The following is a 48,049-nucleotide window of genomic DNA, read 5'->3' as shown; positions in this document are numbered from 1 at the left end:
TGAAAAAAAGTGGTTTACAACGTAGCTACGACACGCGCTCTGGCGACTCCCCAGGCCAACGCGCTCGTCATTGATTCGTTCGGCCGGGTGTCGAACGCTTCCTCATACAGCGCGGTTCCCGACGGCGCGTACACACCGATAAACAGCTGCGTTGCGCCTATCCGCGAAAGCCTTACCTGCACGTCGAGATAAGATCCGTCATTCAGGATCTCTTCGTGGGTCCGGTGATGAAGCGTAGGATCTGCCCAGCTCCAATAAACATCTCCGCGCAAACGCATGCAGCCCCCTGCAACCGATGGATAGCGATGGATAGCGATGGATTCCAAGCTAGCCAAAGCGAGGCGGCAATCAAGCCGATCTAAGCTGTTTGTGAGTCGCGCCCGACAAGTGACCACCTTGGAGTGACTTCGAACAGCCCCAATCGATTACGCAAAGCAGAAGACTCACGACGCGGTCCGATTGATCAGCGAGACGGTCGGGAGGGTTTGCACACAGCCAAAAAAAAGCAGCTCCCGAGAGCTGCTTTTTTCTTACTCCCCCTTTTTGTGCTTGTGGGGTTTCAGGTCCGGATGGTCCTTCTGCTTTTCAGGGGTGACTCGCTGCCTTTTGTCCGGAGTGCCATCTTCATTGGTGCGCTTTGGGCCTGGCTTGATGCTCATGCAAAACTTCCTTTTCCGCTTGGGTTGTTGAATGCAGCTATGTAATTAGTCCAGCTTCTCTCAGCTGTCAAAGCAGGCTGGTGCAGAACCGCCTGGCCGATGATCCGGTCCACATCGAACATTCAGAGGCCAGAATAAGAGCCTCCGACAACGGGCTTGCAAGGGGCTGTGAAATCCAGCGCTGAGCGATACGAAGACGTCTGGACGTTCATCATGCCGAGCACGGTGTGGAACAGGTTGTCGTGGCTCAGCGGTGACGTGGTTTGAGCTTTCAAACAACCCACGTTGACCTTTTCGCTCTTCGCGAGCGAGTCAGACATCCAAAGTACCAACGGCACCTTTGTTTGCTCGTCAGGAGCCATCGCGTAAGGCAGCCCGTGCAGATAGAGCCCACCCTCCCCCAGCGATTCGCCATGGTCCGAAACGTACATCAGCGCAGTGTCGAACTTGGTGTTGGCCGCCAGGATATCGATGAGATTTGCAGTCACATAATCGGTGTAGAGGATTGAGTTGTCGTAGGCATTGACCACCTCCTCCTGCTTACATTTGTCGAGCTCGTTGGTCTCGCACACCGGTGCGAATTTCTTGAATTGCGAGGGGTAGCGCTTGTAGTAGGCCGGGCCGTGACTGCCTTTGTAGTGGAGCACCAGGACAGCATCGCCTTCCTGGCGCTTGATGAAGTCTTGCATCTCCGTGAGCAGCACCCCGTCCTTACACTCCTCGCTGGTGCACAGTTGGGAATCCGCGTGAGAGGCAGCCTTGTGGTTGGGAACCCTGTCGCAGACCCCTTTGCACCCCGAGTTGTTGTCAGTCCACATGACACTGATGCCAGCGCGTTGAAGCACGTCGAGCAGCCCTTCTCGGCTCTTGGCCAAGCCATCTTTGTACTGGGCCTTACCCACGTCCAGGAACATGCATGGCAGCGAGACCGCGGTAGCGGTACCGCAGGAGCTCACGTTCGTGAAGCTAATGACATTTCGCTTTTCTAGTTCCGGATTCGTTTCACGGGAGTAGCCGTTGAGGGAGAAGTTGGCGGAGCGAGCGGTCTCTCCTACTGCCAGTACCAGCAGCCTGGGTTTACGAGCCGCACCCTGTCGATTAACTACCGCATCAGTACCAATGGCCGTCAGCGTTTTAGGTGAGGCCAGCTGACGCTTCAGGTATCCATGGCCAGCCGCAAACAAGTTGGTAGGTACCAGGATCAGCCGGATCTCCCGATTATTGCGCAGCAAGGAGGCATACGACTGGTACTGACTCAACGCGATGCCAGATAAGGTCAACAGAGCGAGCGACAGAGCAATGAACCTGCTGACCAAAGCTTTGGCCCAAGACTTGCGCCGGAGGGGAACCCGGGCGATCAGGTAGACGGGCAACACCCCAACCATTGCGACCCAAAGACCGAGCTTCCAATTCAGCAGCTCGGTTGCCTCAGCGACGTCGGTCTCCACAACGTTGGTGAACATTGTGTAATCGATCACGATGCCGTAGGCATTCATGAAGTAACTCGCGAAAGACGCGCTGATCAGTACCAGACACAGCAAGGGTTTGGCCAGCCGCCCCCATGACAGCAAGCTCAGCACGGAAAACACCCACGCGAACACTATGACTGGGAGGCTAGCCGCTAGCAGCCAGTTCACTTCGTCGGTTTTGAATACCAGCTTCCAGAGCACATTCCAGAGCTCAGCATTCGCGAATAGCAGTAACCAAAAAGTTACCAGGCCGATTAGCAGATTAGTACTGATTCCTTCCTGCCGGGCATTGCGAATAGCAAATATCCATTTGCTTAACAGGGTGTAAACAATGGATTTTGAATGTGTCATTATCAAACTCTGAGAGGCTGCTTATCCATGGCGTTCGCTATGGAGTTAGCGGGAGCAGCTATGCAAACCATCGACAGATGCTGAGCGATTGCGCAATGTGCGGAGCGCCAGAGGCCTTAGGTCCCTTGGCGTTGGAGACGCTTAGAATGTGTGAGGCATAGGGATAAAAGAGAAATAAATCTTGCTGAGCGCATTATTTCTGGCACTTGATAACGACACGATGACCTCGTGATTACAATGCTGACAGAAATACAATAACTGCTGTTTTGATTGCCATGATTCGCGCTATGATCAAAATTAGGGGAGCACTGCCCATTCAGCGCAGAGCACCGCTCAGCTAGATAAATTTAACTTCACAAACAAAACGGCTTTGTTTTGTCGTAGGCTAATTCTGAACTTTCACTTGAACTTATAAGTCTTTCTTGCGAGCAGAACATTATTTTCAACTTTTGCTCGTTAATATGTCACCCATCAATGAGGGGCGAATACCATGAGCTTTTTCAAAAATTTCCTGGGCGGACACCATGGCCGTGGAAACCACGGCGGAGGCAAGCACCACAGCGGAGGACATGGGGCCGAGCAATATGACCGCCATGGCCGGCAGCAGGGCTGCGACGGCGGCAACCAGGTGTATGACGGCGGGCGCCCTGCCACTCCAGCCCCCATTAAAGATCTGCAGGCCTGCAGACAGTGCCGGACGGCCAACGATGCGTCAGCACGCTTTTGTCTAAACTGCGGAACACCACTATCGAGTGGTTGCACCGCCTGCGGCTCGTTGCTGAGTGCAGGAGCAAGATTTTGCAGCCAGTGTGGCCAAGCGACGCTCTGAGGCTAGGCAGACAGGAAGGCCAACGAGACCACAACCCTGCGCAAGGAGAAATACGTGGGTTCAAATCATGACCATGGCAGCGCTGCAGTACGCGAGGGGCATCAGAAGAAGCTAATCATGGCGCTCGCCTTGACTGGCAGCTTCATGATTGCAGAAGTGATCGGTGCGTGGATTACCGGCAGCCTGGCGCTGCTGTCGGACGCATCTCACATGTTCACAGATACTGCCGCCTTGGCGATATCACTGATTGCACTTCAGATAGCCAAGCGGCCGGCGGATCAAAAAAGAACCTTCGGCTATGCGCGTCTGGAGATTCTGGCTTCGACGTTCAATGCCGTGCTGCTCTTTCTCGTGGCGATGTACATCTTGTACGAGGCCTACCAGCGCTTCTTCATGCCGGCGGAGATCGCTACCGGAGCGATGATGTGGATCGCAATCGCCGGCCTGATCATCAACCTAATCTCGATGCGCCTTCTGGCATCAGCGAGCAACGAAAGCCTCAACGTCAAAGGAGCCTACCTCGAAGTTTGGAGCGACATGCTCGGCTCGCTAGGCGTAATCATCGCGGCGCTCATCATCCGCTTCACCGGCTGGACCTGGGTCGACACGATTGTCGCTGTGGCAATCGGCCTTTGGGTACTGCCGCGGACGTGGCAGCTGCTTCGCGAAAGCCTGGAAATCCTCATGGAGGGTGTGCCGAGGGGGCTCGACGTTACGGCAATCGAGGCCACGATCCTCGGGGTAGATGGCGTCACGGACGTACATGACTTGCACGTCTGGGCCGTCAGCAGTGGCAGCAACGTGATGACGTCGCACGTTGTAATACGGGATTCTGCAGATGGGGATGCTGTGTTGGCGGCCGTCGTGGAAGCTGTCAGCGATGCATTTGAAATCCATCACTGCACCATCCAGATCGAGCGGGCAGCTTTCCACGAGAGCGTTCCCTCGCCTTCGCACTGATCGATCGGTAAACACCATGCAAACACATCACCCTCCTGGCTGAGGGTGATGCTGCAATAGAAATGCGGTGAGGGATGGCGTAAACGGCAGGAGCGCTTCGAGAGGGGTTGGTGAATGGCTTCGCCTGCCCCCTTCCACAACCTCCAGAAGGCTCAGCGATGGCTTGGATCATCACGAAGTACCTACTCACTGCCGGTATAGTGATTCTCGTATCAGAGCTGGCGAAACGCAGTGACAAGCTGGGCGGCCTGGTCGCCGCCCTACCCTTGGTCACGGTGTTGACGCTGGTCTGGCTCTATTTGGAGAACCAGAGCATGGAGAAGATCTCCAACCATGCCTGGTACACGTTCTGGTACGTGCTTCCGACCCTGCCGATGTTTATCGCTTTTCCGTTGCTGCTACCTAAGCTCGGCTTTTGGCCGACACTGATCAGCAGCATCCTCATCACAATGGCCAGCTTCGGGGGCTTCGTCATACTGCTGCGCCGGTTCGGCATTGAGCTTCTATGATCCGGTGGCCGTAGGGATCATCTTGATGAGTCTTAACGGCTATTAACGCACTCGCCCTTCACCAGGTAGCGAACCATGTGCAGTTCGCCTTTCGAGTCTTCGTAGGTCATCATGCTTCTTACATTCCCGCAGTACCGCACGCTGGGTGATACATACACCAACTTACCAACGTCCAGGTCCATGCCGTAGGCGTAGTCTTCTAGTTGAGGCATGGGCTTTTTTACGCGTTGAGCATAATCCGCAGTAGCCTCTCTAGCAGAACGCTCTATGCGTTGATTGATCTCCATACCGCTTTGGGCATTGGCTGTTAGTGATGTTAAGAGCATAAACACGGCGATCGCTGATACAGTAGTGTTCATAAGAAGTCCCTTAATAAAAAAGCGCCCGTAGGGGGGCGCTAAAATTCACCTACCAAAGGAGCGTATGGTTTACAGGTGAATGCACTGGCGCGAACAACTGCTCGATGCTCTTGCCAAGCTGCTTTGAAATGAGACATTTTCCAAAGCAGCGATGCCTCTTCCGCTCCCCTTAAACTAGCAAAGGAGGCTAACACCAAGATGATCGCGCAATTACAATTTGGACATGTAATAGATTGTAAGATAATTATTCGAGAGAATATCGAATCGCCACGTGAACTAATTTGCAGAAAGGCGCTGCGGTTTGCGGCCGTGCATGGGGTCTGCCTGCGTGGCGCCCTCGACCCAAGGCCAGTACCAGTCCTTGTAAGCTAACGACCGAAATGCTGCCTGTCCTGGCCGATCCCACCTGCCAGGCGAATCTGTCATACACCGCCGCAGGCCCCAGAATCCGCTATGCTTAGGGGTGGAGCCTGCATGACTGTCAGAAATCTTGCGGCTACATTACAAATTTGTAGGATTTCGCCGCGGCCAGCTTCTTCGCGTTAAGATTCAAGCGTCCTCAGGTGACCCGGCGTATGGACAGAGGTAGCGACTACCACATGCCATACCCTCAGCCAAACTTTCGAACAGCCTGCAACCATAATCTTGGCGGATTAGGCCAACTCCTTCCTCACACCTTGAGATAAGTTATGCGCGTTCTAGTTGTGGAAGACGAAATTAAAACTGCCGAATATCTTCAGCAGGGCCTATCCGAAAGCGGGTATGTCGTAGATATCGTGCACAACGCTGTAGATGCCCTGCACTTGTTCAACACTAATGTCTATTCGTTGGTCCTCCTGGACGTGAACCTCCCGGGTATCGACGGTTGGGACCTGCTGGAAACCATCAGGAAAACCAGCCGGGTTCGCATCATCATGCTGACCGCCCGCGGTCGCATCAATGACAAGCTCAAGGGCTTGGACGGCGGCGCGGATGACTACCTCGTGAAGCCCTTCGAATTTCCAGAGTTGCTTGCTCGCATCCGCTCGCTGCAGCGCCGTGGCGATGAATTAGTCGAGAAGAGCTCACTTAAAATTGCAGACCTGGAACTCGACTCGGTGCGCCACCGGGTCTTCCGCGGCGGCACTCGCATCGATCTCACTACCAAGGAGTTTGCGCTCCTGCACCTGCTCATGAGCAGAACGGGCGAAGCGCTGACTCGTTCCCAAATCATCTCGTTGGTGTGGGATATGAATTTCGACTGCGACACCAATGTCATCGATGTCGCCATCCGGCGCTTGCGCTCGAAAATCGATGACCCGTTTGAAACCAAGCTCATTCACACGCTTCGTGGCGTTGGGTACGTTTTTGAGGAACGCGCATGAGGCCATTCAGCCTGGCTGCAAAGCTGGGGTTAAAAGTTGGGTTGATGAGCGCAGCATTGCTGCTTCTGTTCGCCACCTTCGGCTATCTGATGGTTGGCAAGGCTCTGGAAAGAAATGCCAGAGCGGATCTGGAAGTAAAGATGGCGGGGATGGCGCACAACCTGTCCACCATCCCGGACATCTCCGGCGTCAACGCGGATGCGCATCAGCTTGTCGATTTGGTCATGGGCCACAACAACCTGTATGTGAGCATATTCGACACCTCACAGAATCAGACTCCCCTGCTCTCGATTGGCTCGAAACAGGTCAATCTGGAGGTGCACAAGTTTCAGCCGGCAGCCCAGCCCAAAGAGCACGAATGGCGGGATACGCAGGACCGTCCTTTGCTAAGTGCTTCTCGGATCATGCGCTTGGGAGATGGAACAGAGGTCAGCGTCTATATGACCATGGACCAGTCATCCAGTGAGGCACTGCTTGATGCGTTGCTGACTTGGGCCTTGATGATGTCTCCCGTCATCCTCGCGCTGATCCTGGCCATTGGCTGGTGGACTGTGCGCAGAGGCCTGCTGCCGCTGACCAAGTTCCTCAAGATCGCGTCGAAGATCTCAACCGAGAGCCTCGACCATCGCCTTCCAACTGATGGGATGCCGGCAGAACTCAAAATGCTCGCCGACGGGATTAACATCATGCTGGCTCGCCTGGATGATGGGGTTCAGCAGCTATCGCAGTTCTCTGACGACCTCGCTCACGAACTACGGGCACCGCTCTCCAACCTGATGGGCAAGGCCCAGGTTGCCTTGACCAGAGAGCGATCACTTTCCGAGTACCGGGAGGTTCTGGAGTCGTGCACAGAAGAGTTGGACCGCATGAGCCGCATGGTTTCCGACATGCTGTTCTTGGCCCAGGTCAGTCACCCAGCATCCATGGTGGAATTCGAACCCGTGTCCCTGGTCGACGAGGTTCAGCGCGTGTGCGACCTCTTCAGCATTTCGGCAGAGGAAGGCGAGATCCAGTTGCAGATCTCTGGTAGTGATGATGTGGTACGCGGGAACCGTCTGATGGTTCAACGGGCCGTCTCGAACCTCGTGTCGAATGCGATCCGCTACTGCCCTCGCGGCCGCACGGTCTACGTGAAGGTACAGCATAGTGCGAGCGGTACGACGTTGAGTGTTGGAAACCCCGGCCGCGGGATCGCCAAGGAACACCATGCGCACTTGTTTGAGCGGTTCTACCGCGTGGACAAGAGCCGAGCACGGAGCGAAGGCGGTACCGGTCTTGGCTTGGCCATCGTGCAGTCGATCATGAGCCTGCACCAAGGGTCGGCGAGCGTGGAGGTGACCGAAGAAAACTTCACCTGGTTCCACCTTCACTTTCCTGCAGCCCAGTTGATGCAGCCGGCAATGAACGCTGCTTAAACCGCGCAGACATGAATAGGCCCGTCCATCGACGGGCCTTTTTGTTTGCCTCAATGCATCAGTGCCGGAGGACCACAGGGTCCATGGGCGACCGCAGAATCACCGACTTGATGATCTTCTGCTCGTCAGGATTGGCATTCTTCCACAGGTGGGAGAAGTACTGAGCATTCACTTTCTCTTGAGCACTTACGCTGCCGGCGGCATCGATCAGGCGCATGGTCGAGTAGACACAGATCAGCGCGAGAATGAAGAACGCCGTGGCGACCACCATCACATAACGCTTGGCCAGCACCGGAGCACGCTTGAGCTCCTGGATAGAGGCATCCGCAGCCTTTGTCGCTGCTGTAAGCTCCGAGATCAGTGGCTGGATGGCGGTGTCGACTCCCCGGCATGCAGCTGAATACGCTGAAGCAGCGGCGCGCAAGGCAACCTCTTCCGCGTTCGACCAAGCCTTCTCCGCCTTTCGCACCTCCTCCTGAATCTGCCGGCCGACAGCGCCCACCTGCTCCACCAGTTCGTTCGACCTCTCCAGAACAGCGCTGGAGGTGCGCGTCTGCGAGGTCAGCTCATCGAGCTGGACAGTGAGTTTTTCAGTGCAGCGGCGAAAGTCACCGATAGCAACTGCCCAGGGCTCTATGTCATTCATGGCTATCTCCTAGGGCGGCCAACAACGCCGCGCTGAATTAACGCGCTAGATATCAAAATTGTAATTTAAGATAAAATTCGAAGTCGCCCTCGACAGTGCCGAGATAGACATGATCCTTCCAGATTTGAGGATTTAACGCATCCTATCTGCAGCCAAAATTACGGAATTGTAATTATTGACTCACCTTGTCGTTAGCTTCGCGTTCCTAAACTACAAACCAACAAAGGCCGCTATTCAGGCAGGCCTAGTATGAACCGAGGTTCACAATGAAATTTGTCAAATCTATCGCTATTGGCAGCCTGCTGCTGGGTCTCATGGGTACCGCTTACGCTGAAGGCGGCTTCGAGCGAGCGAAACAGTTCAACGAGAACTTCCGAACCGAACAGGCTCGCCTATGGAGCGATGACTCTTCGGACCAGAACAAACAACAAGTCGCTCAAGAGCAAAAGAAAGAAAGCAAGGATGGTAAGGAACAAGCCGACAATTAATCGGCGGTTAAATAGGACTTCAAATGACGAAAGTAATCGACAAAAAAGCCAGGGTAAAACCTGGTTTTTTTGTGCATGGAATTTAGCCTTCGTTCTTGCGAGGCGTTCCCACATTGCTTTCTCCAGCCAGACCCTCGGCACCTTGTTCGGTGCGTTTCCAATGGCACAGCAGGAGCTGGCTAGCGTTCGCTTCCGTGATCGCTGTGCAAGCCAGATCAGCAGGCATTCCATCCTTGCTATCTCTCAAGCGCCTGGACAGGTAGAACGAGCCATCCCGCGGCCACTTGGCAGAATCCTTGAGGTTCTCGGACTTCCCGCTGCTGTAAAACTCCGACGAATAAGAGCGGCGGCCAGGATAGATCAAGGGAGCGGAATGAGCAGACTGCACATTGAGCCAAGCTTGAACGACATCTCGCTGATTCTGAGGGCGCTCCTCTAGTACCCCGGCGTAGATGATGCCCGCACCGCTGATTGGCAACACCAATGCGCTCGCAGCGGCAGCCCAGGTGGTCTTCGGGCCAACTTCGCTGACCCGTGCAGACAGCAGCAATGCCCACGCTGGCAGCGCGGGTAGCAGGTAGGTCCACAGAATGTTGCCTGCAAATGTGAAGAAGACTGGTGTCGCCAAGGCCCACAGCCAGAGGTAGGCTTCGAAGCGCTGCATCGATCCACGCTTGCGGATCAACAGTGGTAGAAACAAGGCCCATGGCAGTAGCGACAATCCGAGCTGGATCCAGATGCTGCCGTACGGCTTGGCATGTGCACTACCATAGAGGTCCCCTGCCCAGTTACTGACGACGTAGCGGCTCCAGTGCTCACCAACGAAGAAGTACTCCATGAAGCCGGGCGTTTTCATCTCGGCCGCGACATACCATGGCACGGATATCCCGACACTTTGGTTGGTACTGATAGTCACACCACCATGATCAACGGTATCGGCGTTCTAGGTTGGGGCGTTGGCGGCATCGAGGCCGAGGCCGGCATGCTCGGCCAGCCCGTGTACATGCTGATGCCTGACGTTGTGGGGGTCGAGCTCAAGGGACAGCTGCGCCCTGGCGTAACCGCTACGGATGCGGTGTTGCTGATTACCCAGACGCTGCGCGGCGCAAAGGTAGTCGGTAAGTTGGTTGAGTTCTATGGTGAAGGTGCTTGCTCGCTGAGCGCTACCGACCGTGCAACGATTGCCAACATGGCTCCTGAGTACGGAGCGACTACCGGCTTCTTCCCCGTCGACGAGAAGACGCTCGACTACTACGCCCAGACTGGGCGTAGTGATAAGCAAATCGAGCTCATAGGTAGTTACTTCAAGGCGCAAGGGCTGTTCGGGTCACCAGCGAACGGCTCGATCGACTACTCCCAGGTCATCGTAATTGACCTAGACGGTATTCAACCTTGTGTTTCTGGGCCTAAACGACCGCAGGATCGGATCGATCTTGGCGCGCTTGGCAACCGCTTTGACGAAGTAATGCAGCAGGATGCGAAAAGCGGTGGCTATGCAAAGAGCGCTGATCAGCTTCAGGAGCGTTATTCGGTACGTGCTCATGATGCAGCAGGCATCGCCCACGACTATGAGATCGGGCATGATGACGTATTGGTGGCTGCGATCACTTCCTGCACCAATACCTCCAATCCAGAACTTCTGATCGCCGCGGGCTTACTGGCTCGCAAGGCTGTACGCCGCGGCCTTAAGGCCAAGCCCTGGGTCAAAACGCTCTTCACGCCTGGCTCTCGTGTGGTAACCGCCTACCTCCAGGATGCAGGCTTGATTGAGCCGTTGAGCCAGCTCGGCTTCGACATCGCCGCTTACGGCTGCGGCGCATGCGTTGGAAACATTGGCCCGCTTGACCCAGCACTGGAGAAGGTCGTGGTTGGCCAGGATCTTGTGTGCAGTGCCGTGCTATCCGGAAACCGAAACTTCGAGGCACGGATCCACGGCAACCTACGTGCAAACTTCTTGGCTAGCCCGCCTTTGGTGATCGCCTTTGCATTGGTAGGGAGCACGCGCCGCGACCTGATGAGCGAGCCATTAGGCTTCGATCCAGATGGCATTCCGGTGATGCTTCACGAGCTATGGCCGAGCAACGATGAAATCAAAGCGCTGTCGGTCAAAGCCGCCAATCCGCATCTGTACAAGGAATGGTACGCGGACCTCACTCGCGACCACGACTTGTGGAATGACATCGTCTCCGCCACCGGTGACGTCTATGACTGGCCTACTTCGACCTACGCTGCTGAGCCAGACTTCTTCGATACCCGTCTCGCCGGCACGCCCATCCGCAACGCTCGCGCCTTGGCGATTCTGGGAGACTCCATTACCACGGATCACATCAGTCCGGCCGGATCTATTACTGAGGATTCCAGCGCCGGTCGCTGGCTCGCCGAGCATGGTGTGAAGCCTCAGGACTTCAATACCTACGGCGCCCGACGTGGTCACTTTGAGGTGATGGTGCGCGGCACCTTCGCCAATGTGCGCCTGAAGAATTTGATGCTGTCAGTCAAGGCTGACGGCGGTGCTGATGAGGGTCCATACACATTGCTGCAACCGACTGGCGAGCGGACCACACTGTTCGATGCCTCTCGTCATTACTTGGAACAGGACGTACCAACACTGATTTTCGCCGGCGAGGAATATGGTACCGGCTCCAGTCGCGACTGGGCTGCGAAGGGCACCCGACTGTTGGGCGTACGCGCCGTAATCGCTAAGAGCTTCGAGCGTATTCATCGCAACAACCTGGCAGGCCTAGGAGTGCTGCCGTTGCAATTCCGTGCTGGTGACGACGCCCGCAGCTTGCACTTGGATGGCACGGAGACGTTCGATCTGCTGAAGATTGAGCAAGGTGTTAAGCCGGGACAGGACGTGATTCTGCGCATCACTCGTCGCGATGGCAGCCAACAGAATGTGTCGCTACTGGCTCGCATCGATACAGCCATTGAGGCCGTCTACTTCCAAAATGGCGGCATCCTGCCTTATGTACTCGACAGCCTGACCGGGCTTGCCTCCACTAATTTGTACAAGAGCAGTGCGATCCAACCACCCCAATAACAGCTGGTGGCAGCTTCAAACTAAAGTCCGAGTTCGGCCAAGCTTCTGCCGAGCTCGGTTGGGCACCAACGTCTCCAATGCGTATCAATTCAGGTGTTTCAACACTGAGCGCTGCTGCAGCTTCCCTGCCACAGACTCATTTCAAAACCCAGTGATCAGGCGACTTTACGGTAGGCCAACAGGCGCAAGGCGTTGAATACGACCAAAAGCGTGGAGCCCTCATGGATGGCAACGGCGGCACCAATGCTCAAACCCATGATGGTTGACGGAACCAAGATGGCCACAATCCCCAAGCTGACGAACAGGTTCTGGCGGATGATCGACCGCGTGTGACGGCTCAGCCCCACCGCAAAGGGGAGTTGCCTGATGTCGTCAGCCATGAGGGCGATATCAGCCGTTTCCAGAGCCACATCGGATCCGGCAGCTCCCATTGCAATGCCCACGCTTGAGTTGGCCATTGCAGGGGCATCATTCACGCCGTCACCCACCATAGCGACACTGGAGCTAAGGCGGAGGTTCTTGATGGCTTTGACCTTGTCCTCCGGCATCAGGTCTCCCCACGCTTCATCCAAGCCAACTTGTCTTGCTACCGCTTCCGCAACCCGGTTGTGGTCACCAGAAATCATGACCATACGGCCGATGCCCATCTCTCTGAGTTTTTGGAGCGCCTCTTTGGCTCCCTCTCGGGGGGTATCCAATAACCCGATAGCGCCCAGATCCTTGTCGGCGCGACGTACCACCATGGTAGTGCGGCCCGACTGACGCAGACGCTCTGCAGCCTCCAAGGCTGCTTTGCTCAGCGCGGGAACACCATCAGTACCGAACATCTCGACCTTGCCAATCCATACGAACTGCCCATCAAGCTCAGCACGCACGCCGCGACCAATCATGTTGCTCATGTTCTTGGCTTGGAATCGGCGCCGTGTGCCAATCATTTCTTCACCGTCACGCACAATTGCCGCAGCCAGCGGGTGGTCGCTCATCGACTCCACAGCGATGGCGACGTTTAGTAAATCCTCAATCTGCGTACCGCCCACGGGTATTACATCGGTGATGCGTGGGCGCCCTTCGGTCAGGGTACCGGTCTTGTCGAATGCCATGGCATTCAAGGAACCAAGCTCTTCAAGCGGCGCACCGCCCTTGATCAATACCCCACCACGGGCTGCCCTGGCGATGCCCGATAGAATGGCGCTTGGTGTTGCGATCGCAAGCGCGCAGGGGCTGGCTGCAACCAGTACGGCCATCGCCCGGTAGAACGAGTCACGGAACGGCTCGTCAAGGAAAATGCCGGCAAACATCAGCCCCACCACCAGCAGCAGAACTAACGGGACGAATACACGTTGGAAGCGGTCCGTGAATCGCTGAGTCGGTGATTTCCTGACTTCAGCTTCACTGACCATCTTGATGACCCGCGCCAGGGTACTTTCCGTGGAGCGCCGTGTTACCTCAACCTCGATGAGCGTTTCGCCATTGATGGTACCGGCGAAGACTTTCGAGGTAGCCTCCACGGCATCTGGTTTGCTGCGGGCGAGTTCGGCATCAGCGACAGGCTGCTTGTCCACGGGGACGCTCTCACCGGTCACTGGCGCCTGGTTGATGCTTGAGGAGCCTACGACTACAAAACCATCGGCCGGCAGGCGATCATTGGGGCGCACGATGACAACGTCACCGGGAACCAGCAGCTCCACGGGTATTTCCGCAGTGCCATTTGCTCTGCGTACGATCGCGGTGGCCGGTGCGAGCTTGGACAGTGCCTCAATCGCTTTCTTGGCCCGCCCCATCGCGTAGCTTTCCAGGGAATGCCCCAGACTGAACAGGAACAGCAGCAGAGCCCCCTCCGCCCAGGCGCCAATGCTTGCAGCACCGGCTGCGGCGAGAAGCATCAGCGAGTCGATCTCGAAGCGTTTCTTGCGGATGTTGTTGATCGCTTCTTTGGTGGTGAACCATCCACCGAACACGTAGGCCGACACATACAGAATCAGGGGCAGACGATCAGTCAGGCCAAGTTTTCCAGCAAGGGCTCCGGCACCCAGGAGAGCACCACAGATCAGCGCGAAAATCAGCTCGGTGTTCATGCCAAAAATGCCGCCATGCTCATGGCTATGACCTTCATGCCCGGCTTGGTCATCAGGGCGCTCAAGCAAACTCTTCATAACTCGTCCCTTCTGGAGTCAAGGCTTCCAATTGCCCTCTGCAGTTGGGAGCCGTCGCTGTTGGTTAGCTAAGATTTATTGCACGGCTTGCCTGGGCCTAGGCGTTAACATTTCGAACCTATGGAGGCATCGGGCGTAATAAAAAATGCCAGGCACTGCCTGGCATTTAGGAATTCTCTAATTGTTCTGTTCAAATCGATTACTACTTGTTGCTGATACATTGCGAATACATTGAGTAACGAACAGTCTTGAGCGTGCCCTGGGAGTCCTCGAAGGTCATCAACCGTGGGTAAACCTGGCAGGTACGGGGGTCCTGCGACTGACGTACGAACTTGGCAACGTCTATCTTCATGCCATATTTGTAATCCTGGATCTCTGGCATTGGCTTGCCATTTTTCTCCGCGTATTTGGCCACTGCGGTCTGGTGTTCCTTAGTGTATTGCAGCTGCTTGCTCTCGGAAAAAGTGTTGGCCTGCGAAGCCACCGAGAAAACAACAAGTGCAGCAGCGATAATTAGCTTTTTCATAAAAACCTCTCAAATTCAAATCTTCTCGGGCGTAACCTTAGCAATGCATAGGCATCACCGGCATGACGAGAAACTTACAATTTTGAAAGGTAAGTGCACCTACTTCACTCTAAACAAAAAAGCCCACAACACGTGTTGTGGGCTTCTCTTTAGCGGAGGCTGTTAGCTAACCACTTCGGCCTCGTCGCCGTCTTCATCTTTGCGGTGTGCCCAGTGATACAGGGCAGGCAATACCAGCAAGGTCAGTGCGGTGGAGGACAGGATCCCGCCAATCACCACCGTTGCCAATGGACGCTGAACTTCTGCACCGGTACCGGTGGCCAAGGCCATCGGGATGAAGCCCAGGGACGCTACCAAGGCTGTCATCAAAACAGGTCGCAGACGGGTCAATGCGCCTTCATCGACTGCCTGCCTGAGCGTTCGTCCCTCCTCCCTTAGCCCACGGATGAAGGCAATCATCACCAGGCCGTTCAGTACTGCAACGCCGGATAGTGCGATGAAGCCAACACCTGCCGAGATCGACAGTGGGATATCCCGCAGCCAGAGCGCCACGACACCACCGGTGAGTGCGAATGGAATACCGGTGAAGACCAGCATGCCGTCCTTCAGGTTGTTGAACATCAGGAACAACAAGGTCATGACCAGCAGCAAGGCGACTGGAACAACGATCTGCAGGCGTTTGGCTGCCGATTGCAGCTGCTCGAACTGGCCACCCCAGGTCGTCCAGTAGCCCGCAGGGATTTGCACCTTCTTATCCAGCGAAGCGGTCGCCTCCTGAACGAAGGACCCCAGGTCGCGGCCTCGAACGTTGGCACTAACGATGACCAGACGTTTGCCGTTTTCGCGGCTGATTTGGTTCGGGCCCAGTTGCAGATCCAGATTAGCGACCTGGGACAGTGGGATGAAACCAATCTGATTGGCACCCTGAGCCGCATTGGCAGGTACCGGGATCAGCAAGCTGGACATTCCCGCTACGTCGGTGCGAACGGTCTCTGGCAGGCGTACTACCATGTCGAACCGACGGTCGCCCTCATACAGCGTGCCGGCCTGGCGGCCACCCACGGCGATAGCGATCGAATTCTGAACATCCGCGATGTTCAGACCGTAGCGTGCTGCTTTTTCGCGGTCGATGTTGATAGTCAGCACCGGCAGGCCGGATGTCTGTTCAACTTTCACTTCCGACGAGCCCGGTACCGCTTTGAGCGCTGCCGCGATCTTGTTGGCGGTGTTGTTAAGCACGTCCATGTCATCGCCGAAGACCTTCACAGCGACGTCACTACGTACGCCCGAAATCAGCTCGTTGAAACGCAACTGGATTGGCTGCGACAACTCATAGTTGCTTCCTGGAACACCCGCAGCGGCCTTCTGCACCTCAGCAATCAGCTCATCGCGTGGCTTCTTGGGGTTAGGCCACTGATCCTGAGGCTTGAGCATGATGTAGGCGTCAGAGGCGTTTGGCGGCATTGGGTCAGACGCAATTTCTGCGGTACCCGAGCGTGCAAACATCCGCTCAACTTCAGGCACCTGCGCTATAACCGCTTTCTCCAGACGCTGCTGCATCTCGACGGACTGAGTGAGGCTCGTTCCAGGCACACGCATGGCCTGAAGCGCAAAGTCGCCCTCACTGAGGCTTGGGATGAACTCGCTACCCATACGACTTGCCAGTACACCGCTGAGCACGACCAAGGCTACTGCGGCCGAGAAAGCGATGTTCCGGTGTCCCAGCACCCATTGAAGAACCGGCTCATAGCGCAGTCGAGCTGTGCGCATGACCACGCCTTCCTCTTCCTTCACCTTGCCAGTGACGAACATGGCAATAGCTGCAGGAACAAAGGTAACGGACAGGATCATTGCACCCAGCAGCGCCATCACGACGGTGAAGGCCATCGGGTGGAACATTTTGCCTTCGACGCCGGTGAGGGCGAAGATCGGCAGGTACACCACCATGATGATCAGCTGGCCGAAGATCAGCGGCCGGCGAGCTTCTCGTGCCGCGGCAAAGACCTCGTGGAAGCGTTCGGTTTTGGTGAGCATGCGGCCATGCTTATGTTGCGCATGAGCCAGTCGACGGATCGCGTTTTCTACAATAACCACGGCACCGTCGACGATGATGCCGAAGTCGAGTGCCCCCAAACTCATTAAGTTGGCACTGACCTTGTTGTTGAACATGCCTGTGAAGGTGAACAGCATGGACAGCGGAATCACCATCGCGGTGATCAGAGCCGCACGAATGTTGCCGAGGAACAGGAACAGAATGGCGATAACCAGGATCGCGCCTTCCACCAGGTTCTTCTTCACCGTCGCGATGGCTTTTTCAACCAGGTTGGTACGGTCGTAAACAGTCACAGCCACCACGCCCTTTGGCAGGGTGCGGTTGATGTCCGCCAATTTGGCGGCGACAGCTTGAGATACGGTGCGGCTGTTTTCACCAATCAGCATGAACACGGTACCGAGCACGACTTCGCGGCCGTTCTCAGTAGCAGCACCTGTACGGAGCTCTTTACCGATGCTGACGTCAGCAACGCTGCTGATGCGAATCGGTGCACCATCCACACTGGTGATCACGATGTTGGCGATGTCTTCGATATTGCCTACCTGACCCGGTGCACGGATGAGCAACTGTTCACCATTACGCTCGATGTAGCCGGCGCCGACGTTGGCGTTGTTACTTTCCAACGCTGCGACCAGGTCATTGAGTGTCAGCTTGTAGGTAGCCAGGCGCTTTGGATCCGGCGCAACCAGGAACTGCTTGGCATAACCGCCGATGGTATTGATCTCGGCCACACCCGGGACGTTACGCAGCTGAGGCTTGATGATCCAGTCCTGGATCACGCGCAGGTCGGTCGGGGTGTACGGCGTACCGTCCTCTTTGACCGCGCCATCTTCGGCTTCAACAGTCCACAGGAAGATCTCGCCGAGGCCGGTAGATACCGGCCCCATGACGGCCTCTACACCTTCTGGCAGCTGTTCCTTCGCAACCTGCAGCCGCTCGTTGATCAACTGGCGGGCAAAGAAGATGTCAGTGCCATCCTTGAAGATCACGGTGACCTGAGACAGGCCAGAGCGAGACAGGGAACGGGTCTGCTGAAGGCCCGGGAGACCGGCCATGGCCGTTTCAACTGGAAACGTGATCCGTTGTTCGGTTTCCAAGGGCGAGTAACCAGGCGCTGCAGTGTTGATCTGCACCTGGACGTTGGTGATATCGGGTACCGCATCGATGGGCAGCTTTTGATAGCTGTAGATACCGATACCCGCCATGATCAGAACAGCGATCATTACTACGATGCGCTGCTCGATGGCGAATCTGATGATACGTTCAAACATGAGAAATCATCCTGTCAGTTCGCATCAGTGACCGTGTTCGGCAGAAGCTTTGCCGAGCTCGGACTTGAGTGTGAAGCTGCCACTGGTTGCTACCTGGGCGCCGGCTTCAATACCGTCGATGATTTCCACGTACCCATTGTCGCGGCGACCCAGTTTTACCGGGCGGGTGTCAAAGCCATCTGGGGTGCGTACGAATACCGAAGGTTTGTCTTCAACGGTCTGCACTGCGTGCTCAGGGACCGCTACGGCAACTCGATCGGTCTGGGAAGTGACCGCAATGTTCACGAACAGGCCTGGACGCCAGGCGCCGTTGGGGTTGGTCAAGGTGACGCGGACAGTAGCTGCACGGTTTTGCTCGCCCAGCAGGCTGCCGACATAACCCACCTTCCCTTCGACCTCGACGTTCATGTCAGGCGAAGAGACTTTCACCGCACGACCAGTCGTGACCTTGCCCAGATCTGTAGGCGGGACGGCGAAGGTTGCCCAAACCTGGTTCAGGTCGGAAAGGATGAAGGCGTTGGTCGCCTCGCTTACGACTTCGCCAACGGTCAGGTGTTTCTCCACTACCACGGCGTCGAAGGGAGCTCGGAGCTCGTATCGATTACCGCCAACGGAGTTAACCGAGGCACCGATCGCGCCGACCTTCTGCTTGGCGTTGGCCAAGGAGATCTCCGCTTCTTGCAACGCTTGGCGTGCTTGGAGGTAGTCTTGCTCTGCAGAGATTTTGTCCTGCCACAGCTCTTTCTCACGCTGGAAGGTCACACGCGCCAGTTCGACGCGACGCTGTGCGGCCTGTTGTTCGCTGCGCAGGTCAGAGATCTGCTGGCTGGCGATTACAGCGAGGACCTGACCCTTTTTGACCGTCTCACCCAGGTCGGCCTGGACAGCCTCAACAACCCCAGGAACACGAGGAACCACGTGGGCAGTACGGTCTTCATCGAAGCGAATTTCGCCCGGGAAGCTCACGACTGTACCCAAGTCACGCGGCGCTGCAGCTTCCAGGGCAACGCCGGCTGCCTTGATCTGTTCGGCGCTGAGCGTCAGCTTGCCTTCTTCTTCACCGCCCTCTTCGCTGTGGCCTTCTTCGCCATGGCCCTCATCACCTTCCTCTTTGGCGGAAGATGCGGCTTTCTTTTCGTCGCCATGGCCATCGTTAGCGCCATGTTCGGCGGTACTGGCGGCCTGCTGTCCTGAACTGTTGTTCCAGGCAAGGCTGCCAAATCCGAGGGCTGCCACAGCGGCTACCGCGAGGGCGATCTTGCGTTTGTTATCCATTGCTACTCCTGCTGATCGTAGGCACCGGCTTGTTCAAGGCTGGGTGCCGAAGAAAATGTTTGGCCCGTTCAGCGAGCGCCGGCAGTTGAGCCGACTTCGCCATAAACCCTTTCCACCTGCGCACGTGCATTGGTTGCCGCTGCCAACGATTCGAGGTATTGGCCACGAGCGACGATCAAGGTGCGCTGGGCATCCAGCACTTCGATGAAGCCGAATTTGCCCATCTCGAAGCCGCGGGTTGCGGTCTCTACGGCTTGTTGGGCTGACGGCAGAATGGTCTTGTCGTATGACTCGACCTCCTGCATGGCGGTGGACCACTGGTTCAACGCGGTTTGGGTTTCGGTACGCAGGCGCAGCTCCACAGCATTGCGCTGGTCTCGGGCCTGATCTGCACGGCGAGAAGCGGAAAGAATGTTGCCCTGGTTACGATCGAACAGCGGCAGCGGCATGGACAGGCTCACAGTGTTGACCCGCTCGCGCACAGAGCGGTCGTACTGGCTACCTACGCTGACAGTAAGGTTCGGGATACGCTGAGCTTTCTCTGAACCGAGCGAGGCATCGCTCTTGTCGATCTGCACCACGGCCTGGCGCATTTCTGCGGTCTGATCCAGCTTTGCCAGCAGCTCTTCAGTCTGCGGAGGAAGTCCCGGGGAGAGGGTTGGCGATTCAAGGCGATCAAAGACGGTCACCGAGCTCCCGGTAATTTGAGCGAGCTGCTGATAAGCGGTTGTCTTTTCCGTTTCGGCACGTCGAACTTGCAGCTTGGCTTCGGCCAGCTGTACCTGGGCGCGGGTCGCCTCTACTGGGGACGACTTACCAGCACGAACACGGCCATCAACGATGCGAAGACCGCGCTCAGTCAGCTCGAGAGATTGCTTCGCCAAGTCGAGGCCAGTCTGGGCACGCAACGCGGCGTAGAAGGCTTGCACGACATCAGCACGCAGACCGTTCACGCGACGGTCCAACTCCAGCTGTGCGGCGGTCTGCCCGTATGTGGCGACGTCAACACGAGCCCCCCGCTTACCACCCAGTTCAAGGGTCTGGCTGAGAGAGACAGTCGTCTGGCTGGTGTTACGGCGGGTGTCTTCCACGTCATACGAGATTGTGGGGTTGGGGATAAGCCCGGCCTGCTTGCGAGCACCATCAGCGATCCCAATCTCTTGCCTGGCTGCGGCCAGGTTGGGGTTGGCATCCATGGCCGTCGAAAGCGCTTGGGGCAAGCTGATGCTTTGGGCAAGGGCTGCAGGTGCCATCAATCCAGAGATGACTGCACAAAGTGCTGCGATCTTCCAGGGCGAGATGGAGGTCTTGGATAAGACATTGCGGTTATACCGGGGCACTTTGATGGTCCTCGTGCACAAACTTCGATAAAGCTTGGCGAGAACGCCGAAACAGCTGCCAAGCCCCACTTGATTAGGTGATGGCACTCTAATGAGCGGTAGCTATCAGAGGGGTGGCTAGAAAATTACAATTTCGTAAGAAAGCCCTGTAATGCCCGTAAATACTGGGAATCCCAAGCCGGCTCTATGATTTCGTTACAAGCAACGGAGATGGCAAACACGCGGTGCGAAGGTGCCGAATAACAGACAGATGACGAAATTGTAATTGTCCTATCACCCTCCCGTTATCTTTGGCCTGCAAATATGAGCTCGCGCTACGCTAGGCGCGCCGCCGGGTCAGAACAACTAACGACACCCGCGCCGGTAAACATAATAAAAACTGCCGTGAATCAAAGGAGCATCGGATGAAAATCAAAGTACCACTGTATTTGGCGGCAGTTTCTGCGCTGTCTGGAAGCTATGCTATTTCGGCACAAGCTGAAGACAAGCCAGAAGGCTTCATTGAAGGCAGCAGCCTTACAGTGCTGAACCGCAACTTCTATTTCAACCGTGATAACCGCGACAGCACCGCTCCCACTTACAACAGTGGCAAGGGCAATACCAACGGCTACTCCGAAGCCTGGGCGCACGCGATCATCAGCAAATTCAACTCTGGGTTTACCCAGGGTACCGTTGGCTTCGGCGTTGACGCCTTCGCCATGATCGGCCTCAAGCTCGACACCGGTGATGGGCGCAACGGCGGCCGTAGCTCCTTCGACGTGCTGCCCGTTGATAACAAGGGTGAAGCTCGCGACGAATACACCAAGGTCGGCGGCGCAGCCAAAGTCCGCTTGTTCGATACCATCGTGAAAGTGGGTGATGTTTTCCCATCGACTCCGGTCGTTGCATCCGGCGACTCACGCCTGCTGCCAGAAAGCTTCCGCGGCGTGACCGTTGAGAACACCAGCATCCAAGGCCTCACCCTTCAGGGTGGTCGACTGCACGCCATGAGCCAACCGGTCTCTAGCAACCTGAACGACAACTTCGTGACCTTCTATGGCGGCCCGGTCAACTCGCCATGGATCGGTTACGGTGGTGGTGACTACTCGATCAACGATAACTGGACTGTGAGCGTCTACGCCAGCCAGCTGAAAGACGTCTGGAATCAGTACTACGCCGGCACCAGCGTTGTTTACCCACTGAACGACGATCTGGCGCTGATCGGTGGCTTCAACTACTACAAAGCTGTAGATGAAGGTAAAAAGCGCCTGGGTGAATTCGACAACAACATCTGGAGTGCCAAGGTCGGCGTGCGTTACGGTGCCCACACCCTGGCCCTGTCGCACCAACGCAACAACGGCGACGACGATTTCGACTACCTGCGTCAGTCGGACTCGATTTTCGTCGACAACTCCATCCAGTACAGCGACTTCAACTCGCCGAAAGAGCGTTCCTGGATGCTGCGCTATGACCTGAACTTCACCAGCTACGGCATTCCAGGCCTGACGTTCATGACCCGCTACGCCAGAGGCTCGGGCGCGGATTACTCGAACGCTAACCAGTTCTACATGCGCACCGACGACAACGGCAACCCGCTCGACAACCAGAAGCGTTGGGAGCGTGACGTCGAAGTCAAATACGTTGTGCAAACCGGTCCGGCAAAAGACTTGTCCTTCCGGTTGCGCCAGGCAACCACGCGTGCCACTGCTTTCGAATCGGATCTGGATGAAACTCGTGTAATCATCGAGTACCCGCTTTCGATTCTGTAATTCGCTAACTGGACCAGTTAATCATTGGCTGGTCCTATTAGTAAAACGAGCATTACGCATTCACCTTGAGTGGCTTAAGTGCTCCTTTGGTAAAAGGTGGATATTTGGCGCCCATTGGGCGCCTTTTTTTTGCCTAGAATTCAAGTAGGCGTTCGATTGTACGCATCGCATGCCGGTGAAGTTCATGACTACACCAATGACCAGTCTCCTCAATGTGAGCGACCTCGCCGTCATCTGAGCGGAACGAAGCCAGCACGAAGAAGAAAATAACCCAATACTTCATAAGGTCAAATCACCTGCTGGAGAGAGGGCCGCAACTGTCAAACCCAAACCGCGACAAGATATACCGCCAGACTATCAACTGTATTACCTAGAAATTACAAATCCGTCATTTGACCCCCGGCACGCTCATTTTGATTTACCATCCCTTTCAATAATGCCGGCGCGCGTGCGCGGTTAATTGCTCAGTGATATCGAGACAAAATCCCATGCGAATTCTGGTAATTGAGGATGAAGTAAAAACTGCGGAGTATGTGCGTCAGGGTCTCACGGAATGTGGCTATGTCGTAGATTGCGTCCACACCGGCTCAGATGGATTATTCTTGGCCAAGCAGCACGAATACGAGCTGATTATTCTTGATATAAACCTGCCAGAGATGGACGGTTGGCAGGTTCTTGAGTTGTTGCGCCGTAAAAATTGCCCTTCCCGCATCATGATGCTGACGGCGAGAAGCCGGCTGGCGGATAAGGTCAGGGGGCTGGAGAACGGCGCAGATGACTACCTGATCAAGCCATTTGAGTTCCCTGAGCTGTTGGCTCGGGTGCGCGCCTTGATGCGTAGGTCAGATCACCCCGCATCCGTAGAGGTCATTCGCGTCGCTGACCTGGAGCTTGATCAGAGCCGGCACAGGGCGTTCAGGGACGGTCAGCGTATTGATTTGACCACCAAAGAATTCGCGTTATTGCACTACTTGATGCGTAACACCGGGGTGGTACTGAGCCGTACGCAGATTATCTCTCAGGTTTGGGATATGAATTTTGACTGCGACACGAACGTTGTTGAGGTGTCGATTCGAAGACTCAGAGCCAAGATAGATGACCCTTTCGAGACCAAGTTGATACATACGCTTCGGGGCGTAGGGTATGTGCTTGAAAAGCGATAATTGCGAAGCTCTCTAATACCGAAAATGGGCTAAATACTCTCGTCGCATGCGCGCTTGGGGTTTCTGTTTGCGATCCGCAGCACTGATTCCTCACCCAACAAATGAGGTAGGCAATCAAGCACGCGGATGCTCGCCTTCTTCATAAAGTCGAAGGCGAGCCTGGCCATTAATGGCTACGTATGCATGGGTAAGAGTTCAGCTGATCGAGCGTCTACTGAGCGCCAGAGGCGGAATAGTCACAGCCTAGTGGTTGAACGCGGTACTGCTGGTGTACGCAGAGCTGGACTCATTGTTTTTTGAATGGCGCATTGCAGCACATAGAAATATAAAATCCCGGAAGAAAATACGATTGCGGACAGGGAAACCATTTCTGAATCTAAAACCCCAGAAATCATATACTGCTTAATCGTGACAGATCCCAGGATGATTCCAGTGCAGTACATGACCCCTGTGAACTGGTTTCCCAAAAAACTCAGGATACCGCTGAAAGCATTATTCGCACTCAGTAGAACTGCTTTCAGAATTGTCCACCCAAGAAGTGGCAGAAAAGCCTTAATCATGAAGGCGAATAACATCGATGATGCGAATAGTTTTATCGGCGTTTCTGCCCACGGCTTGATGGTACCGTCTATTTCAACGCCGGTATACAAGATCACATTCAGAACAAGTGCCATGACGGTGCATATGCCGAGGCGTATCATTTCCCGCTTTAGTGGGGCCATCATTATCACGGCGTGAATCTTGCGTCCGATGAATCGGTTTAGTCCTTGGGTCGACATTTCTCTTCCTATGCTTTCGAGGATGACACTTTTGTAACGTTGTAAGAAGGTCACTCTTTTACCCGAAGAGAGCTGACGCTTCAACGGTTGTGGATTGCGCAGGGGGCTCATGTCCTTCCCTTACTGGGTAGCTTGCTGAGTAATCCTCATCTACCTGCGTGGCAAAGATGCATCCACCCCGTCGCCGTCAGAGCTCGGGAGGACTGGCTGCTGTCAGTAACTCATCAAGTGACGGAACCTTAGCGTTAGCACTCAGGACGAGTGTCCTGGATCGGAGTATTGATACATCATAGAAAGATTCGCACTCGACTCTTCCATTCACTTCTCTCCAGTGGGTGACTTCTGGTATCAGCTCGTTAGGCACCGGATGTAATGCCATAGGGTTATGGAAGACCTCCACTTCAGCAGACCACGGCTCGTAGCCATACTGCGGCCAGAGCTGACCGTAATCGCTGGACGCTACATCCAACAAAAATGGGATACCTCGTGATGCACCTGGAGAACGGTCGAAAAACTCACCAAACCGCAAGTATCGGTACCCGTCTAGATGAGCTCCACCTGAAATCGGCACTCGGCTGAGCTTTGGGACTGTGCAGGCATTGGTGAAAATGACCGCTGAAAGATGGGCATTTTCCCTTAGCGTAAATAGGCCGTTGGGGCGCCCTGATAGCAGAGATGTCTCTTCCTCCACAGTTATCAGCTGCATTCCACGATGCGCAGATGAGTGAACTGAAAAGCCATAGAGATAGCTGATGAGCGACTCCCTGCTCCACAGCATTGAACTGGGTGCATGGAAATCGGCTAAGGCCAGAATGAGCGGCTTACCCTCCACGTGCGGTAGGGATTCGTAACGCTTGTCCAATTTGTTTTGCATGGTCCTCGCAAACCTTTCTGCAGCCGCTCCAAAGAAGCGCTCATGTCGGTCAGCTGGTGGGGGGACCGGCGAGGCGCCAAAATGCTCATACCGCTCTTCCGGGTTGGCTGTCACTGCTTCAACCCAGGCCTCACCTCCCAGCCTATTCTCGATATGAAAATCGGGTGATTCTTTAGGCTGGGTGACCAAGAGTCCCTGCTCACGAAAAATCGCTAATAGGTGGGCCTCCCAAAGGCGGGTGTGAAAATTCTCAGTCTGGCAATCGGGAACCCAATTTCTGTCTGGAGATGGCAGTGCGAGATACAGTTGATTGAGCGCCCACGCCCCAATACGGCGGCTTGGATCAAATAGTGATTTGAACACCACGCTTGGTGCGCGCTTACCCATTCTGCTTAAAGGAGCACGTCGTCGTTCGCCTGAGGGGAGTGGAAGCGGATGGGCTTGGGTATTGAGAAAATGGCTAATTGAGGCGCGGGCTTCGGACTCGCGAGCGGTGCACTCACCATGGCTGAGGAGCACCCACACGCTATCGACACGACGCCGTAAGGTGACTACTCCGAAGCTGCCGGACTGGATATTTCGGGTTAGAGCGGCACAAGAAAGTCCGTCCTCACTAAGCCATGCCCCTACTGGCGGGCTGTCTCCAAACCCCAACCCTCGTGGAAGCGACAAAGCGATTAGATCGAACATCGGCGCAGCAATTTCTTTCATTCACTGATCTCGGCAGCCGTGAAATGCATTCCTTCAATGCCTCGGAGCGTGCCCGCCGGCGATGGCATCGGTGGAGGTACCTATTGAAGGAGGGGGCTTTGCTCCACCAGGACGTCTCGGTTGGTGAAGATGGTCTCAATGGTTGCAGCCTCGGCAGCCACATGAGTCTTGCGCGTAATCTCTTCGAGGGCCAGTTCGAGCCGGTAGTCTTGGAAATACTCGTACAGCTTTTCAGAGCTCTCGGATATCTCCTCCCCACCATTCTTTGCGAACAAGATGTGGATGATCGCTGCGAGTGGGAGGGAGATGTCGAGATCCTTCTCTTCTGCATCCGACTCCGAGTTCAAACCGTCGAAATACCTCTCCAGATGATTCTGGAGCTCCTCAAGCCAGAACTGAGATAGGTTGCTAGGTAGGGTGCTTTCAGGCCCAGCCAAAAGGACTTCATCTCTGAATCGAGCCAGCAGATTGGGGTTTGCCATGGAGGACCTCACGATTAGATTTGAGAGCAACTGGTCAGCATAGTCCACCTCAAAATGACCACCTCCTTGACGCCTATCCTGGTGCTCCTGATCCTCAGACGAGGTCTGAATGGGGGCGATCCCTCAAACTCAAATCAGGACACCGCTCATAGGAATAGAGTCGTCTCCCTTGACTCTAACTGCTACCATGGTGGCATAACGTAATCCTGCTTTGGCGAGCAGGATGCGAGTCATTGAGTCCCTCCTATCCTGAGCACCGCGTCGTCGCCATAGCCACGGATTGGGCATTTTTTTGCAGAGATCAGGTAACAGAAATGGCCAGCGCCGAACAGCTCAAAGCGCTCGTGAAATCTCACATCGAACGGGATGACAGTCAGTTCTATTCCGTAGCGATGCAGGTTGCCGCACGCGAAGCTAAATCGGGCCATGGCAAGCTCGCGACCGATCTGCGCGACATGATCGATGCTGCTAAAAGCAGCGTGAGTCTTGAAGGTCGACGCAATAGCCCCACACCCCTTGCCAAGCCTCGCGGCGAAATGGCGGGCTTGCTGAGCGTTACCTACCCAAAAGATCGTTTCGTTGAAATGGTTCTCGACGACGCAGCATCAGCTCAGTTGCAACGAGTGCTGAAAGAGCAACGAATGTTTTCTCGTCTACGAGAGCATGGGCTTTCTCCTCGCAGGAAGGTGCTGTTGGTAGGCCCCCCAGGAACGGGTAAATCCATGACTGCATCCGCTCTTGCTGGTGAGCTCGGGGTACCGCTCTTTCTTGTCCGTTTGGACACGCTTATTACCAAGTTTATGGGTGAAACTGCGGCGAAGCTGAGGCAGGTTTTTGATGCCATAGCTGAAGTCCGTGGTGTCTATTTTTTTGATGAGTTCGACGCAATTGGTTCCCAGCGTGGAATGCCAAACGATGTTGGCGAGATACGCCGGGTACTCAATAGCTTTTTGATGATGATCGAAGAAGACCAGTCAAATAGCCTAATCATTGCCGCGACTAATCACCCCGAGATCCTTGACTACGCCTTATTTCGTCGTTTCGATGACGTCATCGAGTATCACTTACCGACTGCTGAACAAGCATCGAGTCTTATTCGTTCGCGGCTTGGACATTTCGCGCCTAAACCTTTTTCAACCAAGGCCATTGGGGAAAAGGCTGCAGGTTTGAGCTATGCCGAAATCCGGCGGGCGGTGGATGACGCTATCAAAGATGCCGTTATGCACGATGAAGAACGCGTCAAAGGACAGACGCTGGGCAAGGCATTGATGGACCGCCAACTGCTCAGCCAGAAATTGGCAAAACAACGTAGCAGCGAGCCATGCCGGACAAAAGAAACGCAAAGCGTGAACACTTAATACTGCCAAAAAATTCTAAGCCGAGAGATTTCACGGCACATGCCTCTAAGGGTGGCGTAAAACCGCAGATCCCAGATTTGCCAAGGCAGCAGCATGGTGCGTCACTTCAGCATCAACTGCACGCATTGAAGCCAATGGCCGAAGCAGCTAAGAACTTTCAACAGGGGATAGATGTTGAAAGCGGCTTGGGCTTGCAAATCCAGTTCGTCGGTCAGCCCGATGTGGAAATGGCTTTCCAAAGCCTTGGTGATGAGCGCAAGAAAATCGAACTCCTCAGCGTACGCCAAGAGGGAGACCAGACCATTGCCAACGTCTTCGTCCCCGATGGCAAGCTTGACCACTTTGAGAGGATCGTTACGGAGTACCTTCAGGAGAAGAAGGACAAGAATGGTAATCCCCGAGACCACCGTAACCTAGTCAACACGATCGAATCGATTCGCAACGCCGAGTTGGAAGCGTTATGGACAGACGATCCAGATTTGCTGCCGGACGACAAATCAAAAGAGTTTTGGTGGGAGGTGTGGCTTCCGGTACGAGGTGCGCGCCAGGCCGTTATTAACGATTTCACTAAGATCGTCGAAGGTAGTGGATGCGTAGTCAGCGAAGCACGAGCTGATTTTCCCGAACGAACTGTGGTGCTGATGAAAGGTTCCCAGCGCCAATTCTCGCAATCGGTGATGGGGCTCAACTGTGTCGCTGAGCTTCGTCGAGCCAAAGAAACCGCAGACAGCTTCGATGACTTGGCCAATGAAGAGCAAATCGAATGGCTGGATGAATTGGTTGCGAGAACTGATTTCCCAGCAGTCAATCGTCACGCTCCCAGGATTTGTTTGCTGGATTCTGGTGTCAATCGCGCCCACCCCTTGCTCAGTCGACTGATCGAGGAAGAGGATACTCACACCGTTAACCCTCAGTGGGGTAAGCACGATGAGGAGAACCACGGCACCGGCATGGCAGCCCTCGCAGCCTATGGCGATCTTACCGACTGCCTATCATCACTTGAACGTGTGAGCATTCATCATCGGCTTGAGTCGGTGAAGCTTCTTCCAAGCCATGGGGCGAACGAGGGGAACGCACTGCTTCATGCATCTCTTTTTGCTGAAGGGGTGGCGCGACCAGAAATTAGCCACGCGGATCGATCCAGGGTCTTTAATTCAGCAGTTAGCGCCGAGGACTATCGTGACCGCGGTCGCCCATCCTCCTGGTCTTCAAAGCTGGATAGCCTGGCTGCGGATGCCGATAACGAAGGTGAGTTCCCCAGGCTGTTTATCCAATCGGCCGGGAACATTCGCGACATCAACGCTTGGATGCTTTATCCCGCGAGCTTGAGCACCAACCTGATCCATGATCCGGGGCAGGCTTGGAACGCTCTGACAGTGGGTGCCTGTACCCGTAAAATGGACACGAGACCCACTGCCTATGAACCAATAGCGCAAGAGGGTGGGCTCAGCCCCTTCACCACAACCTCTGCTACGTGGGAAAGTGCCTGGCCATTGAAACCGGACGTGGTTTTTGAGGGGGGCAATGCTGCCAAGGACCGATATGGCGCAGCCGGGATGGCGAGCCTTAATTTGCTCACCGCCAAGAATGAGTTCGAGGCAAGACGATTCTGTACCTTTAACGCTACGAGCGCAGCGTCGGCATTGTGCTCTCGTATGGCGGCCCAAATTCTGGTTCAGTATCCGACCTTGCGTCCAGAGACAGTCCGCGCCCTGATTGTTCACTCAGCGGATTGGTCGGAAGCTATGCGCGACGCTTATCTTCCTGCTCGCCCAGTGAAATCGGACTACGTAAACCTCATTCGACATGCCGGCTGGGGAGAGCCGAGTCTTGAGCGTGCTCTTTGGAGTGCGAGCAACTCTCTGACTTTGGTGGTGGAAGATCAGCTCTATCCTTATAAGAAAGGTAAGGGGAAGATCGATACGAAGGAGATGAACCTCCACAACATCCCGTGGCCAAAGGACGAGCTTGAAGCTCTACAAGGTGCTGAGGTGGAGATGAAGGTCACCCTTTCGTATTTCGTCGAGCCGAATCCCTCTGCTCGCGGCTCCGCGTCCAAATATCACTACCCATCGCACCGCCTACGATTCGATGTTAAGCGGCCTTTGGAAGGTCCTGATGATTTTGTGGGGCGCGTAAATGCGGCTGCTGAGCAAGTGAATGAAGGGATGGCGCCGAAGGATCCCGACTGGCTCCTCGGGGGCCAATACAGGCACAAAGGGTCCATTCACCAAGACATTTGGAAAGGCACTGCTGCTGATCTCGCAAGCCGTGGCTTGCTGGCTGTGTTTCCTGGAATGGGTTGGTGGAGAACCCGGCCTAATCTCAACCGGTACGCGCTCCCCGCTCGTTACAGTCTGATCATCTCTATCAAAACCCCGGAGGCGGAGGTCGATCTGTATACCGCGGTCGAAAACAAGCTAGCAATCCTGGTGTAAAGATCGTTGAAGCGACTCACTGCTCCCGCCTCACAATAGAGATAAGGTCAATTTTTCTGAGAGAGCGGTAGGCGATTATCAGTTATTTTGTGAATTTCGCATGGCCGATTCACAGAGGAAGTGGCAGTTTTTCCCAGTTTACTGAACACCTAATGTCACCTTTTTTGTGAACCTACAGGGCCTACGCTTGGGCCTGGGCCTACAGCACGACACCGTTTTCGGCGCTCAAAGTCGTGGTGTACGACTTCAGCCCAAGCCGTGCCGGTGAACATGCACGCAATTTCCTGGGCGACTGGAACGGCAAGCTGGTTTGCGATGATTTCGCTGGTTACAAAGCTGGTTTTGAGCAAGGCATCGCTGAAACCGGCTGCATGGCTCATGCACGTCGCAAGTTTTTCGATCTGCACGTAGCTAACAAAAGTCAGCTGGCCGAACAAGCGCTGTACTCGATCAGCGACTTGTAAGAGGTCGAGCGCCAAGCGCGTGACATGAGTGATGAGGATCGCGGGCGAATACGTCAGGAAATGGCGACGCCGATCCTCAAAACAATGCATAACTGGATGTTGGCCTAGCGCGACCTGGTGCCCATTGGGTCAGCCACGGCCAAAGCCCATGGGCGATTCACGCAACCAGTTGACTGCTGAGCGAAAACCTCCGTAGCTTAGCGACAGGAGATCAAAGAGTGAGGACGAAAAATACAGAAACTCGTCTCCGTTATGATGATACTGCTTAGAGGTACCATATACTCTTAGCTAGGGGAATGACGCTAAAGCACTCGCTTTGCCTTCAAAGCAGTCGTAAGAATCGTAACGACAAATAAAATGCACGCCCCTTAACTCATCCACCCACGCGCAGATCGCGATCAGCCGAAAAAATAATCTCTGTGACCTTGAGGTTCTCTCGATGAGGCGAGTGATGAATGCTGTAGCAGGCCCCGCCTACTACCTTATAGATATAGCCCTCTTCCGTCCCTGAGGCGTCTTCAGCAATGCTCACTTCCTGAAGCGGTTCCATCACCCAGTCTTTCCCACCTCTCATGTGGCCAGGAGACATCAGATGTGCCTGCGCGATCCATGAGCAGTCATCAAGCTCCGAAAGCATCTGTTTAAGTATCGGTACCGTAGGGATCATCAGCATGCTGCCCACGATGTCATCACCATAATCGCGCACGAGCTCCACGTAAAACCATGGGTAGTGCAGCTCCAGCTCAATAAATTTCCAGCGGCGACTGGAAGGTTCTCCGAAAATGTCGGCTGAGCTGAGTTCAGCGTGCCTGTAGGTCTTGAACATCGAAAAATCCTCAAAATATTAACAATAGTTAATGGATGTCCGACGTTCAAGACGGCTTCATCATTCCTTTTGTAGGAATGAAAAAATGGAACTGAAACAGGCATTTGGGAAAGCAATGAGGCAGCTCAGAAAATCCCGCAACCTTAACCAAGAAGATTTCGGTGGCCACAGCAGCCAAACCTACCTCAGCCAACTGGAAGCCGGAGGAAAAGGCCCTACCCTCGAAATGGTGCATGGGCTCGCCTCTGCCATGAATGTCCATCCTTTGACGATCTTGACCCAGTGCTACCTTTTTATGGACAAGGATGCCACTCTGGATTCAATCATTCAGCGCGTTCGTGAGGAGCTCAGCGTGACGCCATCGGACCGATGAGGATGGGCATCTGCACCCTTCAGCATGGGCTGAGATGTCCTGTCTGATGCAACCAAATTCTGCGCTTCCTGACCCATTGGCTGGGTTGCGCCTGGGCCCTACCTATGAGGGAAAGGAGAGACATTGAAAGGCCGGCGGAAGGTAAAGACTGAGAAGTGGCGTATCAAGTCGGAACAGGAAGGCAGCGCCCAAGAGCTTCTGCGAGGGCGGGCACAGACGCGAGGAAGGTTCCTCGATATAGCCGCACAAGCCGGCAAGAGAATGGAACCCGTTGGCCGACTAGCCGGTTGAGAGATACGCTTTCACATTTGAGGTGTGCAAATGAACGATCCTCAGATACTAGCGCTTTGCCCCAGTTCACCGCTGGGATGCTGGAGCATCGTCCACCGATGCTACAAAGGAAGGTGCGAGCAAATCTTGCACCTGGCGACGCGAGTGCTTGGCAGTCGAGTGCTCGCCGCGCAATGGCTATACAAACCAGCGATCGGGCTAAGTCATCAGGTACCTTGCATCATCCTGATAAGTCGATCGGGCTATCAGCAAGTGGTGACACTTCTAGAACGAATTGAACACGGCGTCTACGCTTAACGCCGCAAGGTTCCATGCCAGAGGACCTGTCCACTACTCGTCTGACATAGGTTTAGCTGTGTCTATCGCAGAGTCTATATCGAACCGAATCAAGCGTATGCCTAAGGGAAGGCCCTTTGTTAGAGCCGTATTCGAGCGAGCCGGCTCTCGCTCCGCGGTAAACAAAGCTCTTTCTCGAATGGTGCTCAGGGGTTCCCTGGAGCGCGTTGCCCGCGGCGTTTACATGCGTCCCAAGCACAGCCAATACACGGGTAAAAGGGTTCGAGCCAACCCGCTTTCTGTATTGGAAGCCGTCGCTAGGGCAAGAGGCGAGACTATCCAGATCCATGGTGCAGAAGCTGTTCGTCGACTGGGGCTGAGTGTTCAGATGCAGGTCCTGCCTACTTACTACACCAGCGGGACGACACGTGAGATCAAGATCGGTAACGCGGTTGTTAGGCTGCGCCATGCGTCTCGCCAACGACTCCAGCAAGCTGGAACGCCAATAGGGACGGCCCTGACCGCTTTTTGGTATCTCGGAGAAAATGGGGTGGATGAGCAGGTCGCGAGCAAGATTGTCAGCTCGCTCAGCGCTGAAGAGTTCAAAAGGCTCATGGAATGCAAAATGCCTAAGTGGATGCGCTCAGCACTGGCCAACTACGCTCGAAATGTGAACTGAAAAATTCTGAACCGGGAGCGAATCCGACGAAAAATCTACGCAACGCATTACGAAGGCCGGAGTTGTATTTTCGATTACATGGAGATACTCATAAACGCCGGTGCGGCATATATTATGCAACTGTTGCCAGTAGAGCACGAGAAACGCTAGATCATGAACTTAGAGAGCACCGAGGAAACCAGTGGCGACTCTAACCTAAATTACTCCAGTAGACTCCGCATACCTTAATCGCCACTATCTGCATCGAGATACTTGTATGCCATTTTCGATTCAAGAGCAGCCAGAGTTGCGCGAACCTGCGTTGATTTTGGCTGAGTATATACTCCACTTGATTCAATAGACGAGTGATGCATAGCTGACTTAATCGTAAGATCCGTGGCTCCGTCTGCGGCAAGTCGCTGCCCATAGGAATGCCTGTGTCCATGAGGGGTAGTACCTAACATTTTCTCACTGATCAACCCAATGCGCTTTACAGCCGCTCTATGTGCTTTCCTGTAGGCGGTATGTGAATACGGCTGCCCAAGCTTGTTAGTGAATGCATAAGGATGCTCTTGACCTAATGCAGGTTTCACTCTGTGCATGCAATGATATTCACTCCACAACTTCGCAAATACTTCTGCCTTGAATGCGGGATGAAAGAAAACTTCAAAACTCATGCGCTGACGATCAGTAAACGCCCTACCCTTCGCACCCAAAAACAAAGAATCCTGCGATTTGACCAGTAGATTTCTAGGAATCAGCCCATACTTGTCACGCAGAAATGCTTGACGCTTCATCCGTTTTTTTCCAGGCGCTAATCCGAGTTGAGGATGATAAATTCGAACGACAACTTCACCTTTCTCAACTGTGACATCATCGCACCACAAGCTCAACGCCTCAGATAACCTTAGCCCGCCATAATGCATGAGCATAGTGATTAAGATATCTCTAATACTGTATACATTTTTCCGAAGCTTGAACCCCTGCGCAAGAAAGGCATCAATCGATTCTTCGGGAAAATCTTTTGCAGGCTCTAGATCAAAGCCTATCATTGAAGTAGACCTGACCTCCCTACTCATTGAAAAATCAGGTGGCTTTATCCAAAGATGCGAAAGAAAAGCATTATTCTTCCGATGGACGTAAGCTGCCCAATTAAGTTTTTCCTCAGCACGATTCGCTTTGCGCCAAGTATTTAAAACCAGTCCAGAATCTTCATTTAGCGCAGCCAGCCAGTCTGAAAATTGAGTAATCGCGGAAATAATCTTGGAGGCATCATCTGGCTGTCTTGGCTCCCACCACAACTCAGACGGATCGCACCCCCGCTCCACGGTACCACTATACAGTGAATTGGAAAACGATCTAAACAGCATTTGGGGAGAATCAAAAAACTGATGATTAGCTTCTACATATTCCAACAACAGCTGCACAGCAAAGGTCGCACTATCTTGCCATGACCTGCTCTTACGCCCATTCAAGTACATATAGTGAGCAAAATCCTTAAGTATCCCTTCGTCTGTAATGATTACAGGCAACACCGGTCGAAAACCAGTTGCATCCAATCTCAGCACTCTGTACTCACGATGGGATCGTTCGAAGAAAACAGGCATTTTGCTGACTCCGGAGATCAATGCAGTTGGCGACTTTCGTTTTCACAGCATAGCTGAGCTCGGTCCAGCAGAGAGGTAGGCCAAATTTTTTTGGGACTATAGCTTGGGTTAACCTTCCTCGATGGCTACTGCATCGTCACCCCGGAAGGCGAGGAACCGAAACACCTCAAGGCAGGTGACGTGTTCGTGATCGAGCCAGGGATGAAGGGGACCTGGGAAGTGGTCGAGACGGTGCGCAAGTACTTCGTCTTCGCCTGATTGGCAGACGCAGGGGGCGCAATGAGCCGCCCCCTGTACAACGATGACGTGCACCCTTTGATCATTGTGGCTTGCGGTAGGCCTCGATGATGGCCGAGAAGTCCTTGCCACCCTCCCCGCGCAGGCTCATGGCCTGGTACAGCTGTTGCGCGAGGGCGCCGAGGATTACGGGCTGGCGGGCCTGACGCGCAGCTTCGGTGGCCAGCCCCAGGTCCTTGAGCATCAATTCGGCGCCGAAGCCGCCGGTGTAGCCACGCGAGGACGGCGCCGTCTCGATCACGCCAGGCCAAGGGTTGTAGGTGTCGGAGCTCCAGCAGCGTCCGGTGGAGCTGTTGATGATGCCTGCCAGCACCTGAGTGTCGATACCCAGAGCATTGCCCAGCGCCATGGCTTCGGACACACCGATCATCGAAATGCCCAACAGCAAGTTGTTGCAGATCTTGGCGATCTGCCCCGTCCCCACTTCGCCGCAGTGCACGATATTGCGGCCCATGTGCTCGAGCACCGGCTTGAGCGCTGCGAACAGTTCGTCGCTGGCTCCAACCATGAAGGTCAGCGTACCGGCCGCCGCCCCACCCGTGCCTCCGGAGACAGGCGCATCGCCCATGTCCACGCCCTTGGCGGCCGCCGCCTTGGACACCTCGCGCGCGGTCTGTGGGTCGATGGTGCTGCAATCGACGGTGGGCGTGCCAGCTCGGATCCCGGCCAGTACCCCATCGTCATCGAGGTAGACGCTGCGCACGTGCGCGGCTGCCGGCAACATGGTGATGACCAGGTCGCTTTCGGCTACCGCCTCGCGTGGTGAGGCGCTGACCTGCCCACCCAGGGCGCCGAGTTCTGCCAGTACCTCCTTGTTCAAGTCAAACAGGGCAAGCGCGTGACCGGCCTTGATCAGGTTGCGGGCCATGGGGGCGCCCATGTTGCCCAAGCCAATGAATGCGATACGCATGACGTGCTCCTTAGCGCAGGCTGATGGTGGTGTTCACGCCGTCGTTGATACTGTCGTCATCGAACCAGCGGGCGGTAACCGTCTTGGTCTGAGTGTAGAACTGCACCACCTGCTTGCCGTACGGCCCCAGATCTCCCAGCTTGGAGCCGCGCGAGCCGGTGAAGCTGAAGAACGGTACGGGCACCGGGATCGGGATGTTGATGCCCACCTGCCCGACGTCGATCTCGCTCTGGAACTTGCGTGCCGCCGCGCCGCTCTGGGTGAACAGACCGGTGCCGTTGCCGAACGGATTGGCGTTGACCAGAGCGATGGCCTCATCGAGGGTGTCGACCTCGAGCGTGACCAGAACCGGACCGAAGATTTCCTGGGTATAGACCTGCATGTCGGTGGTCACGCCCGAGAACAACGTGGGGCCGACGAAGTTGCCGTGCTCATAGCCCGGCACCTTGACGTCGCGGCCATCGAGTTCCAAGGTGGCGCCCTCTCGGATGCCGCTCTCGATCAGGCTCAGTACACGCTCCTTTGCCCGCTTGGACACCACCGGCCCCACATCGGTACCTGGCTCGCTGCCGGCGTTCACGCTGAGCTTGCTCGCCGCTTGCTTGATGTCTGGCAGCCATTCGCGGGCCTTGCCCACCAGCACCGCAACCGAGGTGGCCATGCAGCGCTGGCCTGCAGCGCCAAAGGCCGCCCCTACGAGGGCATTCACGGTTTGCGTACGGTTGGCGTCCGGCAGCACCACGGCATGGTTCTTGGCGCCCATCATCGACTGCACGCGCTTGCCATGCTGGCTGGCCAGGTTGTAGACATGGGTACCTACCTCGGTCGAGCCGACGAAGGAAATCGCCTTGATGTCCTGGTGTGTGCACAGGGCATCGACCACGGCCTTGCCCCCATGGACCACATTGAGCACACCGGCGGGCACCCCGGCCTCCACGGCCAGCTCGACCAGCAACAAGGTCGACAACGGGTCCTGCTCGGAGGGCTTGAGCACGAAGGTGTTGCCGCAGACGATGGCCATGGGGAACATCCACAGCGGGATCATCGCGGGGAAGTTGAACGGCGTGATGCCAGCGCATACCCCAATCGGCTGACGCAAGGTATAGGTATCGACACCGCCTGCCACGTTTTCGGCGAATTCGCCCATTTGCAGGGTGCCGATGGAAGCCGCGTGCTCGACCACTTCCAGGCCACGGAAGATATCGCCCTCGGCGTCGGCCAGGGTCTTGCCCTGTTCGGCGCTCAGCACCTGGGCAATGCGCTTGCTGTGTTCACGGATCAGCGCCTGGAGCTTGAGCATGATGCGCATGCGCGCGCCAATCGGCGTATGGCGCCAGGTCAGAAAGGCACGCTGGGCCGCTGCCACGGCGGCGTCCACCTCCTCGGCGGTGGCGAACGGAACACGCGCCAGCACGGCCTGGGTGGCCGGGTTGACGATATCGCGCCACTCGCTCGTTCGGGACTCCACCCATTGACCATCGATCAGCAGCTTGGCCTGCTCGACCTTGGTCTGGTCAGGGGACTGGGGTGCGTTCATCTGCGTTCTCCTTGGAATTATTGTCAGGACGAGATCGCCAGCGCCGTCGCTAACGCGGGGTGGCGTAAGAGGGCATGTTTCGAGTATAGATGTGCAAACATCCTACAAGAACGCATAAAAATTCCGGATCATCATGCAAAAAGACCTCACATCCCTGAGCGCGCTCAACTGGGACGACTTGAAGTTCTTTCTCGAAGTGGCCCGCACGCGCAAGGCCAGCAGCGCGGCCAAACGGCTGAGCGTGGACTACACCACCGTCTCGCGGCGCATCACTTCGCTGGAAGGCGCGCTTGGCACCTTGCTGTTCGAAAAATCGCGCACCAGCGGCTTCGTGCTGACGGCAGAAGGTCAACGTCTGCTCAGTTATGCCGAGGCCATCGAAAGCACGCTGCACATGGCGTGCGAGCAGGTATCCGGCTCGGGGGTGGCGCTGTCGGGGCATGTGCGCATGGGCTGCACCGAGGGCTTCGGCAGTTTCTTCATCACCCCGCAGCTGAGCCACTTCGTCGATGCCTACCCGGCGATTTCAGTGGATATCCTGCCGCTGCCGCATTTCATCAGCCTTTCCAAACGCGAGGCGGACATCGTCATCGCCCTAGAACGCCCGGAACACGGGCCCTACGTATGCTGCAAGCTGTGCGACTACCGACTGCGCCTGTACGCCACGCAGGCATACCTGGACAGCCATGCGCCGATCCAGGCCGTTGCCGACCTGGCCGGGCATCCCTTCATCAGTTATGTCGACGACCTGGCCTTCAGCTCCGAGCTACTGTACCTGGCCAACCTGATCCCTGGGGCCACGGCTCACCTGCGCAGTACCAGTGTGATTGCCCAGTACACCGCTGCGCTTCAAGGCCGCGGGCTGGCGATTTTGCCGTGTTTCCTGGCCGCGCAGGACCCGCGGCTGGTGACGGTGCTGCCCGAGCAAGTGGAAGTGACGCGGCAATTCTGGATGTACTGCCGCGAAGACCTGCGCAAGCTCAAGCGCATCACCTTGTTGTGGGACTACATCCGCGAGGTGACCGAAGCCAATGCCCCACTGATGATGGGGCAGGACACGGTGATGCGCTTTACCAAGGCCTGCAACCAGGCCTGACGGCGCTGACGAGCGTCGCCCTCACACCTGCTCGAGCATCAACCCCGAAATACGTCGAACCTTGCGCCCCACGGCTTCCTCGAAAATGCCCTGGCGAGGTTCCACCAGGCTGAAGCAGTGCTTGGCACGGGTGATGCCGGTGTAGACCAGTTCCTTGGTCAGGACCGGGTTGAGCGCGTCGGGCAGGACCAGTGCGGTATGGCCGAATTCCGAGCCCTGGGACTTGTGCACGGTCATAGCGAACACGGTTTCCACCTCGTTCAGGCGGCTGGGGAGCACGAAGCGTACGCCACCCTTGCCATCGTTGCGGGGAAAGGCCACGCGCAGCAATGGCTTGCCCTGCTCATCCGGCAGGCACAGGGCGATACCGATGTCGCCGTTCATCAAACCCAGCCCATAGTCGTTGCGGGTGACCAACACCGGCCGGCCCTCGTACCAAGGCTGCTGGCTGTCGATCAGGCCGGCGCTGTGCAGCACCCGCGCCACCCGCTCGTTCAACCCCTCTACACCCCAGGCGCCACGGCGCACGGCGCACAACAGCTGGAAATCCTCGAAACGGTGCAGGACCTTGGCGGCCCAGCGTTCCCAGGCAGGGTCGTCGAATGGAGTGTCTAGTGCCGGACGCTGACTGCCCAAGGTACGCAAGTAGCTGCGATAGCCCTGGGGGCCTTCCGCGCCGCGGTCCAGGCCGTCGAGCAGCAGGCGATCGAAGGCGCGGTCATGCTCCTGTTTCAGGGCCAGGCTGTGGACGTCGGGCGGCGGCATGGCCAATAAGTCGCGCGCCGCATGGCTTTGCTGACGGTTGACCAATCGGGCGAGCTGACCGATGCCGCTGCCTTCGCCGAAGCGTCGGGAAAAACGCAGCATGACCACTTGCTGAGCCAGCGGATGGCGCTGTTCATCACCAGGCTCAAGACCGCTTTCAGACAGCGATTGCCCGCCGATATGCTCCAGCCATGCCTGGGTCGCTGGGGAGTAGCGGCCCTGCTCGGCATCCCGGCACAAATCACCCAGCACCGCCCCGGCCTCCACCGAGGCCAGCTGGTCCTTGTCACCGAGCAGCACCAGTCGTGCTTTTGGCGGCATGGCATCGAGCAGGTTGGCCATCATCTCCAGGTCGATCATCGAAGCTTCGTCGACCACCAGTACATCCAGAGGCAGGGGGTTGGCGGCATTGTGACGGAAGTGTCGCGAGCCTGGACGGCTACCGAGCAGGCGGTGCACGGTACTGACTTCGGTGGGGATATGGCCACGCACGTCGCTGCTGACATGCAGGCGTTCGACTTGCTGGCCAATGGATTCGGTCAGGCGAGCAGCTGCCTTGCCCGTGGGCGCCGCCAGGCGAATGCGCAACGGCCTGCCCGCTTCCACTGCCGGGGCCTGGAGCAAGGCAAGCAGGCGTACCACGGTGGTGGTCTTGCCGGTGCCAGGCCCACCCGTGATGATGCTGAACCCGGCGCGAGTGGCCAGGGCGCAGGCAAGCTTCTGCCAGTCCACCTGCCCTGCGAGGCTGCCGCCCTCGAACAGGGCATCCAGACGCCTCGTCAGGTCTGACGGTACGGCGTCGGCCTGGGTCAGGCGTTGGCGCAGGGTGCGGTCGATGCGCCGCTCATAACTCCAGTAGCGGCGCAGGTAAAGGCGTTCGCCGCTGAGGACCAAGGGCCGGGTGTGCTGCCCTGGCGTATCGGCGGCTGCCACCAGCGGGCTTGCGGCGATGCGCTGGCGCCAGGCGTCCAGGTCAAGGCCGGCCAGCAGTTGGGAGGGCAACAGCAGCGGGCCGGTCAGCGCATCCCCCTCAGGCGGTAACGAGAGCGCGAAGTCAGGTTCGGCCAAGGTCTGCTGCAAGTCCAGGCAGACGTGCCCATGCCCCAGTTGATGGCTGGCAAGGGCGGCTGCCAACAGCAACAGCGGGTCACTGCCCGGCGCAAGCGTCTCCAGAAAGGATACGAAAGCACGGTCCAGCGCCCGCAACCAGCCGCGTTCGACCCAGCGATCGAGCAGTTGCAGCAGGTCACTGCTGCGGTGTTGAGGGGCCAGGGCCAGCAGGTGCTCGGCCTGCAGGGGGGTGGGCAGCAGGTCGACGAGGCTTCGGCTCATGGGGCGTCTCCGGCAAACAGGTCATGCGCAACAGGTGCGTGCTCGCCGCGAAACAGGGCATCGAGGGTTTCGATCAGCTCGCGCGGGGGCTTGGCGTGATAAATACCATGCCCGCTGCTGTTGGCCCCTCGCAGGAAAATGAAAAGGGCCCCGCCGACATGCAGGTCATAGTCATAGTCCGCCAGGCGGGCGCGCAGCTGTCGGTGCAGGGCCAACAGGTACAGCACGTATTGCAGGTCATAACGATGCTCAAGGATGGCCCGCTGCATCGCGGCAGGGTCATACGCCTGAATGTCGGGGCCCAACCAATTGGATTTGTAATCGGTCACGTAGTAGCGCCCCTCCAGCTCGAACGCCAGGTCGATGAAACCCTTGAACATGCCGTTGAGCAGCGTCGGCTGCGCGGCTGGGCGCAGTAGCCCTGGATGGGTGTAGTGGGCCACCAGGCGGTCGAGCTGCTGGGCATCGACCTGGTGACTGGCAAACCAGAACTCCATTTCGACCTGGTAGCGGGTGAGCTGGCTGAGGGTCACGGTCAGGCCGTTTTGTGCCACGGGCATCGGTGTGTCGAGCAGGCCTGTGAGCCACTGCGTCAGCGTCGGTATCCAGCCTTCCCAGCCGCGCCGGTTACAGCGCTGGCCCACGGTGCGGGCCAGCGCTTGCGGGTTATCGTGTACCTGGGCAAAGCCTTCACGCCCGGCCCACTCCAGCAACCCGTGAAGGAACGTGCCGGGGTTTGGGCCGCGCGGGAAGCGGTGGATGTCTCCGCTGTCCGCGGGGACCTCGCGCAGTACCTGGGTATCGACGGGCTCATCGTCGAGCAGTTGTTGCGCCAGCGAGCTGTCGACGCCCAGTGCCTGCTCACCGATCCGCAGCGCGCTGTAGGAGGCGATCCACCACTGTTCGGCCGCTGCGCGCCGGGGCATGCGGGCTGGGACCAGTTGGTGCTGCAACTGCGGCGTGTGGTAGAGCGCTCGGTCTGCTTCCGGAAGCCCAGGGCAGGTAATGTGCGCACTGGTAGCGGCCAGTGCTTGCAACCAGCCTGTCAGTTGCTTGGAATCGGCAAGTTCGGCGCCACCGCCTAGCAGGTAGCCGAGGGCCGAGCGATGCAGGCTCGAGCGCTTGTGATTACCACGTTTGAGGTCGGCCACCCCCAGCCAGCAAGCATGCTGGGCACGGGTGAGCGCCACATACAAAAGGCGCAAGTCTTCGGCCAGGCGTTCGTCATCGGCGCGCTCGACCTGCGTGGCGTCCGGCGTCAGGGTCAGGTGCGCATTGCCCTGGCTGTCGTGCCAGGCGAGCGGCAGGCGGCTGCCGTCCACCGGTTTGCTGGAGCAGATGAACGGAAGATAGACCAATGGGTACTCCAGGCCCTTGGACTTGTGGATGGTGACCACCTTGACCAGTTGCTCGTCGCTCTCCAGGCGCAGGATCTGCTCCTCGCCGGCCTGGCCTGAACTGGCCAGATGATCGGCCAGGTGGCGGATCAGCGCCTGCTCACCGTCCAACTCGCCTGCGGCCTGCTGGAGCAACTCGGCCAGGTGCAACAGGTTGGTGAGCACGCGCTCGCCGTCCGTGCGACGAATGAGCGTTCGCGGCAGCTCGAAGTCATGCAGCAACTGACGCAGCATGGGCAGCACGCCCTGGCGCTGCCACGTGTCGCGGTAGGCGCGAAACCGCATCACCCAGCTTTCCCACACCCGTTCGTCCTGGTTCAGGCGATCAAGCGCCGGCAGCGACAGGTCAAGCGTCAAGCTGGCCAACGCCGCCTTGAGCAGGCGCTCGGAGTCCGGCTCTGCGCAGGCTTTGAGCCAGGCCAGCAGGTCATGAGCCTCCTGGGCGGCGAACACCGAGTCCTTGTCGGAGAGGTAGACGCTGCGCACGCCTCGGGCAGCGAGCTCTGCGCGGATACGTTGCGCCTCGTGGCCATCGCGCACCAGGATGGCGATGTCCGATGGCAGGCACGGGCGCAAATGGCCATTGGCGTGCGCAAAGCCTGCCGTGCCGTGTTGACTGGCGTTGAGCAGGCCCACGATGTGACTCGCGCAACTGGTGGCCATCTGCTGCCGGTAAACGCCCATCGAAACCGGCTCGTCGCTGGGGAGTTGCCAGCACTGGAGTGCGGCGCAGGGCTGACCCTGGAGCATCAGTTGCTCGCTGCGGCCCTGGGCGCGCACGGCAACGAAGGGCAGAGGGTTGTCGTCCGCCTCCCGAAAGAGGAAGGCGCCACGCCCGCTGGGACGCGCCTCGGCCTGCTGGAATACCTGGTTGACCGCCGCGACCATGCCTTCGCTGGAGCGGTAGTTGGTGTCCAGGCTGTGCAAGCGGCCTTGGGTCGCGCGACGGGCCGCGAGGTAGGTGTAGATATCGGCGCCCCGGAAGGCGTAGATCGCCTGCTTGGGGTCGCCGATCATGAACAGGCCGGTGTCGCCGTGGTTCTCGCTGATGCGGTAGATGCGTTCGAAAATACCGTACTGGATCGGGTCGGTGTCCTGGAATTCATCGATCATCGCCACCGGGAACTGCTCGCGGATCAATCCGGCCAGTCGCTCGCCTGCCTCGCTGTACAGTGCCTGCTGCAACCGCAGGAGCATGTCGTCGAACCCCATCTCCGCGCGGCGCCGCTTCTCCACTTCGAACTGCGCCGAAACCCAGCTGGCGGCATGTTCGAGTAGCGCTGCGTCCGGGCTGGCCAGGGCCTGCAGGTCTTGTTGCAATGTTTGCATGGCATCGAGTGCAGGGTGCGCTGGCGGCTCGCCGACTTTCCAGGCCTCGGCGAGGCCCGCAGGGGTCAGGCGGGTGAAGCCTGTACCCAGGTCAAGTTCCACGCACTGTTCGTCGTTGCACCACTGGGATAATTTGTCGAACCAGGGTTCGAAGTAGCGGGCCTGCATCTTCCTGCCGTCTACCTGTTTGGCGGCCACGGCGTCATGACAGAGCTGTCGCAGCTCCTGGACCCAGACCGCCCAGGGCCCCTTGAGCCGGGCCAGCTGCTCGTCGCGGGCCTGCAACGCCTCAAGGATCAGTGCCTCGGGCTCGGGCCCTTGGTGGGCGGCACGCACCCTGCCAAACAGCGGGCGAATGCGGGGCAAGAGCGCGGCAGGGCTGACCCAGTGGCTACGCACCCACGTCAGGGCCTGGCTTTGCATGCCGTAGCAGAAACGTCGCCAGTAATCGCGCACCACCTGCCCCAGCAGTTCACTGTGGTCGGTTTCGAGGGTCTGGGTAAACAGGCTGCCGCTGTCGAATGCGTGCTCACGCAACATGCGCTGGCACCAGCCGTGAATGGTCGATACGGCTGCTTCGTCCATCCACTGCACAGCGGTTTCCAGCCGGGCGGCACTGCTGGCCCACGCGTGCTGTGGATAATCGTCACGCAATTGCGCCAGCAGCGGGTCGACGGCTTCGAGTTCACCGCGGAAAAACCGCGCCGCCTCAGCCAGCCGAGTCCGGATACGCTCGCGCAACTCCTTGGTGGCAGCGTCTGTGAACGTCACTACCAGAATCTGCGGCGGCAGCAGCTCTCGTTCGAAACCCTGCTCGCCACCGTGGCCGAGGATAAGGCGCAGGTACAACGCTGAAATGGTGAACGTCTTGCCCGTTCCCGCGCTGGCCTCGATCAGCTGGCTGCCGTGCAAGGGAAAATTCAGGGCCAGTGGCCGAGCCTGGGTCATGCGCTTTTCTCCGGGTTGCCCAGGGTTTGCCAGGGGGCGTCGAACAGGGGGCGGTACAAGGCCTCACACCACCCCACGAAGGTTTCGTCGGCCGTGAGCGCGGCGAAATCGCGGAACTGTCGGGCCAGGGCAACGCTTTCACCGCGCTCGCCGGCACTGGTGCGTTCGTCGCCTTCGTAAGCACGGGCGGCCGCAGCCATGGCTTTGTCCGGATCGTCCTGGGCGAGCCAGGCGAATGCCGTCTTGGGCGCCACCGGGAGCGGTGCACACATGCCCGCCTGTCGTGCCACCAGCAGTTCTCCCAACAGGTCCGCTGCCGCTTGCTGGTCAACAGGCGCCAGTAGCAGGGTCACGTCACTGGCCACCAGCGCACTGTGATAGGCGTAACCTGCCGCGCAGGCGGCAAGGTGTGTCACCCACGGCGCGATGAGGCGATGCCATTTTAGGCTGTTGCGCCCTGCACTGATGGTGTTGGGGACCGTGTTGATGCTCAGCACGCTCTGGTCATCGCCTTGGAACACGCGACCCAGCCAGCCCTCCAGCCGATGGGGGCCGTGCTCGAAATGCACAGGCAGTGCACCCTCAACCTGCCGCGGCCAGCGCTCGAGCAACTGCCCATGGCGTTGCAGCAAGTCGGGCAGCGGCTCGATCAGGTCATGCTGCAAGAGTTCGCCAAAACCGGCCAAGGGCAGCAAGCCCTGGGCCTGCAGGCGACGTGCCTGCTGATGCAGGGCGCGCGGAACATCCTCGGGTGTGCTCAAGGCTGCGCCGAGTAACGCCTCACTTGCACCATAACGCTGCAAGGCGTCGAGTACGAAAGGCTCTTCGTCCGGCGTGGGCGCTTCGAGCGCTTCGAAATAGACCTTGAGCCGCTGACTGAAGAAATGCCGCACCGGATGCCTGAGAAAATCGGCCAGCTGATTCAATGTCAGCGGCTCATCATCCTGATAGGGCGGCAGCTCGGCCAGGTCGTGTGGGACATCGCTGTGGGCCTGGTGCAGCACTTGCCACTCGTGTGCGTAGCTGAACAGCGCGCTGCCCTGTTCGAAATAGCGCAGGCTGAAGGGCTGCAAGGGGTGTTCCTGGGTCAAGGCATGAAGCAGTTGCTGGCCCGGATCGTGTTTGACATCGGCTTGCGCATCGGCCAGTTGCCACCCCGCAGCGATGTGATCGCGAAGCTGGCCGATCAGTACCGAGGCAGGCCGCTCGCTGTTGTCGCGGATACTGCGCCCCACCCAACTCACGTAGAGCTGGTCCTGGGCCGACAGTACGGCTTCGAGCAACAGGTAACGATCATCTTCCCGACGCGAACGATCACCTGGGCGGTAATCGGTGGCCATCAGATCGAAATCCAGCGGTGGCTGCGCGCGTGGATAATCACCGTCATTCATGCCCAGCAGGCAGACCACGCGAAACGGGATGGCGCGCATGGGCATGAGCGTACAGAAGTTCACCGAGCCGGCCAGGAAGCGCTGGGACAATTTGCCTTGGTCCAGGCCCGACAGCCAGGCTTCGCGCACCACCGTTAGCGGCAGTGGGTCTTGCAGGTCCACGGTTTCGCAGACATCCAGCCAAGATTCGCGCAGGTCCTGCAACTGGATCAGCAGAAACTCATCCTGCTCATCCTCGGCCAGGAAGAAGACGTGCAGCAGGGCATTGAGGCGTTCGCTCCATTCGCCGGCGTTGGCCGGGCAAGACAAGGTTTGGCACGCCACTTCAAGCGCATCGAGCAACGCGACAAGCGGCCCAATCAGTGCAGCGTCCAGCCCGCCTATCTCGTCGTAAGGCTCGATGCCATCGCAGGCATCACCCACACCCACGGCATAACCCAGCAGCATCCGCCGCAAACCAAAGCGCCAGGAGTTCTGCTCGAGCCCGTCCGGCAAGCCCAGGCTGGCCCGTTGCTCGGCATTGAGCCCCCAGCGAATGCCGGCACCTTCGATCCAGCGGTGCAGGGTTGGCAAGTCACCTTCGCGAATGCCGAACCGAGCCCGCACTGCCGGTACGTCCAGCAGGTCCAGCACTTCGCTGACGGCAAAACGACTTTCGGGGAGTTTGAGCAGGTGCTCCAGGGCGATCAGCAGCGGCTCGCGGCCACGTTGGCCCTGGTCGGTCAAGGTGTACGGGATGTAGCGAGGGTCTTTGCGCTGCAATTGGCCGAAGACGGCCCGTATGTGCGGTGCGTAGCTATCGACGTCGGGCAACATGACGATGACGTCACGTGGGCGCAGCGTGGGATCTGCGCTGAAGCGGGCCAACAACTGGTCGTGGAGAATCTCGACTTCCCGTTGCGGGCTGTGCGCAACGTGGAAGCGCACCGAACGGTCGCGGCGTGCATTGACCGGCGGCCATTGCTCACGGGATTCGGCCAGCGGACGCAATTGAAGGATATCGTCCTGTAGCTGGTTGAGCAGCGTGATGGGTGAACCTTCGGTAAACAGGTCGATTCGTCCATCGCTGAAGACACCCTGGTAACTGCCTGGGTCGTCGTAGCTGTCGAGCAGGTTGATGTAGTCGCGGCCTTGCTTGCCCCAGGCTGCCAGCAGGGGATGCGCATGTTGGTGCAGCGACTGGTCATCCAGTTCCAATGGCATGCCGGGCCGGCGTTGCTGACGCTTGTACTGGTGCCGCAGCAAGTCCTTGTCGGCCACAATGTCGGCCCAGTGATGGCGGCAAGGGTTGTGCACGCATAACAGGACCTGGCTGAAACGGGCGAGACCGGCCAGCGCTTCGAGCGTCTGGGCAGGCAGCGAGGAGATACCGAACACGATCACCCGTGCGGGCAGGTTTGCCGGAGCCTGCTCCAGGTCGTCGATGCAGGCCATGAACCGCTGGTGTACGCCGGCACGGCTCTGGGCCATGCCTTCCTCGCCTACATCCTCCAGCAGGGCACGCCACAGTTCTGCCTGCCAGCAGTTGTCGACAGGCAATGGCTTGCGTTCGCCGCGGGCAGTGTTGAGCACATGCCGCCCTGCGGCCCACTCTTTCAACCAGTCGGCGCGGTACACCTGATATTGGTCGAACAGATCGGCCAGGCGCTCGGCGAGCTGGTAGCGTTTGCGTAGATCGCTGTCGTCAGTCAAAAAACGCCGCAAGGGCTCGAAGTGCGGCCGCTCGACCAGTTCGGGTAACAGGCGCATCAGGCGCCAGGTGAGCGGCGCCTTGTCGAGCAGCGACACTTCCGGTATCTGATCGCGGCCCAGCACGGTGCGGTACAACTGCCACATGAAGCTACCCGGCAGCTGCATCTCGATGGCAGCGGCAATGCCACAACCGCCCTGGTCATCTTCTAGAGGATCCTCGGCCAAGGCGAGCTTGAGCCATTGGGCGATACCATTGCTCTGGACCAGCGCGATTTCATTCTCCAAAGGCGCCAGAGGGTAACGGCGCATCCAGCTCACCACCAGGCTGCGCAGGTCGTCTGGGCGATTGCCGTGGACGATCATGAAGCCAGGCTGGAGGTGGGTACTGGACATCGGCAGGTCTCTTTCGGGCGCGTTTACTTGGGGAGGAACGATATCACGGAGCGGGTCGAGGGCGGGGTTGTAGAGATGTTTCGAGGCGTTGGTGTGGGGTAGGCAGTCGCGCGCCTGCCCCGGCTCGCCCACGGCGGTTGCTCGTTTGACGGTACAAACACGAGTACGTCATTTTTTCCAGCCTAAAGACAAAACCCCTACCTG

General features: G+C 57.2%; 35 protein-coding genes and 4 pseudogenes. 18 read left to right on the top strand and 21 right to left on the bottom strand.

Features of this window, described 5'->3' with window-relative positions; genetic code table 11:
* Nucleotides 1-14 precede the first annotated feature (14 nt).
* The 3 genes from B2Y33_RS03760 to B2Y33_RS03750 all read right to left on the bottom strand — a co-directional run bounded on the left by B2Y33_RS03760 (nt 15) and on the right by B2Y33_RS03750 (nt 2,479).
* Nucleotides 15-278 carry a hypothetical protein gene (locus B2Y33_RS03760; RefSeq protein WP_049696532.1) on the bottom strand — a complete coding sequence of 88 codons (264 nt, stop codon included), beginning with the start codon at nt 276-278 and terminating at the stop codon, nt 15-17.
* 252 nt (nt 279-530) lie between these two features.
* Nucleotides 531-659 (bottom strand): hypothetical protein, encoded by a 129-nt coding sequence (locus B2Y33_RS03755; protein WP_003253468.1) that lies wholly within the window; start codon nt 657-659, stop codon nt 531-533.
* Between the two features lie 122 nt (nt 660-781).
* Nucleotides 782-2,479, bottom strand: a complete 1,698-nt coding sequence (locus B2Y33_RS03750) for a phosphoethanolamine transferase (protein ID WP_049696533.1) — start codon at nt 2,477-2,479, stop codon at nt 782-784.
* Between the two features lie 490 nt (nt 2,480-2,969).
* Between B2Y33_RS03750 and B2Y33_RS03745 the strand changes: the two genes are divergently transcribed.
* The 3 genes from B2Y33_RS03745 to B2Y33_RS03735 all read left to right on the top strand — a co-directional run bounded on the left by B2Y33_RS03745 (nt 2,970) and on the right by B2Y33_RS03735 (nt 4,777).
* Complete coding sequence (locus tag B2Y33_RS03745) at nt 2,970-3,308, top strand: zinc ribbon domain-containing protein (RefSeq protein WP_080992907.1); 339 nt, start codon at nt 2,970-2,972, stop codon at nt 3,306-3,308.
* Nucleotides 3,309-3,362: 54 nt separating this feature from the next.
* A complete protein-coding gene (locus B2Y33_RS03740) occupies nt 3,363-4,268 on the top strand; it encodes a cation diffusion facilitator family transporter (protein ID WP_049696535.1) in 906 nt (301 codons plus the stop codon).
* Between the two features lie 158 nt (nt 4,269-4,426).
* A complete protein-coding gene (locus B2Y33_RS03735) occupies nt 4,427-4,777 on the top strand; it encodes a DUF3147 family protein (RefSeq protein ID WP_049696536.1) in 351 nt (116 codons plus the stop codon).
* A gap of 32 nt (nt 4,778-4,809) precedes the next feature.
* On the opposite strand, the gene B2Y33_RS03730 is transcribed toward B2Y33_RS03735, so the two are convergent.
* Nucleotides 4,810-5,136 (bottom strand): DUF2790 domain-containing protein, encoded by a 327-nt coding sequence (locus B2Y33_RS03730; RefSeq protein WP_049696537.1) that lies wholly within the window; start codon nt 5,134-5,136, stop codon nt 4,810-4,812.
* A 689-nt stretch (nt 5,137-5,825) separates the two neighbouring features.
* On the opposite strand from B2Y33_RS03730, the gene B2Y33_RS03725 reads away from it, so the two are divergent.
* The gene (locus B2Y33_RS03725) at nt 5,826-6,500 is read left to right on the top strand and encodes a heavy metal response regulator transcription factor (protein WP_128611065.1); all 675 of its coding nucleotides are present in this window, start codon (nt 5,826-5,828) and stop codon (nt 6,498-6,500) included.
* Entirely contained in the window at nt 6,497-7,915 is a 1,419-nt protein-coding gene (locus B2Y33_RS03720) for a heavy metal sensor histidine kinase (RefSeq protein WP_049696538.1), read from the top strand. Before B2Y33_RS03725 ends, B2Y33_RS03720 begins: the two co-directional genes overlap by 4 nt.
* Before the next feature lie 58 nt (nt 7,916-7,973).
* Here the strand turns inward: B2Y33_RS03720 and B2Y33_RS03715 are convergent, their stop codons facing one another.
* Nucleotides 7,974-8,561, bottom strand: coding sequence for a hypothetical protein (locus B2Y33_RS03715; RefSeq protein ID WP_049696539.1), 588 nt, complete (start codon nt 8,559-8,561; stop codon nt 7,974-7,976).
* Nucleotides 8,562-8,827: 266 nt separating this feature from the next.
* On the opposite strand from B2Y33_RS03715, the gene B2Y33_RS03710 reads away from it, so the two are divergent.
* Entirely contained in the window at nt 8,828-9,049 is a 222-nt protein-coding gene (locus B2Y33_RS03710) for a hypothetical protein (RefSeq protein WP_003253450.1), read from the top strand.
* An 82-nt stretch (nt 9,050-9,131) separates the two neighbouring features.
* Here B2Y33_RS03710 and B2Y33_RS03705 read toward each other — a convergent pair.
* Nucleotides 9,132-9,938: pseudogene (locus B2Y33_RS03705) on the bottom strand (phospholipid carrier-dependent glycosyltransferase); the annotation flags it as partial.
* 33 nt (nt 9,939-9,971) lie between these two features.
* On the opposite strand from B2Y33_RS03705, the gene B2Y33_RS03700 reads away from it, so the two are divergent.
* On the top strand, nt 9,972-12,092 hold the full coding sequence (locus tag B2Y33_RS03700; RefSeq protein ID WP_230382524.1) for an aconitate hydratase: 2,121 nt from the start codon (nt 9,972-9,974) through the stop codon (nt 12,090-12,092).
* A 155-nt stretch (nt 12,093-12,247) separates the two neighbouring features.
* Here the strand turns inward: B2Y33_RS03700 and B2Y33_RS03695 are convergent, their stop codons facing one another.
* From B2Y33_RS03695 to B2Y33_RS03675, 5 genes are all read right to left on the bottom strand, one after another.
* Nucleotides 12,248-14,245: a heavy metal translocating P-type ATPase gene (locus tag B2Y33_RS03695; protein ID WP_049696540.1), complete on the bottom strand. Its 1,998-nt coding sequence runs from the start codon at nt 14,243-14,245 to the stop codon at nt 12,248-12,250.
* Between the two features lie 202 nt (nt 14,246-14,447).
* Nucleotides 14,448-14,771 carry a DUF2790 domain-containing protein gene (locus B2Y33_RS03690; RefSeq protein ID WP_049696541.1) on the bottom strand — a complete coding sequence of 108 codons (324 nt, stop codon included), beginning with the start codon at nt 14,769-14,771 and terminating at the stop codon, nt 14,448-14,450.
* A 162-nt stretch (nt 14,772-14,933) separates the two neighbouring features.
* Nucleotides 14,934-18,095: a CusA/CzcA family heavy metal efflux RND transporter gene (locus tag B2Y33_RS03685; RefSeq protein WP_049696542.1), complete on the bottom strand. Its 3,162-nt coding sequence runs from the start codon at nt 18,093-18,095 to the stop codon at nt 14,934-14,936.
* A gap of 24 nt (nt 18,096-18,119) precedes the next feature.
* Nucleotides 18,120-19,370: an efflux RND transporter periplasmic adaptor subunit gene (locus tag B2Y33_RS03680; RefSeq protein ID WP_049696543.1), complete on the bottom strand. Its 1,251-nt coding sequence runs from the start codon at nt 19,368-19,370 to the stop codon at nt 18,120-18,122.
* Nucleotides 19,371-19,438: 68 nt separating this feature from the next.
* Nucleotides 19,439-20,710: a TolC family protein gene (locus tag B2Y33_RS03675; protein ID WP_132579171.1), complete on the bottom strand. Its 1,272-nt coding sequence runs from the start codon at nt 20,708-20,710 to the stop codon at nt 19,439-19,441.
* 404 nt (nt 20,711-21,114) lie between these two features.
* Here B2Y33_RS03675 and B2Y33_RS03670 point away from each other — a divergent pair, with 404 nt between their 5' ends.
* Both B2Y33_RS03670 and B2Y33_RS03665 read left to right on the top strand, forming a co-directional pair.
* Nucleotides 21,115-22,458 carry an OprD family porin gene (locus B2Y33_RS03670; protein ID WP_049696545.1) on the top strand — a complete coding sequence of 448 codons (1,344 nt, stop codon included), beginning with the start codon at nt 21,115-21,117 and terminating at the stop codon, nt 22,456-22,458.
* A 488-nt stretch (nt 22,459-22,946) separates the two neighbouring features.
* Complete coding sequence (locus B2Y33_RS03665; RefSeq protein WP_003253420.1) at nt 22,947-23,621, top strand: heavy metal response regulator transcription factor; 675 nt, start codon at nt 22,947-22,949, stop codon at nt 23,619-23,621.
* A 236-nt stretch (nt 23,622-23,857) separates the two neighbouring features.
* Here B2Y33_RS03665 and B2Y33_RS03660 read toward each other — a convergent pair whose 3' ends face one another.
* From B2Y33_RS03660 to B2Y33_RS03650, 3 genes are all read right to left on the bottom strand, one after another.
* Nucleotides 23,858-24,400: a hypothetical protein gene (locus B2Y33_RS03660; protein ID WP_049696546.1), complete on the bottom strand. Its 543-nt coding sequence runs from the start codon at nt 24,398-24,400 to the stop codon at nt 23,858-23,860.
* 187 nt (nt 24,401-24,587) lie between these two features.
* Nucleotides 24,588-25,985, bottom strand: coding sequence for a hypothetical protein (locus B2Y33_RS03655; RefSeq protein WP_241194985.1), 1,398 nt, complete (start codon nt 25,983-25,985; stop codon nt 24,588-24,590).
* An 80-nt stretch (nt 25,986-26,065) separates the two neighbouring features.
* The gene (locus B2Y33_RS03650; RefSeq protein ID WP_177413055.1) at nt 26,066-26,467 is read right to left on the bottom strand and encodes a hypothetical protein; all 402 of its coding nucleotides are present in this window, start codon (nt 26,465-26,467) and stop codon (nt 26,066-26,068) included.
* Between the two features lie 314 nt (nt 26,468-26,781).
* Here B2Y33_RS03650 and B2Y33_RS03645 point away from each other — a divergent pair, with 314 nt between their 5' ends.
* From B2Y33_RS03645 to B2Y33_RS03635, 3 genes and pseudogenes are all read left to right on the top strand, one after another.
* Nucleotides 26,782-27,825 (top strand): AAA family ATPase, encoded by a 1,044-nt coding sequence (locus B2Y33_RS03645; RefSeq protein WP_049696548.1) that lies wholly within the window; start codon nt 26,782-26,784, stop codon nt 27,823-27,825.
* Complete coding sequence (locus B2Y33_RS03640; RefSeq protein WP_128611064.1) at nt 27,789-30,263, top strand: S8 family peptidase; 2,475 nt, start codon at nt 27,789-27,791, stop codon at nt 30,261-30,263. The genes B2Y33_RS03645 and B2Y33_RS03640 overlap by 37 nt, the downstream gene beginning before the upstream one ends.
* Nucleotides 30,264-30,433: 170 nt before the next feature.
* A pseudogene (locus B2Y33_RS03635) lies at nt 30,434-30,832 on the top strand (IS66 family transposase); the annotation flags it as partial.
* 268 nt (nt 30,833-31,100) lie between these two features.
* Here the strand turns inward: B2Y33_RS03635 and B2Y33_RS03630 are convergent.
* Nucleotides 31,101-31,553, bottom strand: a complete 453-nt coding sequence (locus tag B2Y33_RS03630; protein ID WP_049696550.1) for a hypothetical protein — start codon at nt 31,551-31,553, stop codon at nt 31,101-31,103.
* A gap of 85 nt (nt 31,554-31,638) precedes the next feature.
* On the opposite strand from B2Y33_RS03630, the gene B2Y33_RS03625 reads away from it, so the two are divergent.
* The 4 genes and pseudogenes from B2Y33_RS03625 to B2Y33_RS23125 all read left to right on the top strand — a co-directional run.
* Nucleotides 31,639-31,926, top strand: a complete 288-nt coding sequence (locus tag B2Y33_RS03625) for a helix-turn-helix domain-containing protein (RefSeq protein ID WP_049696551.1) — start codon at nt 31,639-31,641, stop codon at nt 31,924-31,926.
* Between the two features lie 321 nt (nt 31,927-32,247).
* On the top strand, nt 32,248-32,514 hold the full coding sequence (locus B2Y33_RS23130; protein WP_080992911.1) for an antitoxin Xre/MbcA/ParS toxin-binding domain-containing protein: 267 nt from the start codon (nt 32,248-32,250) through the stop codon (nt 32,512-32,514).
* A gap of 58 nt (nt 32,515-32,572) precedes the next feature.
* Nucleotides 32,573-33,172, top strand: a complete 600-nt coding sequence (locus tag B2Y33_RS03620; RefSeq protein WP_080992912.1) for a DUF6088 family protein — start codon at nt 32,573-32,575, stop codon at nt 33,170-33,172.
* Nucleotides 33,173-33,322, top strand: a pseudogene (locus B2Y33_RS23125) (IS3 family transposase); the annotation flags it as partial.
* Between the two features lie 74 nt (nt 33,323-33,396).
* Here the strand turns inward: B2Y33_RS23125 and gmtY are convergent.
* Nucleotides 33,397-34,758 (bottom strand): gamma-mobile-trio recombinase GmtY, encoded by a 1,362-nt coding sequence (gene gmtY, locus B2Y33_RS03615; RefSeq protein WP_128611063.1) that lies wholly within the window; start codon nt 34,756-34,758, stop codon nt 33,397-33,399.
* A gap of 114 nt (nt 34,759-34,872) precedes the next feature.
* Here gmtY and B2Y33_RS03610 point away from each other — a divergent pair.
* A pseudogene (locus B2Y33_RS03610) lies at nt 34,873-35,016 on the top strand (cupin domain-containing protein); the annotation flags it as partial.
* Nucleotides 35,017-35,077: 61 nt separating this feature from the next.
* On the opposite strand, the gene mmsB reads toward B2Y33_RS03610, so the two are convergent.
* On the bottom strand, nt 35,078-35,965 hold the full coding sequence (mmsB, locus tag B2Y33_RS03605; RefSeq protein WP_027914372.1) for a 3-hydroxyisobutyrate dehydrogenase: 888 nt from the start codon (nt 35,963-35,965) through the stop codon (nt 35,078-35,080).
* 10 nt (nt 35,966-35,975) lie between these two features.
* Complete coding sequence (locus B2Y33_RS03600; RefSeq protein WP_027914371.1) at nt 35,976-37,502, bottom strand: CoA-acylating methylmalonate-semialdehyde dehydrogenase; 1,527 nt, start codon at nt 37,500-37,502, stop codon at nt 35,976-35,978.
* A gap of 133 nt (nt 37,503-37,635) precedes the next feature.
* Here B2Y33_RS03600 and B2Y33_RS03595 point away from each other — a divergent pair, with 133 nt between their 5' ends.
* Nucleotides 37,636-38,598, top strand: coding sequence for a LysR family transcriptional regulator (locus tag B2Y33_RS03595; protein WP_027914370.1), 963 nt, complete (start codon nt 37,636-37,638; stop codon nt 38,596-38,598).
* Nucleotides 38,599-38,619: 21 nt separating this feature from the next.
* On the opposite strand, the gene recD is transcribed toward B2Y33_RS03595, so the two are convergent.
* From recD to recC, 3 genes are read right to left on the bottom strand one after another with little or no spacing between them, the layout of a single operon-like run.
* Complete coding sequence (gene recD / locus B2Y33_RS03590; RefSeq protein WP_027914369.1) at nt 38,620-40,695, bottom strand: exodeoxyribonuclease V subunit alpha; 2,076 nt, start codon at nt 40,693-40,695, stop codon at nt 38,620-38,622.
* Nucleotides 40,692-44,369 carry an exodeoxyribonuclease V subunit beta gene (gene recB / locus B2Y33_RS03585; RefSeq protein WP_049696553.1) on the bottom strand — a complete coding sequence of 1,226 codons (3,678 nt, stop codon included), beginning with the start codon at nt 44,367-44,369 and terminating at the stop codon, nt 40,692-40,694. Before recB ends, recD begins: the two co-directional genes overlap by 4 nt.
* A complete protein-coding gene (gene recC, locus B2Y33_RS03580) occupies nt 44,366-47,845 on the bottom strand; it encodes an exodeoxyribonuclease V subunit gamma (RefSeq protein WP_033695022.1) in 3,480 nt (1,159 codons plus the stop codon). Before recC ends, recB begins: the two co-directional genes overlap by 4 nt.
* Nucleotides 47,846-48,049 lie beyond the last annotated feature (204 nt).

The sequence above is a fragment of the Pseudomonas sp. UBA5666 genome, from assembly GCF_002420785.1.
GTDB lineage: Bacteria > Pseudomonadota > Gammaproteobacteria > Pseudomonadales > Pseudomonadaceae > Aquipseudomonas > Aquipseudomonas fulva.
The sequence above is the reverse complement of the archived record's forward strand: the minus strand, read 5'-3'. Positions and strand labels throughout refer to the sequence as shown.

Bases quoted from the DNA above. Each gene is read 5' to 3' on its own strand.
- B2Y33_RS03735 (WP_049696536.1), top strand. From the start codon at position 4,427: ATGGCTTGGATCATCACGAAGTACCTACTCACTGCCGGTATAGTGATT.
- B2Y33_RS03745 (WP_080992907.1), top strand. From the start codon at position 2,970: ATGAGCTTTTTCAAAAATTTCCTGGGCGGACACCATGGCCGTGGAAAC.
- B2Y33_RS03700 (WP_230382524.1), top strand. From the start codon at position 9,972: ATGATCAACGGTATCGGCGTTCTAGGTTGGGGCGTTGGCGGCATCGAG.
- gmtY (WP_128611063.1), bottom strand. From the start codon at position 34,758: ATGCCTGTTTTCTTCGAACGATCCCATCGTGAGTACAGAGTGCTGAGA.
- B2Y33_RS03725 (WP_128611065.1), top strand. From the start codon at position 5,826: ATGCGCGTTCTAGTTGTGGAAGACGAAATTAAAACTGCCGAATATCTT.
- B2Y33_RS03595 (WP_027914370.1), top strand. From the start codon at position 37,636: ATGCAAAAAGACCTCACATCCCTGAGCGCGCTCAACTGGGACGACTTG.
- B2Y33_RS03670 (WP_049696545.1), top strand. From the start codon at position 21,115: ATGAAAATCAAAGTACCACTGTATTTGGCGGCAGTTTCTGCGCTGTCT.
- recD (WP_027914369.1), bottom strand. From the start codon at position 40,695: ATGAGCCGAAGCCTCGTCGACCTGCTGCCCACCCCCCTGCAGGCCGAG.
- B2Y33_RS03755 (WP_003253468.1), bottom strand. From the start codon at position 659: ATGAGCATCAAGCCAGGCCCAAAGCGCACCAATGAAGATGGCACTCCG.
- B2Y33_RS03625 (WP_049696551.1), top strand. From the start codon at position 31,639: ATGGAACTGAAACAGGCATTTGGGAAAGCAATGAGGCAGCTCAGAAAA.
- B2Y33_RS03760 (WP_049696532.1), bottom strand. From the start codon at position 278: ATGCGTTTGCGCGGAGATGTTTATTGGAGCTGGGCAGATCCTACGCTT.
- B2Y33_RS03655 (WP_241194985.1), bottom strand. From the start codon at position 25,985: ATGAAAGAAATTGCTGCGCCGATGTTCGATCTAATCGCTTTGTCGCTT.
- mmsB (WP_027914372.1), bottom strand. From the start codon at position 35,965: ATGCGTATCGCATTCATTGGCTTGGGCAACATGGGCGCCCCCATGGCC.
- B2Y33_RS03650 (WP_177413055.1), bottom strand. From the start codon at position 26,467: ATGGCAAACCCCAATCTGCTGGCTCGATTCAGAGATGAAGTCCTTTTG.
- B2Y33_RS03645 (WP_049696548.1), top strand. From the start codon at position 26,782: ATGGCCAGCGCCGAACAGCTCAAAGCGCTCGTGAAATCTCACATCGAA.
- B2Y33_RS03665 (WP_003253420.1), top strand. From the start codon at position 22,947: ATGCGAATTCTGGTAATTGAGGATGAAGTAAAAACTGCGGAGTATGTG.
- B2Y33_RS03690 (WP_049696541.1), bottom strand. From the start codon at position 14,771: ATGAAAAAGCTAATTATCGCTGCTGCACTTGTTGTTTTCTCGGTGGCT.
- recC (WP_033695022.1), bottom strand. From the start codon at position 47,845: ATGTCCAGTACCCACCTCCAGCCTGGCTTCATGATCGTCCACGGCAAT.
- B2Y33_RS03695 (WP_049696540.1), bottom strand. From the start codon at position 14,245: ATGAAGAGTTTGCTTGAGCGCCCTGATGACCAAGCCGGGCATGAAGGT.
- B2Y33_RS03685 (WP_049696542.1), bottom strand. From the start codon at position 18,095: ATGTTTGAACGTATCATCAGATTCGCCATCGAGCAGCGCATCGTAGTA.
- recB (WP_049696553.1), bottom strand. From the start codon at position 44,369: ATGACCCAGGCTCGGCCACTGGCCCTGAATTTTCCCTTGCACGGCAGC.
- B2Y33_RS03640 (WP_128611064.1), top strand. From the start codon at position 27,789: ATGCCGGACAAAAGAAACGCAAAGCGTGAACACTTAATACTGCCAAAA.
- B2Y33_RS03715 (WP_049696539.1), bottom strand. From the start codon at position 8,561: ATGAATGACATAGAGCCCTGGGCAGTTGCTATCGGTGACTTTCGCCGC.
- B2Y33_RS03750 (WP_049696533.1), bottom strand. From the start codon at position 2,479: ATGACACATTCAAAATCCATTGTTTACACCCTGTTAAGCAAATGGATA.
- B2Y33_RS03630 (WP_049696550.1), bottom strand. From the start codon at position 31,553: ATGTTCAAGACCTACAGGCACGCTGAACTCAGCTCAGCCGACATTTTC.
- B2Y33_RS03710 (WP_003253450.1), top strand. From the start codon at position 8,828: ATGAAATTTGTCAAATCTATCGCTATTGGCAGCCTGCTGCTGGGTCTC.
- B2Y33_RS03680 (WP_049696543.1), bottom strand. From the start codon at position 19,370: ATGGATAACAAACGCAAGATCGCCCTCGCGGTAGCCGCTGTGGCAGCC.
- B2Y33_RS03730 (WP_049696537.1), bottom strand. From the start codon at position 5,136: ATGAACACTACTGTATCAGCGATCGCCGTGTTTATGCTCTTAACATCA.
- B2Y33_RS23130 (WP_080992911.1), top strand. From the start codon at position 32,248: ATGAACGATCCTCAGATACTAGCGCTTTGCCCCAGTTCACCGCTGGGA.
- B2Y33_RS03660 (WP_049696546.1), bottom strand. From the start codon at position 24,400: ATGTCGACCCAAGGACTAAACCGATTCATCGGACGCAAGATTCACGCC.
- B2Y33_RS03600 (WP_027914371.1), bottom strand. From the start codon at position 37,502: ATGAACGCACCCCAGTCCCCTGACCAGACCAAGGTCGAGCAGGCCAAG.
- B2Y33_RS03720 (WP_049696538.1), top strand. From the start codon at position 6,497: ATGAGGCCATTCAGCCTGGCTGCAAAGCTGGGGTTAAAAGTTGGGTTG.